Source organism: Streptomyces sp. bgisy130 (assembly GCF_057708345.1).
Genome location: NZ_JBYISA010000010.1, coordinates 227,778 through 268,925 on the forward strand (window position 1 = coordinate 227,778; position 41,148 = coordinate 268,925).

A 41,148-nucleotide genomic window follows, 5' to 3' on the forward strand; every position below is an offset into this window, starting at 1 on the left:
ACCGCGAGCACCCCGGACCCGTGGAACTCCTCGGCCAGGACATAGGCGACGAACGGCACCAGCAGCGTCAGGCCGATCTGGAGCGTCGGGTCACCGAGCAGCCCCATCAGCTTGTTGGTGACCCAGCCGAGCAGCAGGCCGACCGCTATAGCCACCACGGCGGACAGCACCAGCGAGCCGATCGCGGCGGACACCGAGAAGCTGCCGCTGATGGCCGCGGCGAGGGCGACGTGGTAGAGCACGATCGCGGTGACGTCGTTGAACAGCCCCTCGCCCTCCAGGATGGAGACCAGCCGGCGGGGCAGCCCGAGCTTGCCGGCGACGGCGGTCGCGGCGACCGGGTCGGGCGGTGCCACCAGCGCGCCGAGCACCACCGCCGCGGCCACCGGCATCCCGGGCACCACCGCCTGGGCGACCGCCGCGACCGCGGCGGTGGTCGCGAAGACCAGCGCCACGGCGAGCAGGAAGATCGGCCGGAGGTTGGCGGTGAACTGCCGCCAGGAGGTGCGCTGGACGGCCGCGTAGAGCAGCGGCGGCAGCACCACCGGCAGGATGAACTCGGGCGGCACCTCGACGTTGGGCACGAACGGCAGCAGCGCCAGGACGGCGCCGGCGAGCGTCATCAGCACCGGTGACGGGAGCCCCAGCCGGTCGCCGACCGGAACCATGACCACGGCTCCGAGCAGCAGGACGAACATCAGAGCCAGCTGGTCCACGGTGGCGACGCTCCGGGGTCGGATCCGGTCATGTTCCGCCCCCAGCCTGCCATGAAGCCGCCGGTGGCCCGCGGTGCCGGTGCCCCGCAGGCCGCTGCGTCAGCCGCTCTCGGCCCGGACGGTGTCCAGGGCGCGCTGAAGATCGTCCGGGTAGCCGCTCTCGAACTCGACCCAGCGGCCGTCCGAGGGGTGCTCGAAGCCCAGCCGGACCGCGTGCAGCCACTGCCGGCCGACGCCCAGCCGCTTGGCGAGGGTGGGGTCGGCGCCGTAGGTCAGATCGCCGACGCAGGGGTGGCGGTGGGCGGCCATGTGCACCCGGATCTGGTGGGTGCGGCCGGTCTCCAGCTTGATGTCGAGCAGGCTGGCCGCCCGGAACGCCTCGATCAGGTCGTAGTGCGTGACCGACGGCTTGCCCTCGGCGGTGACCGCCCACTTGTAGTCGTGCTGGGGGTGACGGCCGATGGGGGCGTCGATGGTGCCGCTCATCGGGTCCGGGTGGCCCTGGACCAGGGAGTGGTAGCGCTTGTCGACGGTCCGCTCGCGGAACTGCTGCTTGAGCAGGGTGTAGGCGCGCTCGGACTTGGCGACCACCATCAGGCCGGAGGTGCCGACGTCGAGGCGGTGCACGATGCCCTGGCGCTCGGCGGCGCCGGAGGTGGAGATGCGGTAGCCGGCCGCGGCCAGACCGCCGATGACGGTGGTTCCGCTCCAGCCGGGGCTCGGGTGGGCGGCGACCCCGACGGGCTTCATGATCACCACGATGTCGTCGTCGTCATGGACGATCTCCATGCCCTCGACGGGCTCGGCGACGATCTCGACGGGCGGCGCGGCCTGCGGCATCTCGACCTCCAGCCACGCGCCGCCGTGCACCCGCTCCGACTTCATCACCTCGGATCCGTCGACCCGGACCTTTCCGGCGGCGGCGAGTTCGGCCGCCTTCGTACGGGAGAAGCCGAACATCCGGGCCAGCGCGGCGTCGACGCGCTCGCCCTCCAGGCCGTCCGGTACGGGCAGGGTGCGGATCTCGGGAATGGTGCTCACCCCACGAGTATGGCAGTCCCGCCATGGTGTCCTGCCCGGGGCCGGGGCCCGGCCCCGGGAGCCCGTCGGCCGGCACCGCCAACGGCTGCCGCCCCGGCCGGCCCCGCCGCGGGGTCTCAGTCCTTGTGCACGGTCCCGTCGGGGTCCAGCCCCCGGAAGGACAGGATCACGATCAGCACGCCGCCGCAGACGATCGCGGAGTCGGCGAGGTTGAAGACCGCGAAGTGCGCCGGTGCGATGAAGTCGACCACCGCGCCCTCGAAGACGCCCGGCGCGCGGAAGATCCGGTCGGTGAGGTTGCCGAAGGCACCGCCGAGCAGCAGCCCGAGCGCGATCGCCCAGGGCAGGCTGTAGAGCTTGCGGGCGATCCGGAAGATCACCAGGATCACGGCCGCGGCGATGATGGTGAGGAAGATCGTCAGGGCCTCGCCCATGCCGAACGCGGCGCCGCGGTTGCGGATCACCGTGAACCGCAGCAGCGTCCCGATCACCTCGATGGGCGCATGGTGCTCCAGCTTCGCGACCACGAGGAGCTTGCTGCCCAGGTCGAGCAGGTAGACGACGAGCGCGACCAGCAGCAGCGCGACGATCCGCCGCTGACCGCGGCCCTTGCTCTCCTCCGCCCGCACCGGACCTCCCCCTTCGGACCCCGTCGTGGGATCCGCTCCGGTACCCGGCTCGGGTTCCGGCGTACCGGTGATGCGTTCCGCCTCTGCCACGTGTGAGTCCCTCAGCCCGTTGTGTCCCCGGCCGGGCCGTGCCCGGCTGAACCACGAGAGTACGGCACACCCCTGCGGGCGCGGGCGACACGGGTGCCGTCCGCGCCACCGGCCGGCCGGCTCCTCAGCGGCGCTCCTGCTGCTGCTTGCACTCCACGCACAGCGTGGCGCGCGGGAAGGCCTGCATCCGCGCCTTGCCGATGGGGTTGCCGCAGTTCTCGCACAGCCCATAGGTGCCCGCGTCCAGCCGCCCGAGGGCCCGTTCGGTCTGGTGGAGCATCTCGCGGGCATTGGAGGCGAGCGCCAGTTCGTGTTCGCGGGTGATGTTCTTGCTGCCGGTGTCGGCCTCGTCGTCGCCCGCACCGTCCCCGGAGTCACGCATCAGCCCGGCGATGGCGTCCTCGGCCGAGACGATCTCCAGCCGCAGCCGGGACGTCTCGTCCATCAGCTCGGTCCGGGCCGCGGCGACCTCCGCCGGCGTCCACGGGTCCTCGCCGGGCCGTACGGCGAGCTCCCCCGGCGCCGCGGCCACCCGGGCCATGGGCACCGCGGAGTCCTCGCCGTGTGCCGTGGCCGATGCGGCCGCAGTCTTCTTCGCCACCACCGTCTTGGCTCCCGTCTTCTTAGCGGGCACCGCGGCCTTTTTGGCCGGAGCCTTCTTCGCGGCCTTCTTCGCCGCCGTCTTCTTCACCACCGTCTTCTTCGCCGCCGTCTTCTTCGTGGCGGCCCGCTTCGGCGCCGCCTTCCGGGCCGTCGCCTTTTCCGGCGTGGCCGTACCGGCCGCCGGCTTCTTGGCCGCGGCCTTCTTCGGAGCTGTCCTCTTCGCCGGAGGCTGCTTCGCGTCGGCCTCGTCGGCAGGCGTCGTGCTCTTCTCCGCGGCGGTCTTTTTCGCCACCATGGCCGCGACCCCTTCACATATGTGACTTTGTTCGCGAATCGTGACGGGAACGATAAATCGCCGCCCGCCACGCGGCAACGGGACGCACCGCCCTGCGCTCCCCGGTGCCTGGCCCGGAAGGGCGGTTCGTCTCGGTTGTGCCCGCTTCCCGGCGGGGCGAATCCGCCCGTGGGAGGGGTGGCGGGCCGCTGGCCATTCGGGTCATCGCGCGGGCCGGGAGCGCGGCGCGGCGACGGTCCGGACCACCGCCCGTACGGCGCCCCGCGCCGGACTCCGCCCCGGCCGCCGAAATCCGGTCGGCCGCTGTCGGCCCCGCCCCGTACACTGGGCCCAGCGAGAGGCATTGACGGGACGAGTAGCGCCGTACGCAGCCAGCAGCGACCCGGGGACGGTGGAAGCCCGGGGGCGTGCACGACGTGAAGATCACCCCGGAGCCGCCGGAAGAAAGCCCACGGGTGAGTAGAACCGGCAGCGCGACCCCAATGAGGGGGCGGTGCAGTGGCACCGCCAAGGAGGGTGGTACCGCGGGAGCCATGGCTCTCGTCCCTCCGGACGGAGAACGCAGCAGGTGTCCGCCGGAGGAAGCCCCCGATGAGTCCGCAGCCCCAGTACCGCCAGGTACCCGCCCAGGTAGACCTCCCCGCCCTTGAGCACGCCGTGCTCGAGTTCTGGCAGGAGCAGAAGGTCTTCGCCCGCACCCTCCAGCAGTCCGAGGGACGGCCCGAGTGGGTCTTCTACGAGGGCCCCCCGACCGCCAACGGCATGCCCGGCGCGCACCACATCGAGGCGCGCGTCTTCAAGGACGTCTTCCCCCGGTTCCGCACGATGCAGGGCTACCACGTCGACCGCAAGGCCGGCTGGGACTGCCACGGCCTCCCGGTCGAGCTGGCCGTGGAGAAGGAGCTGGGCTTCAGCGGCAAGAAGGACATCGAGGCGTACGGCATCGCCGAGTTCAACGCCAAGTGCCGGGAGTCGGTGACCCGCCACACCGACGCCTTCGCCGAGCTCACGACCCGTATGGGCTACTGGACCGACCTGGACGCCCCGTACCGCACGATGGACCCCGACTACATCGAGTCGGTGTGGTGGTCGCTGAAGGAGATCTTCGGCAAGGGCCTGCTGGTCCAGGACCACCGCGTCGCCCCCTGGTGCCCGCGCTGTGGCACCGGCCTGTCGGACCACGAGCTGGCCCAGGGCTACGAGAACGTCGTCGACCCCTCGGTCTTCGTCCGCCTGCCGCTGACCTCCGGCCCGCTGGCCGGCCGGGCCGCGCTGCTCATCTGGACGACCACCCCCTGGACCCTGGTCTCCAACACCGCCGTCGCCGCGCACCCCGACGTCACCTACGTCGTCGCCACCGACGGCACCGAGCAGCTGGTCGTCGCCGAGCCGCTGCTGGAGAAGGCGCTCGGTGAGGGCTGGACCGCGACCGGCGAGTCGTTCACCGGCCGCGAGATGGAGCGCTGGGCCTACGAGCGCCCCTTCGGCCTCGTCGAGCTCGAGGGCGCCAACATCGTCGTCAACGCCGAGTACGTCACCACCGACGACGGCACCGGCCTCGTCCACCAGGCCCCGGCCTTCGGTGAGGACGACCTCAGGACCTGCAAGGCGTATGAGCTGCCGGTGATCAACCCGGTCCGCCCGGACGGCACCTTCGAGGAGCAACTGGCCCTGATCGGCGGCCAGTTCTTCAAGAAGGCCGACGAGACGCTGGTCGCCGACCTGGACGCCCGCGGTCTCCTCTTCCGGCACGTCGCGTACGAGCACAGCTACCCGCACTGCTGGCGTTGCCACACCGCGCTGCTCTACTACGCCCAGCCGTCGTGGTACATCCGCACCACCGCGATCAAGGACGCCCTGCTCCGGGAGAACGAGAACACCAACTGGTTCCCCGAGTCGGTCAAGCACGGCCGCTTCGGCGACTGGCTCAACAACAACATCGACTGGGCGCTGTCCCGCAACCGCTACTGGGGCACCCCGCTGCCCATCTGGCGCTGCGAGGAGGACCACCTCACCTGCGTCGGCTCGCTCGCCGAGCTGACCGAGCTGACCGGCACCGACCAGTCCGACCTGGACCCGCACCGCCCGTTCATCGACGCGGTCACCTTCCCCTGCCCGACCTGCCAGGGCACCGCGACCCGCGTCCCGGAGGTCATCGACGCCTGGTACGACTCGGGCTCGATGCCGTTCGCGCAGTGGGGCTACCCGTACCGCAACAAGGAGCTGTTCGAGAAGCGCTACCCGGCGCAGTTCATCTCCGAGGCCATCGACCAGACCCGTGGCTGGTTCTACACCCTGATGGCGGTCGGCACCCTCGTCTTCGACAAGTCCTCGTACGAGAACGTGGTCTGCCTCGGCCACATCCTCGCCGAGGACGGCCGGAAGATGTCCAAGCACCTGGGCAACACCCTCCAGCCGATCCCGCTCATGGACCAGCACGGCGCCGACGCGGTCCGCTGGTTCATGGCCGCCGGCGGCTCACCCTGGGCCGCCCGCCGGGTGGGCCACTCCACCATCCAGGAAGTCGTCCGCAAGACGCTGCTGACGTACTGGAACACCGTCGCCTTCCAGGCGCTGTACGCCCGCACGTCCGGCTGGGCACCCTCCGCGGCCGACCCGGCCCCCGCCGACCGCCCGCTGCTGGACCGCTGGCTGCTCGGTGAGCTGAACGGCCTGGTCGAGCAGGTCACCGAGTCGCTGGAGGCCTTCGACACCCAGCGCGCCGGCAAGCTCCTCTCCTCCTTCGTCGACGACCTCTCCAACTGGTACGTCCGCCGCTCCCGCCGCCGCTTCTGGCAGGGCGACGCGGCCGCACTGCGCACGCTCCACGAGGTCATCGAGACGGTCACCCGCCTCATGGCGCCCCTCACCCCGTTCGTCACCGAGCGGGTCTGGCAGGACCTGGTCGTCCCGGTCACCCCGGACGCCCCGGACTCCGTCCACCTCTCCACCTGGCCGGTCGCCGACCGGACGCTCATCGACCCGGCGCTGTCCGGCCAGATGCAGCTGGTGCGCCGGCTGGTCGAGCTGGGCCGGGCGACCCGCGCCGAGTCGGGCGTCAAGACCCGCCAGCCGCTGTCCCGTGCGCTGGTCGCGGCGCACGGCTTCGCGGGCCTCTCCGACGACCTGCGCGCTCAGATCGCCGAGGAGCTCAACGTCAGCTCGCTGGCCTCGCTCTCCGAGGTGGGGGGCTCCCTGGTCGACACCACCGCCAAGGCGAACTTCCGGGCCCTGGGCAAGCGGTTCGGCAAGGGCGTCCAGGCGGTCGCCAAGGCCGTCGCCGCGGCGGACGCCGCCGCCCTCTCCCTCGCCCTGCGCGAGGGCACCGCGAGCGTCGAGGTGGACGGCGAGACCGTCTCACTCGCCCCCGACGAGGTGATCATCACCGAAACCCCGCGCGAGGGCTGGTCGGTAGCCTCCGACGCGGGCGCGACGGTCGCCCTCGACCTGGAGATCACCCCGGAGCTGCGCCGGGCGGGCCTGGCCCGCGACGCGATCCGGCTGATCCAGGACGCCCGCAAGAACAGCGGCCTCGACGTCGCCGACCGGATCGCGCTGCGCTGGCAGTCCACCGACGAGGAGGTGCGCACGGCGCTGACCGACCACGCCGGCCTGATCTCCGACGAGGTGCTCGCCACGGACTTCGCCCCCGGCGACGCGGACGACTCCTACGGCTCCGCGTTCACCGACGAGAGCCTGGCCCTCTCGTTCCGGCTGCGCAAGGCGTAACCGCGGACGCGGCCACCCCGCGACGTCAACAGAGCCCCCCGGCGCCACCGCACCGGGGGGCTCTGCCGTCCCCGCTGACCGCACGCACCGCACAGACAAGTCCACACAAAAGGGCCGAGCCCCGAAGGAATGTTCCTTCGGGGCTCGGCCCTGATTGCCGACGGTGCGCGCTACGCGGACGTCAGTTGTCGTCCTCGTCGATCAGGAAGCCACGCATCGGCGACGGCGTCTGCTGCATCGGCTGCGGGCTCTGCGGCCGCACCGGAGCCATCGGCTGGGTCATCGCCGGCGACATCTGCTGCTGACCGCCGTAGGACGGACCGTTGCTGGACGGACCGGCCATGGAGTGGTTGCCGCCGCCCATCGACTGGCCGCCACCCATGGTGTGGTTGCCGCCCATGGTGCCCGCACCGGCCGACGCCATCGACGGCGACGGCGGCAGCGAGGGGGCAGCCGCCGGGGTCCGCGGCGGGGCCAGCGAGTCGTCCGCCTGGTTCTCCAGCTGACGCAGCTGGCTCTCCAGGTAGGACTTCAGCCGCGTGCGGTACTCGCGCTCGAAGCCGCGCAGGTCCTCGACCTTGCGCTCCAGCGTCGCGCGGGCCGACTCCAGCGAGCCCATCGCCACGCGGTGCTTCTCCTGCGCGTCCCGCTCCAGCGCGTCGGCCTTGGCGCGGGCGTCCCGCTCCAGGCCCTCGGCACGGCTGCGCGCCTCGCCGACGATCTTGTTGGCCTCGGAACGGGCCTCCGCGATCGCCTGGTCGGCGGTCTGCTGTGCCAGCGACAGCACGCGCGCGGCGCTGTCACCGCCCGGGCCGCCCTGCTGGCCACCGGGGCCGGGCAGCTGGGGTCCACCGGGGCCGCCCATCGGGCCACCCATGGGACCGCCGGGACCCATCGGACCGGGACCGTGCGGACCCTGCGGTCCGTGGCCACCGGGACCAGGAGGCAGCTGAGGTGCACCACCGGGCAGTTGGGGAGGTCCACCCATCCCCTGCTGCTGCGGCGGCACCGGCTGCGGACCGGATATGGCGGCGGGCACCGGAGCCCCAGGCCGCTGCTGCTGCTCCTGCTGCTGGTCCGGTCCCTTCCGCAGACCCTGCTGCTGCTGATTCTGCGCGGCAGCGCGGGTGGCAGCGGCAAGCTTGGCGCGAAGGTCCTCGTTCTCCCGCAGGAGCCGGGTCAGTTCGGCTTCGACCTCATCGAGGAAGGCATCGACCTCGTCCTCGTCATAGCCTTCTCGGAGGCGGACGGTCGTGAACTGCTTGTTCCGCACGTCCTCGGGGGTCAACGGCATCTCTACTTCACCTCAACGTAGTCGTCGGCAATCGGCAAGACCGTATCGTTCACACCAACAACACCGTCCTCACGACGGTGATCAGGATGTACACGATGATCATCAATACGAAGAAGGACAGGTCGAGCGCCACGCCCCCGAGACGCAGCGGCGGAATGACCCGCCGCAGAAGCTTGAGTGGCGGATCAGTGACAGTGTAGGCGGCCTCAAGAATGACCACCATCGCCTTGCCGGGTTGCCATGAACGGGCGAACTGGAAGACATAGTCCATCACCAGCCGGAAGATCAACACGATCAGGAAGCAGTACAGCGCGATGTAGATCACCTGACCAAAGACACTCATCTCGCGCTGTCCCTCTCCCCTTGCCTTGCTCCTGTGTTGGCCTCACGGCCTCGGTGTGCCCGGTGTTGCGTCTCAGCTTTGGTTGAAGAACCCGCCCTCTGCGATACGGGCCTTGTCCTCCGCCGTGACATCGACGTTAGCAGGCGACAACAGGAACACCTTCTGCGTCACCCGTTCGATGCTGCCGTGAAGACCAAACACCAAACCGGCCGCAAAGTCGACAAGTCGCTTCGCGTCGGTGTCGTCCATCTCCGTCAGATTCATGATCACCGGAGTGCCCTCACGGAAGTGTTCCCCGATGGTACGGGCTTCGTTGTAGGTCCGGGGGTGAAGTGTGGTGATGCGGTAGGGCTCCCGCTCGGACACAACCTTGGGCATGATCACCGGTGCGTTCTTCTCCAGATTCGGACGGTCGGGTGTGATGGATGCCACGGGGGCGATTCGCGCGGGTCGTCCGTTTTCCGCGGCAAGCGGGGCCGGTTCACGTTGCGCCGGAGGTGTCACGGCACGGACGGGTTCCTCCCGTTCCGGGGGAATTTCGGCCTGCACCGCGTGCTGTTGACGCCGCCCGCGATCGGGCTCCGGGTCAAGCTCGGGCTCGAACTCGTCATCGGGGTCGAACCCCCGGCCGTCGTACCCATCGTCCTCCACGAGGCCGAGGTAGACCGCCATCTTGCGCATCGCGCCGGCCATTCTCTGCGTCCTCCGCTCTGTGGTGGATCGGCTCCGTCACCAGGGGCCTTGGATCCACTCGGCCTGCCCCGCTTTTTACGGGAATGACCATATTTTGTGCTGTGGTCCGACTTGCTTGGCGACGTTACCGGAGCCGTGGTCGGACTCCGAGTACCGCAGTGCCGACGCGCACATGTGTCGCCCCGGCCGCCACGGCCTCTTCGAGATCCGCGCTCATGCCTGCTGACACCATGTTGGCACCAGGATGGTTCCCGCGCAGGTCGGATGAGATTTCCATGAGCCGTTCGAAAGCCGCGAGTTCACGCCCCGCATAGGGTCCGGCCAGCGGCGCGACGGTCATCACACCGTCCAGCCGCAGACCTTGGGCGCCGGCGATCCGCTCGGCGAGCGCCGCGACACCGTCCGGCGCCACCCCGCCCCGCTCACCCCGCACCCCCGACTCCGCGTCAAGTGCCACCTGGATCAGGCAACCCAGTTCGCGCCCGGTGCGCACCGCCTCCTTGTCGAGTGCGGTGATGAGCCGGGCCCGGTCGACCGACTGAACAATTCCGGCATAACCAGCCACAGACCGCACCTTGTTGGTCTGGAGCTGACCAACGAAGTGCCAAGTAAGGGGCGAATCAGCACATTCAGCGGCCTTGGGGGCCGCCTCCTGATCCCGGTTCTCCGCGACCTGCCGCACCCCGAGCTCCGCGAGCAACCGGACGTCGCTCGCGGGGTAGGTCTTGGTGACCACGATCAGGGTCACCTCGTCACGCGGCCGGCCGGCCTTGGCGCAGGCGGCGGAGATACGTTCCTCCACCCGCGCCAGATTCTCTGCCAGTTGCGACTTGCGGTCCTCCGTCACGGTGTGGCCTCCCCCAGCCCCGGGCCGGGGGTGTCCCCGAGCCATACATAGCTCGCGAGCCGCCCCGTCGTACGGTCGCGCCGATACGAGAAATGGTCCGCGGATTCGCGGGTGCAGATGTGGGAATCTTCACGCACCAGCACGCCCTGCGCGGCGAGTTGGGCCCGTACCCCCGCGGTGACGTCGACCGCGGGAGTGCCCCAACTGGTCATCGCGCGGGCCTCCGGCACCACCGCGGCGACATCGGACCGCATCTGCTCGGGCACCTCGTAACAGCGCCCGCAGATCGCCGGTCCGGTGTACGCGATCATCCGCGCCGGCTCCGCGCCCCGCTTCACCATCGCCTCGACCACCGCCGGGACGACCCCGGCGACCAGCCCGGGCCGGCCGGCGTGCGCGGCCCCGGCAACCCCGGCAACCGGGTCGGCGAGCAGGACCGGGGTGCAGTCGGCGGTCAGGACCGCGAGTGCGAGGCCGCGGCGCTCCGTCACCACCGCGTCCACACCGGGGATGTCGTCGCCGTGCCGCCAGGGCCCGTCGACCACCGCGACGTCCCGGCCGTGCACCTGGTTCATCCAGACCACCGCGGCCGGGTCGAGGCCGAGTTCCCCCGCGGTGCGGGCCCGGTTGGCATGGACGGCCTGCGGGTCGTCGCCGACCGCGCCGCCGAGGTTGAGCTGATCATACGGAGCGGCGCTCACCCCGCCCCACCTGTCGGTGAAGGCGAAGTGCGCGCCGCTCTCGTGGTGCTGTTGCCCTATCACTTCAGTGCTTCGGTCACTTCAGGAAGTCGGGGACGTCCAGTTCCTCCGCCGCCGAGTCCGAGTACGGACGGGCCGGGGGAACCTGCGGAGCGCTCGCCGGGGACGACGGGACCTCGCCCAGCGAGGAGGAGGACTCGGCGGGCGCCGGCTCCTCGTCCCGTACGGGCACCGAACCCAGTCCGCCGAAGGACGACGAACGCGGCTCGGGCGGAGTCGCCGGACGGCTCGGGGCCGGGGCGGGCTCCTCGCGCTTCGGGGCCGACAGTGCGGAGGACTGCGCATCCCGGCGGGCCGGCGGCTGACCGCCGTCGAAGCCGGCGGCGATGACCGTCACCCGGACCTCGTCGCCCAGTGCGTCGTCGATGACCGCACCGAAGATGATGTTGGCTTCCGGGTGTGCCGCCTCGCTGACCAGCTGGGCGGCCTCGTTGATCTCGAAGAGACCGAGGTCGGAGCCGCCGGAGATGGAGAGCAGCACCCCACGGGCGCCGTCGATGGACGCCTCCAGGAGCGGCGAGGAGATCGCCATCTCCGCTGCGGCCACCGCGCGGTCGTCGCCGCGCGCCGAGCCGATCCCCATGAGGGCCGAGCCGGCCTCCGACATCACGGACTTGACGTCGGCGAAGTCGAGGTTGATCAGGCCCGGGGTGGTGATCAGATCGGTGATGCCCTGAACACCCGACAGCAGGACCTGGTCCGCGGACTTGAACGCGTCGAGCACGCTCACCTGGCGGTCCGAGATGGACAGCAGTCGGTCGTTGGGGATCACGATGAGGGTGTCGACCTCTTCGCGCAGCTGGGCGATGCCGTCCTCGGCCTGGTTGGCGCGACGGCGGCCCTCGAAGGTGAACGGGCGGGTGACCACACCGATCGTCAGGGCGCCCAGCGAGCGCGCGATGTTGGCGACGACGGGTGCGCCGCCGGTGCCGGTGCCGCCGCCCTCACCCGCGGTCACGAAGACCATGTCGGCCCCCTTGAGGACCTCCTCGATCTCCTCGCGGTGGTCCTCGGCCGCCTTCCGACCCACATCCGGGTTGGCGCCGGCGCCGAGCCCGCGGGTCATTTCGCGGCCGACGTCGAGCTTGACGTCGGCGTCGCTCATCAGCAGCGCCTGCGCATCGGTGTTGATCGCGATGAACTCGACGCCCTTGAGCCCGACCTCGATCATCCGGTTGATGGCGTTCACGCCACCGCCGCCGATGCCGACGACCTTGATGACTGCGAGGTAGTTCTGCGGTGCTGCCACGTCGAAGGCCTCTCGCCTCGAGTTACGTGTCGTCGCCGCACTGCGTGTGGACGCCGACTGATGCCGATGGGACGGTTCGTATCGCCGACCCGAACCCTAACGTTGAAGTTTAGGGTTACCTGTGCCTGTGTTCCTTGCTTCCATAGTCCCTTTGGAACGAGACACTAAGTCGACAAGGCGCGCCCGTTCAACGAACACGCCGAACCTCCCGTTTTTCTTTTCACCCTATGTGATCACCCATAGTCGTAGCCATCCAGGGTGCTGGCCTGCCACTACGGACGTCAACTCGCGGACACCGCAGGGGCGCTGGGTACCGAGATGTCGAAGTGGCGCGCGTCACGCGCCGCTTTCAGCAGCGCGGTCAGCACCTTTGCCTTTTCGGCGCCCTGTTCGCGGCTGCCCCACGCGACCGTGCGGCCGCCGGTCAGTTCGACGGTGATGGCGTCATAGGACCGTACGCGAACCTTTCGTACGTCCTTGCGTACGGCCGCCGGCAGATCCTGGGCGACCTCGACCGCGGCGCGCCGCAACCGGTCGATTCCGAACCGGTGCAGACTCGGGGAGTCGGAGACGGTCATTTCCAGAAGCGGAACGCCCTTGGGGGCCGTGGCGACCGTGGCGAACCGGACGCCCTCGGCGTCCACTTCGACAAACTTTCTGCCCGATCGCAGCAGCAGTTCCGGCTCTCTTTCGGTCACCTTCAGGCTGATTGTGTGCGGCCAGGACCGCTCGACGTCCACGGTCTTGATGCGCGGCAGCCGTGCGCGCAGCCGGTGAGCCAGTGCGTCCGTATCGACCGAGGCCAGCGGCGCGTTCATCGGGGCGTCCGCGGCGGCGATGACCTCATGCGGCGTCAACACTTTGGTGCCGGTGGGGCTGACGCGTTCCACCCGGAGCCAGTTCGAGGCATAGAGGGCCCAGACGCCGAACGCGCCGAGCAGCACCGCGACGATCAGGATGATGATCAGACTGCGGCGGCTCGGCGCGCGAAGAGGAAGGCGCTCCCACCGGAATCTCCGCCCCGGGGGTGCCGCGGCGGAGGGCGGGCCGGACAGTGACTTCTTCTCGCCTCGCCGGGCGGTTGTCGGTCCGGCCACGCTCCCTGCCTTCTCTCGTGGGCTACTTGTTGCGCTGTGCGATCGCCTCGTACACCATGCCGACCAGCAGCTCGTCGGCGTCCCGGCGGCCGAACTCGGAGGCCGCGCGCGACATCTCGTACAGCCGGTGCGGATCGGCCAGGACCGGGAGCACGCTGTTCTGCACCCAGTCCGGGGTCAGCTGGGCGTCGTCGACCAGCAGGCCCCCGCCGGCGTTGACCAGCGGCTGGGCGTTGAGCCGCTGCTCGCCGTTGCCGATGGGCAGCGGGACGAAGGCGGCCGGGAGCCCGACGGCGGACAACTCGGCGACGGTCATCGCGCCCGCGCGGCAGAGCATCATGTCGGCCGCGGCGTACGCGAGATCCATCCGGTCCACGTACGGTACCGGGACATAGGGGGGCATCCCGGGCATGTTGTCCGCATGCGGCAGTTCGTTCTTCGGACCGACCGCGTGCAGGACCTGGATGCCGGCGCGCTGGAGGACCGGAACGGCGGCCTGGATGACCTCGTTCAGCCGACGGGCCCCCTGGGAACCACCGGACACCAGCAGGGTCGGAAGGTTGGGGTCGAGACCGAAGGCGGCCCGCGCCTCGGGGCGGACCGCGGCGCGGTCCAGGGTGGCGATGGTGCGGCGCAGCGGGATACCGACATACCGGGCACCGCGCAGCTTGCTGTCCGGGGTACTGACGGCGACGAACTTGGCGTACCGCGAGCCGATCTTGTTGGCCAGGCCGGGGCGGGCATTGGCCTCGTGGACGATGATCGGCACCCCGAGCCGCTTGGCGGCCAGATAGCCGGGCAGCGCCACATAGCCGCCGAAGCCCACGACGCAGTCCGCCTTCGTGCGCTCCAGGATCTGCTCGGCGGCCTTGATCGTGCCGCGCAGACGCCCGGGGACGGTGATCAGTTCGGGGGTGGGCTTGCGCGGCAGCGGCACGGCCGGGATGAGTCCCAGCTCATAGCCGCGCTCGGGGACGAGCCGGGTCTCCAGGCCCTTCTCCGTACCGAGTGCCGTGATCCCCACGGTGGGGTCCTGCCTCCGCAGTGCGTCCGCGAGGGCGAGCGCGGGCTCGATGTGGCCGGCGGTCCCCCCACCGGCGAGTACGACATGCACCGAAATTCACCGCTCTCCGGACGGCCGCTTCTTGACGCGCCGTCTCATCGTCTTCCATCTCACCCCAGCCTGCCTCCTGCCGAAGACCGGCTGCCGCATGGCCAACGCCGCTCGCGCAGCGGGCTCGTCACGCGCGAAGGCGATCATGAGTCCGATGGCGAACATCGTCGGCAGCAGGGCGGAGCCTCCGTAGGAGAACAGCGGGAGGGGGACCCCGGCGATCGGCAACAGGCCGAGCACCGCACCGATGTTGATCACGGCCTGGGCCGTGATCCAGGTGGTCACACCTCCCGCGGCGTACCGTACGAAGGGATCCTCCGTGCGTCCGGCCACGCGGATACCCGCATAGCCTAGAGCCGCGAAGAGGGCGAGGACCGACAGCGTCCCCGCCAGACCCAGTTCCTCCCCGGTGATGGCGAAGATGAAGTCGGTGTGCGGTTCCGGGAGTTCACCCCATTTTTCCATACTTGCACCGAGGCCGGAACCGAAGAATCCGCCGGACGCGAGCGCATAGATGCCGTGCACGGCCTGCCAGCACTGATCACCGGGCCCCGGATCGGTCGCTCCGATGCAGGCCAGGCGGGACATCCGGTTCGCGCTGGTCTTGATCAGCAGCGCCCCGATCAGCGTGGCGGCGCCCAGCACCCCCACGAAGAGCCGGGTCGGCGCCCCGGCCAGCCACAGCAGTCCGAAGAGGATCGCCGTGAGAATGATCGCGGTTCCCATGTCGCCGCCGAGCATGATCAGCCCGAGCAGCAGGAACGCGACCGGGATCAGCGGCACCAGCAGATGCTTCCACTGCACCAGCAGCCTTTTGTCCTGTTTGCGGGCCAGCAGATCGGCGCCCCACAGCACCAGCGCGAGCTTGGCGAACTCGCTCGGTTGCATCTGGAAAGGTCCGCCGAGGCTGATCCAGTTCTGGTTGCCGTTGACCGCGACCCCTATGCCCGGAATCTGCACCAGGCACATCAGGAACACCGAGACGGCGAGCAGCGGATAGGCCAGCCCGCGGTGCAGCCGTACCGGCATACGGGAGGCCGCCAGCAGCAGCCCGCCGCCCAGGACGGCGGCCAGCAGCTGCTTGCGGAAGAAGTACGTCGGGGCGAGACCGGACTGAAGCGCCTTGATCTGGGACGCCGAGTAGACCATCACCAGCCCCAGGACGGTGATCAGCAGGCTGCCGCCGAGGATCAGGTAGTACGCGGTCAGCGGGCGGTCCCAGGCCCGTCTCAGCCGGGTGTGGAGCCCCCGGGCACCGCCCGGGGTGCGGCCGCCGCGCGGCTTGCGTGCCGTGGAGGGCCGGCGGGCCGGACGCGGGCCGGACGCCTTCGCCGATCGGGCCGTCATCCTCGTCCCCTCCACAGGTGCGCGCGCCGCCGGCGCTCGGCGACAGCGGGGAGAAACGGGTCTAGTGATCCCGGGCGGTCAGCGCACCGACCGCCTCGGCGAAGGCCTCGCCCCGCTTGTTGTAGTTGACGAACATGTCCATCGAGGCACAGGCCGGAGCCAGCAGGACGGTGTCGCCGGGCCGGGCCAGACGGGTCGCTTCCCGGACCGCCTCGGACATCGCCCCAGTGTCGGTCCGGTCGAGGTCGACCACCGGCACATCGGGGGCGTGTCGCGCCAGGGCTTCCGCGATCAGCGCCCGGTCGGCGCCGATCAGCACCACCCCGCGCAGCCGGGCCGCCGACTTCTGCACCAGCTCGTCGAAGGTCGCGCCCTTGGCGAGGCCGCCGGCGATCCAGACGATGTGCTCGTACGCCGCCAACGACGCCTCGGCGGCGTGGGTGTTGGTGGCCTTGGAGTCATCGATGTAGGTGACGCCGTCGAGCTCCGCGACGTGCTGGATGCGGTGCGCGTCCGGATGGAAGGCGCGCAGACCATCGCGTACGGCGGTGGGGCGGACGCCGAAGGCACGGGCCAGCGCCGCGGCCGCGAGGGCGTTGGCGATGTTGTGCGGGGCCGGCGGCGTGACGTCCGAGACCTCGGCGAGCTCCTGGGCCTGCTGCTGCCGGTTCTCCACGAAGGCCCGGTCGACGAGGATGCCGTCGACGACACCGAGCTGGGAGGGGCCGGGGGTGCCGAGGGTGAAGCCGATGGCCCGGCAGCCCTCCTCGACGTCGGCCTCGCGCACCAGGTCCTCGGTCGCCTTGTCGGCCGCGTTGTAGACGCAGGCGACGGTGTTGCCCTCGTAGATCCGGCCCTTGTCGGCGGCGTACGCCTCCATGGAGCCGTGCCAGTCGAGGTGGTCGGGGGCGAGATTGAGGACGGCCCCCGAGTGCGCCCGTAGGGAGGGCGCCCAGTGCAGCTGGTAGCTGGAGAGCTCGACGGCGAGGACGTCGTAGGGGGCCTCGCCGTCCTTGCCCTGCCCCAGGACGACATCGATGATCGGCGTGCCGATGTTGCCGACGGCCAGGGTGCGCAGGCCCTCGGCGGCCAGGATCGAGGCCAGCATCCGCACGGTGGTGGTCTTGCCGTTGGTGCCGGTGACCCCGAGCCAGGCCGCGGCGCCGGGGCCCCGCAGCCGCCAGGCGATCTCCACATCGCCGACGACCTCGACGCCCGCCGCCGCGGCCGCCGCGAACAGCGGGCTGTCCGGCTTCCAGCCGGGCGAGGTGACGACGAGCTCGGTGCCCTCGGGGAGCGTGTCACCGTCACCGAGGCGGACGGTGATCCCCGCCGCCGTCAGCTCCCGCGCGGCGGCGCGCTGCTTGTCGCCGTCACCGCCGTCCACGACGGTGACGTGTGCGCCGAGGCCGGCCAGCGCGCGAGCGGCACTGATGCCGCTCACGCCCAGGCCGGCGACGGTGATGTGCTGACCGGCGAACCCCGCGGGGTGGTCGGTCGGGCCGTGCGTGGTCACTTTGCTGCCTGCCAGCCGCCGTAGAAGATGCCGAGTCCCACGATGACGCACATGCCCTGAATGATCCAGAACCGGACCACCACAAGGACTTCCGACCACCCCTTGAGTTCGAAGTGGTGCTGGAGTGGCGCCATCCGGAAGACCCGCTTCCCGGTCAGCCGGAAGGAACCGACCTGGATCACCACGGACATGGTGATCAGGACGAAGAGACCGCCGAGGATGGCGAGCAGCAGCTCCGTACGGGAGCAAATGGCCAGACCGGCCAGCGCGCCGCCCAGGGCCAGCGAGCCGGTGTCGCCCATGAAGATCTTGGCGGGCGAGGTGTTCCACCACAGGAAGCCGAAGCAGGCGCCCATCAGCGCGGAGGCCACCACCGCGAGGTCGAGCGGATCGCGGACCTCGTAACAGCCCGGTCCGGCGGTGATCTGGTTGGCGCAGGACTCCTGGTGCTGCCAGATGCCGATGAAGGTGTACGCGCCGAAGACCATCACCGAGGCGCCGGTGGCGAGGCCGTCGAGGCCGTCGGTGAGGTTCACGCCGTTGGACATCGCCAGGATCATGAACAGCGCCCAGATGACAAAGATCACCGGGCCGATCTGCCAGCCGAAGTCCTGGGTGAAGGAGAGCCGGTCCGACGCCGGGGTCTGCCCGCGCAGATCGGCGAACTGGAGCGAGAGCACCGCGAAGGCGATGCCGACGATCAGCTGGCCGGCCATCTTCGCCTTGGCCCGCAGGCCCAGCGAACGCTGCTTGACGATCTTGATGTAGTCGTCGAGGAAGCCGACCAGGCCCATGCCCGCGAAGAGGAAGAGCACCAGCACGCCCGAGAAGGTCGGATCGCTGGAGGTGATCACCTTCGTCACGGCGTAGGCGATGATCGTGGCCAGGATGAAGGAGATACCGCCCATGGTGGGCGTGCCCTTCTTGCTGCCGTGGGTGCGCGGGCCGTCATCGCGGATGAACTGCCCGTATCCCTTCTTGGCCAGCAGCTTGATCAGCAGCGGGGTGCCGATCAGGGTCAGGAAGAGCCCGATCATTCCGGAGAAGAGGATCTGCTTCATCGAGTTCATCGGGTCGCGGCTCCACCCTCAGCGCCCGCGGCGCCCAGCATGCCCTCGTCCAGCAAAGCTGCGGCGACCCGCTCCAGCCCCACCGACCTGGACGCCTTCACCAGCACGACATCTCCCGGCCGCAGCTCGCTGCGCAACAGGTCGATCGCCGCCCGCGCGTCGGACACGTGCACCGACTCCTCACCCCACGAACCCTCGTTCTTGGCGCCCATGTCGAGCCAGGCCGCTTCCCTGCCGCCGACTGCCACGAGCTTGCTGACGTTGAGCCGGACGGCCAGCCGCCCGACCGCGTCGTGTTCGGCGAGTGACTCCTCGCCGAGCTCAGCCATCTCACCGAGCACCGCCCACGTACGAGCGCCCGTCGCCTTGCCGGCTGCGCCCATCGCGACCAGCGCACGCAGCGCCGCTCGCATGGACTCGGGATTCGCGTTGTAGGCGTCGTTGACGATCCGCACGCCGTCCGCGCGCTCGGTGACCTCCATACGCCAGCGGGAGAGCGTGCCGGCTTCGGAGAGCGCGGTGGCGATCTCGTCTGCGGGCATGCCCAACTCATGGGCGACGGCGGCCGCGGCGAGCGCGTTCGACACGTGGTGCTCACCGTACAGCCGCATGGTCACATCGCTGCACCCGGAGGGTGTGCGAAGCGTGAAAGCGGGCTGACCAAGATCCGTGAGCCGGACATTCTCGGCACGTACGTCGGCCTCCTCGGCCTCGCCGAACAGGACCGTGCGGGCCCGGGTGCGCGGCACCATGGCGCGGACGTAGGGGTCGTCGGCGTTGAGCACCGCGATCCCGCCGTCCTCGGCCGGGGGCAGCGACTCGACGAGTTCGCCCTTGGCCAGCGCGATCTGCTCACGGCCGCCGAACTCGCCGATGTGCGCGCTGCCGACGTTCAGCACCACACCGATCCTCGGCGGGGTCAGCCCGGCGAGGTAGCGGATGTGGCCGACGCCGCGGGCGCCCATCTCCAGGACGAGATGCCGGGTGGTCTCATCGGCGCGCAGCGCGGTCAGCGGCAGCCCGATCTCGTTGTTGAGGTTTCCCTCGGGCCAGACCGTCGGGCCGTGGCGCTGCAGCAGCTGGGCGATCAGGTCCTTGGTGCTGGTCTTGCCGGCCGAGCCGGTCAGGCCCACGACGGTGGTGCCCAGCCGTGCGACGACGGCGCGGGCGAGCGCACCGAGCGCGGCGACCACGTCGTCGACGACGATCGCGGGGACGCCGAGGGGGCGGGCGGCCAGTACGGCCACCGCACCGGCCTCGACGGCGCCCTGTGCGAAGTCATGGCCGTCGACGCGTTCACCGGCGAAGGCCACGAACAGCGCGCCGGGGCCCACCGCACGGGAGTCGGCCACGACCGGTCCGGTCACCCGCCGGCCGTCGTCCGGTATGTCGTGCTGCTGCCCTCCGACGATGCTCGCGATCTCGGCGAGCGACAGGGAGATCACAGGTCACCCCCGGTACTGGGCGGGCGGTGACGGTAAAAGGGTTGTGCGCGCATGGCGGTGTGTCATCCCTGGTGGTTCGGCTGCGGTGACTTCAAGGAAGCCTCGATGGCCTCGCGCAGTACCTGGCGGTCGTCGAAGGGGCGGACCACTCCGGCGATGTCCTGGCCCTGCTCGTGGCCCTTGCCCGCGACGATCACGGTGTCCCCGGGCTCGGCGCGGGCGACGGCGGCGGCGATGGCGACGGCGCGCTCTTCCTCGACGAGCACCGTGCCGCGTTCATGAATGGGGACCTCCGCGGCGCCCGCGAGCATCGTGGCGAGGATCGCGAGGGGGTCCTCGCCGCGCGGGTTGTCGGAGGTCAGTACGGCCGTGTCGGCGAGCCGGGCCACCGCGGCACCCATGGGGGCGCGCTTGTGCGGGTCACGGTCGCCGCCACAGCCGAGGACGGCGTGCAGCTTGCCGTCGGTGACCTTGCGCAGTGCGCGCAGAACCGATTCGACGGCGTCTGTCTTGTGGGCGTAGTCGACCACCGCCAGATACGGCTGGCCGGCGTCGATGCGCTCCAGACGGCCGGGGACGCCGGGCACCGCGGCGACGCCGTCGGCCGCGGTCTGCGCGTCGATACCGGCGACGACCAGCGAGACGATCGCGGCGAGCGCGTTGGCGACGTTGAACGGGCCGGCGATCGGGGACGCGGCGCGCAGGGTGACGCCGTCCGGGCCGTGCACGGTGAAGGTCGAGCCGAGGGTGCCGACCTCGACGTCGGAGGCCCGCCAGTCGGCGTCGGGGTGACCCTCCGCAGAGAAGGTGGTGACCGGGACCTCGGACTCGCCCTCGGCCAGCCGCTTGCCGTACTCGTCGTCGAGGTTGACGACACCGGCGCGGCTGCGGGCCTTGGTGAAGAGCTGGGCCTTGGCCTGGAAGTAGTCCTCCATGCCGGAGTGGAACTCCATGTGCTCCGGGCTGAGGTTGTTGAAGATCGCGACGTCGAAGACGCAGCCGTCGACCCGGCCGAGGACCAGTGCGTGGCTGGAGACCTCCATGGCGACCGCGCGGACGCCGCGCTCACGCATCACCGCGAACAGCGCCTGGAGGTCGGTGGCCTCCGGGGTGGTGCGCTCGGACTTGATGCGCTCGTCGCCGATCCGGGTCTCGACGGTGCCGATCAGCCCCGTCAGCCCCCCGTCGGGAGCCTTGGCGGCCGCGGCCCGCAGTCCGCCCTCGATGAGATAGGCGGTGGTGGTCTTGCCGGAGGTGCCGGTGATGCCGATCTGGAGGAGGCCCTCGCCCGGCGTTCCGTAGATGGAGACGGCCAGGGCGCCCATCCGCGCGCGCGGGTTGTCGACGACGAGCACCGGCAGGCCGGTCGCGGTGGCGCGCTCGGCACCCGACGGATCGGTCAGGACCGCCGCGGCGCCGAGGTCGGCGGCCTGGGCGACGAAGTCGGCACCGTGCAGACGGGCACCGGGCAACGCGGCATAGACGTCGCCGGGGCGGACCGCCCGGGAGTCATGGGTGATGCCGGTGACCATCACGGGCCGTGCGGCATCGGCGGCGCCGGGCCGGCCGGCGTCCGGGGCCGGGCATCCCAGCTGCTCGGCGAGGTCCGCCAGGGGGGTGGGGCGGACACGTTCAGGGCGCGGGGCTCCCGGATACGTACCGGACCCGCCCTTCCCGGCGTGCTGGGCTTTCGGGGACTGATCAGCGTGTGACACGGCGGTGAGCGTACCGGGCACCACCGGCCCGGGGCGAAGTGAGGGCCGTCGGGGGGAGCAGTTTCCGGGAGCGGGGGTGCCGTCGGGGGTGCCGTCGGGGGTGATGGTCGTCACGGCGGAATTGCCTCGATTTCATTGGCCTGGCGTGAAGGTGACCGGCAGCCGTGGAGGCTTGGCGCCGGTCGGCGGGACCTGGAGGGTTTTCAGCGCGAAGGCCATGACCTGCTGGTAGATCGGGCCGCAGACCTGGCCGCCGAAATAACTGCCCGTCGTGGGGTTCTGGACGGCGCAATAGACCGTGATGCGAGGTTTGTCGGCGGGGGCGAAGCCGGCGAAGGAGGCGGTGTAGCCGTGGTAGCGGCCGGTCCTGGGGTCCACCCTGTTGGACGTGCCGGTCTTGCCGCCGACGCGGTAGCCGTCGATCTTCGCCTTCGCTCCGGTGCCTTCCTCGTCGTCCACCACCGATTCGAGCATGGTGGCCAGCGTGGCCGCGGTCTTCCGGCTGATCACCCGGTTCTTCGCGGGCTTGGGCGCCGGGGCGTAGTGCCCGTCGGGCCCGGTGCTGCCGCGGACCAGTGAGGGCGCAATGCGCTCGCCGCCGTTGGCGATCGTGGAGTAGACGGAGGCGGCCTGTACGGCGTTGAGGGACAGCCCCTGGCCGAACGGGATGGTGAACTGCTGCGAGGTGTTCCAGTCCTGCGGCTTGGCCAGGAGGCCGTCGGTCTCCCCAGGGAAGCCGAGCCCGGTCGGCCGGCCGATCCCGAACTTGCGCAGATACGAGTAGAGGACCTGGTTGGCCTGGGCCTGGGTCTTGCCGAGCTGGCCGGTCGCGAGGATCGTGCCGATGTTGCTGGACTTGGCGAGCACACCGTTCAGCGTCAGATGCCAGGTGGCGTGGTCGACGTCGTCCGCGAACAGCCGGTCGCCCCGGTGCAGCCGGTTGGGCACGGTGACCCGGGTGGCCGGCGTGGCGACGCCCTCCTCCAGGACGGCGGCCATGGACATCACCTTGCTGGTGGAGCCGGGCTCGAACGCGTCGGACAGCGCGGCGTTGCCCAGCGCCTCCGGATCGGCCTGCGACACCTCATTGGGGTCGAATCCGGGCGAATTGGCGAGCGCCAGGATCTCCCCGGTGCGGGTGTCCTGGACGACGACATAGCCGCGGTCGGCGTTCGACTTGGCGACCTGCTGGGTGATCGCCTGCTGGGCCGCCCACTGGATGTCGCGGTCGAGGGTCAGCTCGACGTTGCTGCCGGGGACGGCGGGGTGTTCCTGGGTGTCGGCGGTGGGCACCCGGCGGCCGCCGGACTGGGCGTAGACGAGCTTGCCGTCCTTGCCCGCCAACTGCTTGTCCAGGCGCGCCTCCAGGCCGCCGCCGCCCTTGCCGGCGCCGTTGACGAAGCCGAGCACTCCGGCGGCGAGGTTCTTGTTCGGGTAGAGGCGCTTGCTGTGTTTGTCGGCGAAGATCCCGACCAGGACATTGGGGCGGGGCGCGCTCTTGGGGGCGGCGGCCGCCTCGGCGTCGAGGGTCTTGCGCAGGTCCTTGATCTTCTTCCAGACCTGCGGGGTCTGCTGCCGGGCGAGCAGGGCGTAGCGCGCGGCGGGCCGGTCGAGCTTCTCGGCCAGGACGGCCCGGTCCTCGCCGAGAATCGGGGCGAGCAGCGCGGCGGCCCGCTGGGGAGCGTCGTCGGTCCTGGTCTTCCCAGGGGCCAGCAGGCTCGGGTCGGCGGTGATGTCGTACGCGTCAACGGTGGTGGCCAGGTCCACGCCGTTGCGGTCGGTGATCGCACCGCGCTCGGCGGCCAGCTTGACCGGTACATAGCGGTTCTCGTTGGCCTTGGCGGCGAACGCCCCGGCGTCCACGGCCTGCACCTGGAAGAGCCGTACGACGAAGACCAGCATGATCAGCGTCAGTCCGAGGGAGACCAGCCGCAGCCGCGGACGCGGGCTGCCGAGGCGGAGCGGCGGGGGCCCGGAGCGGGGGCGGCCGGGGCGGGCGGCCTGCCGGGGCGGGCCGGGGCGGGAGCCGGGCCGGGGTGCGGGGCGCTTGGCGGCGGGCGGGCGGCCCGACCCGCTGCCGGCCCGGCCGCCGCGCTGGGCGGGGCGCGGCACCCGGCGGGGGTCCCTGGGCTCGGTCATGCCGCGTTCACCTGCCGGAGGTCGTCGGGGAGGGAGCGGCCGCGGCGGCGGGCGCGGGTGCGGTGGGGGCGCCGTTGCCGGACGAGGCAGGCGAGGTCAGGGAGGCCGGTGCGGCCGAGGGTGTGGGGGCGGCCGGTGCCGTCGCGGTGCCCGGGGCGCTGTCCGGGCCCAGCACCCCGGCCAGGGCCGGGACCGGCGGCACCGCCGGGCGGGGCAGGGCGGTGCGGGCGGCCGGGCCGAGGGGCGAGGGCTCGGCGGAGCTGCTCAGCGGCGCCCCCTCCGGCCCGGCCACGCTCGGCCGGCCGCGGACCGTGCCGTCCGGGAGCAGGAACACCGGGGTGCCGCCGGGCACCATCCCCAGCTTCCGGGCGCGCTGCTCCAGCGCGCTCGGGGCGGAGTAGGCGTCCACGTCCTGCTGGAGCGCCTGTTGCTCGTCCGTCAGCTCCTCGGTCTGTTTCTCCAGCTTGCTCAGCTCGAACGACCCTTGGTTGAGGGCGGAGTTGAGCAGCAGCAGGGTGATCAGGCCGGAGCCGAGGAGGACGACGATGAGCAGCACGAAGGGGGTGCGCGCCGCGGTGCCGCGGGCACCGGCGCCGGAGGGGAACAGCGCGGCGAGGCGTTTCTGTCTGCCGCGCGGCCCCTGCCCTTTCATGCGATGTCCTCGACGTTCTCGCGGATGCGCTCCGCGCCGCGCAGCCGGGCGGGGGCGGCACGGCGGTTCTCGGCGATCTCCTCCTCCGTGGGGAGTTCGGCGCCGCGGGTCAGCAGCTTGAGCCGGGGCTGGTAGCGCTCGGGGACCACCGGCAGGCCGGGCGGCGCCGTGTTGGCCGCGCCGGCCGCGAAGACCTGCTTGACCAGCCGGTCCTCCAGCGAGTGGTACGCGAGCACGGCGATCCGGCCGCCCACCGCGAGCGCCTTCACGGCCGCCGGGATGGCGCGCTCCACGCTCTTCAGCTCCCCGTTGACCTCGATGCGCAGCGCCTGGAAGGTGCGCTTGGCGGGGTTGCCGCCGGTGCGCTTGGCGGCCTGCGGCAGCGCGTCACGGATCAGCTCGACCAGCCGCGCGCTGGTGGTGAACGGCTCCTTGGCCCGCTCACGGACGACGGCCTCGACGATCCGCTTCGCCTGCTTCTCCTCCCCGTAGGAGCGCAGGATCCGGACCAGCTCACCGGGCGCGTAGGTGTTGAGGACATCCGCGGCGCTGATGCCGGTCGACTGGTCCATCCGCATGTCCAGCGGGGCGTCCTGCGCGTACGCGAAACCGCGGTCGGCCTCGTCGAGCTGCATGGAGGAGACCCCGAGGTCGAACAGCACGCCCTGGACCCGCGGGGTCCCGAGCCGGTCGAGGACCTCGGGGAGCTCGTCGTAGACGGCGTGTACCAGGGTGGCGCGGTCGCCGTAGGGGGCGAGCCGCTCGCCCGCCAGCTTCAGGGCGGACGGGTCACGGTCGAGGGCGATGAGCCGGGCCGCCGGGAAGGTGGACAGCAGTGCCTCGCTGTGCCCTCCGAGGCCGAGGGTGCAGTCGACGACGACCGCACCGGGCTCGGCGAGCGCGGGCGCGAGCAGGTCCAGACACCTCTGGAGCATGACGGGGACGTGGCGAGTGTTGCTGCTCATGCGACGGCCTCGCCGCGCTCGGCCCGCCTGCCTCGGCAGAGCGCGCACCTCTTCCTGACTCGCTCGCTACGCTCGCTCATGTGCCTTCCGATGGGCTGGGCGGCAGGTGGGGCCCCGGCCGCTGGCTGGGGGATGCCGCACGTACCGCTTGGTCCCCGCCCGCTCTGAAGGGGAAGTGGCCCTCCGGCGACGGGGAAGTGACGTCGGAAGACCATGGGAGCGGGAGGAGGCCGAGCCGTACGTACGGTGCGCGCACGCGAGGAATCCGGTATCCAAGGAGAGCGTCACGCCTCCCACTTCGCGCCACTTTAGTCCACCGGCTGCCCCGGTCAATCAACCGGTTCCGCGCGTCCTGCGACGGCTTTCCGGCCGCGGGTGCCGCGGGCTCGTCACCCGGACGGCGGCGGGACGGACGGACCTGTGGGTTACCTCACAAGGAGTGATGATGACCCCTATGCCCGACCTCTCATGCGGCTGAAACGACCGGCGCCGATTACGGTGAAACCATGTCCATACCTGCGTCGCAGCCGCTGCCCCCTTCCGCCGACGGTGCCGTTCGTACCGGCGAGACGGTCACCGACAGTCTCGTCGAGGCGAACAAGCGCTATGCCGCCGCCTTCACCGACCCCGGGATGGATGCCCGGCCCGTCCGCAACGTCGCCGTCGTGGCCTGTATGGACGCCCGGCTGGATCTGCATGCCGCCCTCGGTCTCGAACTCGGCGACTGCCACACGATCCGCAACGCCGGCGGGGTGGTCACCGACGACATCATCCGGTCCCTGACGATCAGCCAGCGCGCGCTGGGCACCCGGTCCGTCGTCCTCATCCACCACACCGGGTGCGGTCTGCTCAGCCTGACCGAGGACTTCCGCCACGACCTGGCCGCCGAGGTCGGGCAGCGCCCCACCTGGGCGGTCGAGGCGTTCAAGGACCTCGACGAGGACGTACGGCAGTCCATGCAGCGGGTGCGCACCTCCCCGTTCCTGCTGCACACCGACGACGTCCGCGGCTTCGTTTTCGACGTGACGACCGGCCTGCTGCGCGAGATCGACCCCCAGCACTGACCCCGGCCCGGCCTTCCCGGCGACCGAACCTGCCCAAAAAGCCCGGTTCGCCGGGAAAGCCGGGGGATAACCTTGTGAGTTATCCACAGGTCATGACGCGAAGCCGCGCGGGCAGCAAGAATGCGTAGGTGCCGTCGTCCTGGCCCCGGCCGGGTGCGATGCGCACGTTCGGGGTGGGCCGGGTCCGTATAGGGGGCATCGGCCCGTAGTACGGGCCGAGGAGGGCCGAGTGACGACGTATGACGAACGAGCGAGCCTCAGCGATCTGACCACCACCGCGGAGCGGGTTCACCGGTCGGTGGAGGAAGTGATCGAGGGCAAGCCGGAGGTCGTACGGCTCGCGCTGACCGTGCTGCTGGCCGAGGGACATCTGCTCATCGAGGATGTGCCCGGCGTCGGCAAGACCATGCTCGCCAAGGCACTGGCCCGCTCCATCGACTGCTCGGTGCGGCGCATCCAGTTCACGCCCGACCTGCTGCCCTCCGACATCACCGGCGTCAGCATCTTCGACCAGCAGCAGCGGGACTTCGAGTTCAAGCCCGGCGCGATCTTCTCCCAGATCGTGATCGGCGACGAGATCAACCGCGCCTCGCCCAAGACCCAGTCGGCGCTCCTGGAGTCCATGGAGGAGCGGCAGGTCACGATGGACGGGCAGACCTACCAGCTGCCCGACCCGTTCATGGTGGTCGCCACCCAGAACCCGGTGGAGATGGAGGGCACGTACCCGCTCCCTGAGGCACAGCGGGACCGCTTCATGGCACGGGTGTCGATCGGCTACCCGAGCCCGTCCGCCGAGTTGCAGATGCTGGATGTGCACGGCGGCGCCTCCCCCCTCGACGACCTCCAGCCGGTCGCGCACGCCCACGAGATCGTGAAGTTGATCGACGCGGTGCGCACGGTCCATGTCGCCGATACGGTCCGCAGATACACCGTCGATCTGGTGGGGGCCACCCGCAGCCACCCCGAGCTGCGGCTCGGCGCCTCGCCGCGGGCGACCCTGCATCTGATGCGCGCCGCCAAGGCCGCGGCCGCGCTCCAGGGGCGGGAGTACACCCTCCCCGACGATGTCCAGTCGCTGGCGGTGCCGGTGCTCGCACACCGGCTGCTGCCCACCGCCCAGGCCCAGTTGAACCGCCGTACGGCCGAGCAGATCGTGCTGGAGATCCTCCAGCGCGTCCCGGTCCCCGAACCGTCCGCCCAGCCGTGGCGGACACCTGGCCAGCGGCCGCCCGGCGTACGGGGGTTGTGATGTCCGAAGGGGGGAGCGAGGGCGCTCCGGAGCGGGACGGGCTGCGGACGGCCCTCGCGGGGCTGACGACCCGGGGCCGGTCGTTCCTGGCGGCTGGGCTGGCCGCCGCGGTGTGCTCCTACCTCCTCGGGCAGGCGGACCTGCTGCGGGTCGGGCTGCTGCTCGCCGCCCTCCCGCTGGTGTGTGTCCTGGTGCTGCACCGCACCCGCTACCGCGTCGCGGGCAGCCGGACGCTCGCCCCCGCCCGGGTCCCCGCCGGCACCGAATCCCGGGTGCGGCTGGGGATGGAGAACATCTCCCGGCTGCCGACCGGCGTGCTGATGCTCCAGGACCGGGTGCCGTATGTCCTCGGTCCCCGGCCGCGCTTCATCCTGGACCGGGTCGAGGCCGGCGGCCGCCGCGAGGTCTCCTACCGGGTCCGCTCCGACCTGCGCGGACGTTATCCGCTGGGGCCGCTTCAGCTGCGGCTCTCGGACCCGTTCGGGATGTGCGAGCTGACCCGCTCGTTCAGCGCCTCCGACACCCTGACGGTCGTGCCGCGGGTCGAACCGCTGCCGGCGGTGCGGCAGGTGGGCGAGGCCGCCGGGTACGGCGACGGACGGCAGCACTCACCGGCGCTGGCCGGGGAGGACGACGTCATCCCGCGCGGCTACCGGCACGGCGACGATCTGCGCCGCGTCCACTGGCGCTCCACCGCGCGCTACGGCGAGCTGATGGTCCGCAGGGAGGAGCAGCCGCAGAAGGCGCGCTGCACGGTCCTGCTCGACACCCGTGAGGACGCCCACCCGGGCGCGGGCCCCGACTCGGCCTTCGAGTGGGCGGTGGCGGGCGCCGCCTCCACCGCGGTGCATCTGCTGGAGCGCGGCTTCTCGGTGCGGCTGCTGACCGACACCGGCAGCTCGGTACCGGGCCCCGACGGCGCCGGCAGCTTCGCGGGCGGCACCGGCTCCGCCGACGCCGCGGGCCTGCTGCTGGACACCCTCGCCGTCGTGGAGCGCTCCGAGGAGCACGGCCTGTCGGCGGCGTACGACGTCCTGCGCGGCGGCAACGAAGGACTGCTGATCGCCTTCTTCGGCGATCTGGACGAGGAGCAGGCGGTGGTCGCCGGGCGGATGCGGCAGCGCAGCGGCGCGGCCGTCGCCTTCGTCCTGGACAGCGACGCCTGGACGCAGGGCCCCGGCGGCATCAGATTCTCCGACGGCCAGGTCCCGGTGGCCGAACGCCTTCAGCTGCTGCGGAAGGCCGGCTGGACAGCGCTGCCGGTGAGTCCCGGGGATTCCCTTCCCGCCCTGTGGCGCGCGGCCGCGGAGCATGCGGGCACACCGGAGACGGTGGCGGGAGGCCGGTCGTGAACGGGAGCGTGCGCCGTGGGCGGCTTATTACGGGCGAGCGGCTGCTGAGGGACGAGGTGCGGCCCGCGGACGGACGCCCGGACGCGCGGCGTCCCCGCGGCCGGAACAGCGGCCGGATCAGCGGTCGGCGCGGGCCTTGCCCCGGCGGCCCCGAGCGAAGCGAGGCACGGGCATGAGCGGCCGGGCGCGGCTGGCACTGTGTGCGGCGGTGGCGACGCTGTGTGCCGCCGGCGCACTGCTGCCGCTGGTGGAACCGATCAGCTGGCTGATCCAGGCGGCGGTCCTGCTGGCGCTCCTGACGGGAGTGGGCGCGGCCGCCCGCCGGGTCCCCCTGGCCGGGCCCCTGGTCATCGGCGTACAGCTGCTGGCCGGCGTGCTGCTGATGACCCTGCTCTTCACCCCGGGCGAGGCGATCCTCGGCGTGCTGCCGGGCCCGGACTCCCTCGCGGAATTCGGCCGGCTGGTGCAGACCGGCGTACGGGACGTCGGCCGGTACGCCATCCCCGCCCCCGTCACCCCCGGCATCCGGCTGCTGCTGATCGCCGGAGTGCTGGTGATCGGCCTGATAGTCGATGCGCTGGCGGTCACGTACCGCAGCGCCGCGCCCGCCGGTCTGCCGCTGCTCGCGCTCTACTCGGTGGCGGCGGGGCTGTCCCAGGGCGGCGCGGGCTGGCTGCGGTTCCTGATCGCGGCGGCCGGCTATCTGCTGCTCCTGCTGGCCGAGGGCCGGGACCGGCTCTCCCAGTGGGGCCGGGTCTTCGGCGGGGGCGCCGACGCGAGCCGGCCGGACCGCGGCCAGGGGTTCGCCGCCCTCGGCGGTCCGGCCCTGGCCCCGGTCCGTACGGGCCGCAGGATCGGCGCCCTGGTCCTCGGGATCGCCCTGGTGGTGCCCGCCCTGCTGCCGTCCCTCGGCGGCGGGCTGTTCGGCACCGGCGGCAGCGGTGCGGGCCCCGGCGGCGGAGGCGGCACGATCTCCGCGGTGAATCCCCTGGTGTCCCTTCAGGACAGCCTCAACCAGCCCGAGGACAAGGAAGTCCTCAACTACCGCACGACCGCCGCCGATACCCGCGGCCTGTATCTGCGGATCGTCGCCCTCGACCAGTTCGACGGCACGACCTGGAAGCCGTCCGAGCGCACGGTCACGGACGTCCCCGAGCGGCTGCCGCAACCGACCGGCCTCAGCACCGCGGTCGACCTCGACCGGGTCAACACCTCGATCTCGACCGCCGAGTGGTACGCCCAGAACTGGCTGCCGCTCCCCTACCCGGCCTCCAAGGTGGACATCTCCGGGCGCTGGCGCTTCGAGCCCCAGGGCCGCACCCTCGTCGGGGACCGCGGACAGAACACCCGCGGCTTGCAGTACCAGGTCGAGAGCTTCCAGGTGCGGCCCACGTCCCGGCAGCTGGCCGCCGCCCCGGCGCCCCCCGCCGACCTGCTGCGCGAGTACACCAAGGTCCCCCGCTCGCTGCCCCCGGTCGTCCGGAACACCGCACGTCAGGTCACCCGCGGCGCCCCGACCGCCTATGCCAGGGCCGTCAAGCTCCAGGACTGGTTCGCGCTCAACGGCGGCTTCAGCTATAACACGGAGGTCCGGGCCGGCAGCGGATCCGAGGCCATCGCACGGTTCCTGCGGCAGAAGGAGGGCTTCTGCGTCCACTTCTCGTTCTCGATGGCTGCGATGGCCCGGACGCTGGGGATACCGGCCCGGGTAGCGGTCGGTTTCACCCCCGGCACCAAGCAGCCCGACGGCACGACCTCGGTCGGTCTCAAGGACGCACACGCCTGGCCGGAGCTGTACTTCCAGGGCATCGGCTGGACCCGCTTCGAGCCGACCCCGAGCCGCGGCAGCATCCCGGACTACGCCTACCCCGACACTCCGGACACCCCCGACCCGGGCAGTCCGGACCCCGCGCCCTCCCGGTCCGCGGCCCCCTCGGAGGACCCGTCGGCGGACCCGTCCTGTGGCCCCGGTGAGCGGCAGTCCGGCTCCGGTTCGGACTGTGTCCCGCTGCCCGCGGAGGCCGGCACCCGCCCGCCGGACGGCGGCTCGTCCCCCTGGCCGGTCGTCGTCGCGGCACTGGCCGCGCTGCTCGTCCTGCTGCTGCCCGCGGGCCCGCTGCTGTGGCGCCTGCGCATACGCTCCGGACGCCTGGCCGGCCCGCACGACGACCCGGCGGCGGCCACCCTCGCCGCCTGGCGGGAGCTGCTGGACACCGCCTGGGACTTCGGCATCCTGCCGGACGAGTCACTGACCCCGCGCAAGGCCGCCGAGCGCATCATCCGCATCGGAGATCTGCAACCGGAGCCCGCCGCGGCAGCCCGCGGCGTCGCGGCAGCGGTCGAGCAGGTGCTGTACGCCCCGCAACCGCAGCCGGTGTCCGGACTCGCCCTGGACGTACAGCGGGTGCGGGCCGGGCTGTGGACGGGCGCGAGCCGTGGTCTGCGGCTGCGGGCCCGGCTCGCCCCGCGCTCCGCGGCCCGGCTCCGCTGGGCCTGGTCGGCCCGCTGGTCGGCGCTGCTGCTCCGGTGCCGCAGCAACCGCCCGGTGGCCGCGGCACGGCGCGTGCTGGCCGCCCTCCGGCCGGGCCCGCGGCGGGCATGACCACACGGCACAAAAATGTGCTGGGCCGCCCGACAAGATCGGGCGGCCCAGCACATTTTCTCTTCCGGCGCCACCGGAGAACGTGTTGCGTACCGAAGGGCGGAAAGGAACCGAGAACTATCGGGCCCGCGGGAGGCGAACTGCGGGCCGGAGGCGGCGAACTGCAACGGCGAAAACGCGGCGGGAAAGCGGGAAAGAGTGACGGAAAGCGCCTCGCGGCGCAACAGGAAGAATGCCGGAAAGAAACATCTCCCGGGGCGCGAGGGATCGCTCAGGGGGACGCTCCCGACGGATTCGGGGAAATCCCGCGAATCCGCCGCTCCCGTCGTGGCTCAGTGGCCCTGTTGTTCGTCCCTGCGGCGCTGCCAGCGGTCCTCGATACGGTTCATCATCGAGCGCCGCTGCCTGGCCTGACGGCGCGCCGGGGCACCCGCGGCACCGCCGGAAGCCGCACCGGACTGCTGCTCACCCTGCTTGGGAGCTTTGCGCCAGCCGGTGACCGCCAGCACGGCGCAGCCGAGCATGACGAGGAAGCCGACCACACTGATCCAGATCTGCTGCGCGACCATGCCGGCCATGAGCAGGGCGATACCCACCAGGAAGCCCGCGACCGCTTGGTAGACCCGTCGCCGGGTGTACGTACGCAGCCCGCTTCCCTCAAGCGCTGTCGCGAACTTGGGATCTTCGGCGTACAGCGCTCGCTCCATTTGCTCGAGCATGCGCTGCTCGTGCTCCGAGAGCGGCACGGAGTCCTCCTACTCGTCGGTCGCGGGGGGCGACCGGGTGCGACCCTTTCAGGATAGGCAGGGAATCGCCCCCGTGAAACCCGCCCCTCGACGCCAGTTCACTGTCCGGGCCGCCACGGCGACCGGTGGTGATGCTGCCTGCATTCCCCACCCGCCTGTCCGTCATGCCGGAACGTCGTACCCCGATCATACGGGGCGAAGGGGCTGATCGGGTGGTCTGTGGTCGACTGCACGCGGTAGTCGCGTGAGCCGCGTGGGTCAGTCGCGTTCCGCGAGGACGTGCAGCTGGGTGGCCACGGAGTGGAAGGCGGGCTGTTCGGCGGCGGCCGCCTCGAGCTTCAGCAGGGCTTCCATGGCGCCCGGCTCGGTGTCCACGAGCACCCCGGGGACCAGGTCGGCGAAGACCCGTACGCCGTGGACCGCGCCGACCTCCAGACCTGTGGCGGACACCAGCTCGGTGAGCTGGTCGGCGGTGAAGCGGCGCGGGACCGGGTCGCCCTCGCCCCAGCGGCCGGCCGGGTCGGTCAGCGCCTGGCGGGCCTCGGTGAAGTGGCCCGCGAGAGCGCGCGCGAGGACGGCACCGCCCAGACCGGCCGCGAGCAGGCTGAGGGTGCCGGCCGGGCGCAGCGCGTCGACGGCGTTGCGGATGCCCTCGGCCGGGTCGTCGACGTACTCCAGCACGCCGTGGCAGAGCACGGCGTCGTAGCCGCCGCGCTCGACGACGTCGAACAGGCCGTGGGCGTCGCCCTGGACCGCGCGTACCCGGTCGGCGACGCCCGCCTCCGCGGCGCGGCGCTCCAGGGCGAAGAGTGCGTTGGGGCTGGGGTCGACGACCGTGACGCGGTGGCCGAGGCGGGCGACCGGCACGGCGAAGTTGCCGGTACCGCCGCCGGTGTCGAGGACGTCCAGGGCGTCGCGGCCGGTGGCCTTGACCCGGCGCTCCAGGGCGTCCTTGAGGACCTCCCAGACCACGGCGGTACGAAGGGATGCGCGGGGGCGCAGCGGGTCAGACACGGCGGGTGGCTCCTCGGCGGGGGCATGAACGTCTAGGCGTCCACCACCCTATTCCGTCCCGCGCCGTCCACCGCCTGCGGAGCCACGGGGAGCCGCCGTGGCGCCCGGCGGGTGGTGGGGGTGGCGGGGCCCCCGGGGTGGTGGGGCGGAGGGAGACGAAGGTTCGGGGGCGGAGAGGCAGGTGCGGCGCAGGTGGTGGGCAAGGGGCGGCGGGAGCTGATTACCGCTGCTTTCTCTTCCCCTCCCCCGGGGCCCCCGCCCCGCCCCACCCCACTCCCCTCCTCCCAGCCCCCGCTCCCCTCCTCCGTCTCCCCCGGGCTCAGCCGTTCCTCACCCCGCCCGTTGGGGCGGGAGGGAAGGCTGGAGGAGCAGCATCCGCTCCACCAGGCGCAGGAACATGGCGGCGTCGCGCAGGAGATCGTCGGCGTCACGGCGGCTGGCCGCGCCGGCTATGCCGGCCTCGGCCTTCGCGCGGCGGGCGGCGCCGGCGGCGAACAGGGCGCTCCACTCGGCGAGTTCGGGCGCGACCTCGGGCAGCACTTCCCAGGCGCTGCGGATACGCTGCCGGCGGCGCACGGTGGTCTCCGGCCGGCCGCGGACGGCAAGGACGGCGGCGGCGGTGCGCAGCGCGGCCAGATGGGCCGTGGCGAACTGCTCGTTGGGCGTTTCCAGGGTCTGTGCTTCGTCGAGGCCCTGCTGGGCCTGGGTGAGCAGGGCGAGTGCGGCGGGTGGTGCGGTCGCCCGCCGCAGGACGGGGTGGACATCGCTCGGGGGACCGTACGCAGCGGAGCTGCCCCTGTCGGGACGAGCTGCCATGACGAACCTCCTGTCGTCGCAAGCCGGTTCGGGACCGAATGCCGATTCGGACCGGATGAGCCCATCGTGACGTACGCCACTGACAATCGGCACTGACCTGCACTTTCGTCGAAAAGGGGACGGGCTGATCCGCGAAGCCGCAGGAGCGGATTCCCGCCGCCCCCTTGCGGAACGGGGGGTGGGATGCGGCATACTTTTTGAACTGACCAGTCAGTTCAAAGGAGGGGATCGTGGACAGCACCCCGCACGGGGCGGCGGTCACGGCCGCGGGATTCGGGGTCAAGGGCCCCCGCGGATGGGCGTTCCGGAACATCGACTTCACCGCCGGGCCCGGCTCACTGATCGCCGTACAGGGCCCCTCGGGCTCCGGCCGTACATGTCTGCTGCTCGCGCTCACCGGCCGGATGAAGTCCGCCGCGGGCACCGCCGAGGTCGGCGGACTGCCGCTGCCGAAGAAGAAGGCCGCGGTCCGGTCCGTGACCGCGCTCGCCCATGTGCCGGGGGTCGCCGAGCTCGATCCGGCGCTCACCGTGGGCGAGCATCTGCGGGAACGCGCCCTGTTGCAGGGCCGGTTCGGCGGTTCGCTGCGGGCGCTGCTGCGGCCCCGGCGCGAGCGCAGGGCCGCGGCCCGCGCCCTGGTGGACTCCGCGCTGACCGCGGCCGGCCTCGACCTGGAGTCGCTGCCCAAGGGGATCCGTACGTCCGTGCGCGACCTGGAACGGCTGGAGGCGCTGCGGCTGTCCGTGGCGCTCGCGCTGATCGGCGCCCCCCGGCTGCTGGCCGTCGACGACACCGATCTGAAGCTGTCCGACGACGAGCGCGGCGCTGCCTGGAAGATGCTGCACGGCCTCGCGGCGGCCGGCACCACGGTGCTCGCGGTGTGCAGCGAACCGCCGGAGGGCGACGAGGACGTGGTGCTGGTGCGTACGGGCCGCCGCCCGGAGCCCACCGCCCCCGAGGACGCCTCCGGCACCTCCACCGCCCCCACGGACAGCGAAGAAGGCGAGGGCGGCAAGGACCCCGAGGGCCGCGAGGGCCGCAAGGACGGCGAGGCCCCCGAGGGCCACGAGGAGCGCGAGGCCGGAAAGACCGGGAAGACCGGGAAGGGCCGCCAGGGCGAGCCCTCCGGGACGGTCGGCACCGAGAGCGCGGACAGCGCGCAGGCCGAGAGCCCCGCCGGCGACGGGCACGACGACGAGGAGGGGGCGGCCGATGCGCTCGCCGAAACTGGCCGCGCTTGAGCTGAAGCGGTTCGGGAGGGGGAAGCTGCCGCGAGCCGCGCTGGCCGCCCTTCTGCTGCTGCCACTCCTGTACGGCGCGCTCTACCTGTGGTCCTTCTGGGACCCGTACGGGCGGCTGGGCAAGATCCCGGTCGCGCTGGTCAACGAGGACACCGGCGCGGCCGTCGACGGGAAGCGGATCTCGGCGGGCGACAGCATCGTCTCCGGGCTGCGGGACAGCCATACCTTCGACTGGCGGCCGGTGGACGCCAAGGAGGCCGCCAGGGGCGTCGAGGACGGCTCGTACTACCTCTCGCTGTCCGTCCCGAAGGACTTCAGCCGGCGGATCGCCTCCAGCTCCGGGGACCATCCGGAGACCGGCGCACTGAAGGTGCGGACGAACGACGCGAACAACTACATCGTCGGGCAGATCTCCCGGACGGTGTTCTCCGAGGTGCGCTCCGCGGCCTCGACGAAGTCGTCGCGGACCTTCCTCGACAAGATCTTTGTCTCGTTCTCGACGCTGCACGGCAAGACCGAACAGGCCGCGCACGGCGCCGACCGGCTCCAGGACGGCATCGGGCAAGCCGAGCACGGCACCGGCAAGCTGGCCGACGGTCTGGGCACCGCGAAGGACGGCAGCGGCAAGCTCGTCACCGGTCTGGGCGACCTCGACGCGGGCGCGGGGCGGCTCTCCCGGGGCAGCTCCGATCTCGCCCGGGGAGCCGGGACCGCCGCCGACGGCTCGCGCCAACTGGCCGACGGCTCGGGGCAGGTGGCGCGGGGCACCCAGCAGCTGGCCGACAAGGTCAACGGAGTCGTCGGCAAGGTAGGGCCCTTCATCCGGGCGCACGGCAAGGAGATCGGCGAGGCGGCGCAGCTCGTCGCCGACGGTTCGCAGGCGATCAATGACCACTTGGACAAGCTTCCCGCCGCGGCCTCCGCGGGCGCGAAGCTCTCGCGGGGGATCTCCGACCACATGGCCTCCTACTACCGGCTGCGCTGTGAGAGCGGGGTACCGCTCGACACCTCTTGTGCGGAGCTGAAGCAGCTCAAGGAGGAGGCGGCCACCGCGGCGGACAAGGCCGAGGAGGTCAGCGGCTATGTGCACGACCAGAAGAACCTCGACCAACTGGGCCGGGACCTGGACACCCTGCACTCCCTGGCGAGCGAGCTGGCGCAGCGCGGGCCCACCCTGGGCGCCGACATGGACGCCGCGGTCAGGAAGATCAACGATCTGAACGACGGGGCGCACAAGGTGTCGTCGGGGGCGCGCAAACTGTCCGCCGGCAACGCCCGGCTGGCGGCCGGCGCGGACGAGCTCAACGACGGAGCGCACCGGCTGCACGACGGTACGGGACGCGCGGCGGCCGGAATCGGCGACCTCGACTCCGGTGTGGGCCGGCTCAAGGACGGTGCGCAGACGCTGAACGGCGGCATGTTCAAGCTCTCCGACGGTTCGCAGAAGCTGGCCGGCGGGCTGCACGACGGGGCGAAGCAGATCCCCGACTACGGCAAGAAGGACCGCGACGCGCACACCCTGGTCATGTCCGACCCGGTGCAGCTGTCTTCGGACGCGGCCCACAAGGCGCCCAACTACGGCACCGGATTCGCCCCGTACTTCATCCCGCTGTCCCTGTGGGTCGGCGCCATGGTGGCGTACATGCTGATCCAGCCGCTCAACCGGCGGGCGCTGGCCATGGGCGCGGCCTCCTGGCGGGTGGCGCTGTCGGGCTGGCTGCCGGTGTTCGGCGTGGGGGTGCTTCAGACCGCGGCGCTGATGTCCGTACTGCACTTCGCGATCGGTCTGGAGATGGCGCGGGCGGCCGGCACGATCGGGTTCCTCGTCCTGGTCACGGCGTGTTTTTCGGCACTGGTGCAGTGGCTGAACGCGCAGTTCGGACCGGCCGGGCGGATCCTGGTGCTGGCGCTGCTGATGCTCCAGCTGACGTCGGCGGGCGGTACCTATCCGGTGCAGACCAGTCCGGGCTTCTTCGCCGCCATCCACCCGTATCTGCCGATGAGTTACATCGTGGAGGGGCTGCGCCGGCTCATCACGGGTGGCGACCTCGCGCCCGTGTGGCAGGGCGGTCTGGTGCTGCTGGCGTTCACCGCGGGGGCCCTCGCGCTGACGTCCCTGACGGCGCGCGGCCGCCAGGTGGTGCGGATGAAGGACCTGCATCCGGAACTCAGCCTGTGAGCGCCCGCCCGTCGCCCACCACCGCCCTGCCGGAAGCGCTCCGCGTCGCGCATCAATCGTCCGGGGGCGGCACAATCGCCCCCATGGACAGCTCCAATACACGCCGCGACGCCACCCGGCGCAAGCTCTTCGAGGCCGCGGTCACGCTCATCGCCGAACAGGGCTTCTCCTCCACCACGGTGGACGAGATCGCCGAGCGGGCGGGCGTCGCGAAGGGCACCGTCTACTACAACTTCGCGAGCAAGAACGTGCTCTTCGAAGAGCTGCTGCGGCACGGCATCGAGATGCTGGCGACGTCCCTCCAGTCGGCCGCCGAGGAGGTGGCCGACGGGGGCGGCACCCGGATCGACGCGCTGGACGCGATGATCCGGGCCGGGCTGGACTTCATCTCCCGTTACCCGGCGCTCACCCAGCTCTACGTCGCCGAGCTGTGGCGCACCAACCGGGCCTGGCAGTCGACGCTGATGGTGGTGCGGGAGCGGGCCATCACGGTGGTGGAGGACGTGCTGCGGGAGGCGGTCGCCCGGGAGGAGCTGAGCGAGGAGATCGATATCCCGCTGACCGCCTCGGCGTTGTTCGGGATGGTGCTGGTGGCCGCCCTGGACTGGCAGTCGTACCAGCCGGACCGGTCGATCGACGACGTGCACGCGGCGCTGTCACGGCTGCTCCAGGGGCGGGTCAGCGGCCGGCCGTCGCAGTAACGGACGGGCGTCCCCCGGAAACGGAAAGAGAGTGCGCGCCGTAGTGGTCAGGTACGGCGCGCACCCCTTTTTCCCTTCCCCCAGGGCCGCACAAAAGGGTGCGCTGCCCTGGCACGGATCGTTCCCCCTTCGATCCGACCAGGACAGCGCTTCCCCCGTTCTCCCCCGTACTCCCCCGTGCTTCCCCCGTGTTCCCCCGTCACGTCCGGGAGCCGCGCCGCTCCGCCGCCCCGTGTCGGCGGTGCGGCGCCGCTTCCCTTCCGTGATCCCTACTCTTCCGTCCGGGCGGGCTCCGGCCCATCCGCGTACCTACTCATCTCGGCGTCTGAGTACGGATACTCAAAACTGAGCACCGGCCCCCAGTCGGGGCCTACGATCTGCCGAGTGTCCGTACTTCCCTTGGTGTTCACCAGTGGCTGGGCGAGCGGGATCAACGCCTACGCCGTCGTCCTGCTCCTCGGCCTGCTCGGCGCGACCGGCGTCACCGATGAGGTGCCCGCGGCGCTGGAGCGCCCGGATGTGCTGGTCGTGGCCGGGCTGCTGTTCGTGGCCGAGGCCGTCGCCGACAAGGTCCCGTACGTGGACTCGGTCTGGGACGCCGTGCACACGGTGATCCGGCCGGTCGCCGGCGGGGTGGTGGCGGCGCTGCTGGCCGGCCACAACGGTTCGCTGCCCGAGCTGGCGGCGGGCGCGGTGGGCGGCTCCACGGCGCTGCTGAGCCATCTGGTCAAGGCGGGCACCCGGATCGCGGTCAACACCTCCCCGGAGCCGGCCAGCAACATCGTGCTGAGCCTGGCGGAGGATCTGGGGGTCGCGGCTCTCATCGCCTTCGCCGTGTTCCACCCGGTGGCCGCGGCGGTCATCGCGGGGACCCTGCTGGCCGCGGGCATCGCGCTGGTGGTCTTCCTGTGGTCGCGGATCCGCCGGTTCCTCCAGCGACGGCGGGAGCGGCGCGCGCAGAAGCGGGCGGCCGTGGCGGCCGGCGCGGCGCCTCCGGTGACCTGAGCGGGCCGCCGGCGGTGGCAGCCGGCCGCTGCCCGGACGGTTTTCCACAGCCGTGCGAGCGCTGTCAGCGGGTCCGGATAAAGTCGCAGGCATGGCACGGATTGCAGTGATCGGCGCCGGGATGGGCGCGATGGCAGCCGCTGCCCGGCTGGCCGTCGCGGGCCACCGGGTGGCGGTGTTCGAACGCGGCGCGACGCACGGCGGCGCGCTGCGGCAGCTGGCACGGGACGGCTTCGCCTTCGACACGGGACCCGGACTGCTGCATCTGCCGGCCGTCTACCGCGATCTGTTCCTCAAGACCGGCCGGGAGCCGCTGGAGAGCTGCGTCGAGCTGACCCAGGTCGACCCCGCCGCCCGCCATGTCTTCGCCGACGGCACGGCCGTCTCGCTGCCGAACGCCTCACGGGCCGGCGTGCTGGCGGCCCTCGACGAGGCGCTGGGCGCGGGCGCCGGGGAGCGCTGGAGCGACCTGGTGGGCCGCGCCCGCGACGCCTGGGACGCCACCCGCCGGCCGCTCCTGGAGGAGCCGCTGTGGCAGGACTGGCGGGTGCTGGGGCGCGATCCGTATCCCGCGGTACGCAGACGCGGGCTGTTCGGCCGGGGCAAGGGCCCCACGACCGCCACCCTCGCCGAGGTGGCCCGCCGCGAGCTGTCCGACCCCCGGCTGATCGCGCTGCTGGAGAGCCATGCGCTGGCGTACGGCTTCGACCCGCGCAGCGCCCCGGCCAGCGCCGTCGTGCTGCCGTACATGGCGCAGACCTTCGGGAGCTGGTATCCGCGCGGCGGGATGCGGGCACTGGCCGACGCGCTGTACGAGCGCTGTGTGGCGCGCAAGGTGGAGTTCAGCTTCGGCACGGCGGTAACCGGAATCGTGGAGAAGGACGGCCGGGCGGCGGGCGTGGAGCTGGCCGACGGCCGGGTGTCCGAGGCGGAGTTCGTGGTCGCGGGCGTCGATCCGGTGCGGCTCGTGGAACTCTGCCAGGGGCGGGAGCCGTGGGGTGCGGACGACGTCCGCCCCGACCTGGGGCCGGGCGACCGCGCCACGGGGCGGCTCACGGTCTGTCTCGCGCTGCGCGGGGCGCGCCCCGGGGACGCCGCTCACCGGACGGTGGTCCATGCCGCGGACCGCACGGCCGAGCTGGCGGGTGTGTTCGGCGACGGCTCCGGGCTGCGGACCCCCTGCGACCGGCCCACGGTAACGGTGCTGCGCCCGGACGACCCGGCCACCCGCCCGGACGACGCCCATGAGGCCGTGACCCTGACCGCGACGGTCGCTCCGCACGGCCCGGTCGACTGGACCGACGCGGAGGCCGTGGCGGCCGACGCCGAGCGGATGACCGAGCACGCCGAGGCCGCGATTCCCGGGCTGCGGGACCGGGTGCTGTGGCGCGAGGTGCTGCCCCCGACGGACGACACGCTGGTGCCCGGCCCCTCACTGGCCGGCCAAGAGGGCCAGTTCCTGCGCCCCGCCAACCGCACCCGGATACCCGGGCTCTACGCGGTCGGCGGCTGGTCACACCCCGGCGGCGGCCCCGCCCATGCCGGCATGTCCGGCGCGATCGTCGCGGGCCTGATCGTGAACGGCGACGACTGGCAGGGCTCCTCGTAAGAACCGCTGCGCCTAGCTAAGCGGCCCCACGTTTTTGCCTTTCCCACCGTTTTAGTTGCTCGCCGTTTGTTGCCCGCTACGCGGCCCCCGCCATTGCGCCAAGCGCTGCGCTTTGCCTTCGGCCCACGTTTTCGGCCGTCCGCCGTGGTGGTTGCTCGCCGTTGCGCCTGCGGCGGGCGGGGCCGCTGCGCGGGGCTGTCGGGGTGCGGTGACGGGCCTG

The 41,148-nt window shown here is 71.7% G+C and carries 33 protein-coding genes (1 of these 33 cut by a window edge); 10 read left to right on the plus strand and 23 right to left on the minus strand.

The window, feature by feature from the left end:
- The 4 genes from AC3EUV_RS16655 to AC3EUV_RS16670 form a co-directional block, all read right to left on the minus strand.
- Nucleotides 1–716 carry the start of a Na+/H+ antiporter gene (locus AC3EUV_RS16655; protein WP_432143144.1) on the minus strand. It extends 880 nt beyond the left edge of the window, so the window shows 716 of its 1,596 coding nt (coding positions 1–716); its start codon is at nucleotides 714–716; its stop codon lies beyond the left edge, outside the window.
- A 99-nt stretch (nucleotides 717–815) separates the two neighbouring features.
- Nucleotides 816–1,757 (minus strand): RluA family pseudouridine synthase, encoded by a 942-nt coding sequence (locus AC3EUV_RS16660; RefSeq protein WP_432143143.1) that lies wholly within the window; start codon nucleotides 1,755–1,757, stop codon nucleotides 816–818.
- Nucleotides 1,758–1,873: 116 nt separating this feature from the next.
- Entirely contained in the window at nucleotides 1,874–2,476 is a 603-nt protein-coding gene (gene lspA, locus AC3EUV_RS16665) for a signal peptidase II (RefSeq protein ID WP_435603223.1), read from the minus strand.
- A gap of 124 nt (nucleotides 2,477–2,600) precedes the next feature.
- A complete protein-coding gene (locus AC3EUV_RS16670) occupies nucleotides 2,601–3,374 on the minus strand; it encodes a TraR/DksA family transcriptional regulator (RefSeq protein ID WP_435603224.1) in 774 nt (257 codons plus the stop codon).
- Nucleotides 3,375–3,965: 591 nt separating this feature from the next.
- Between AC3EUV_RS16670 and ileS the strand changes: the two genes are divergently transcribed.
- Nucleotides 3,966–7,103 (plus strand): isoleucine--tRNA ligase, encoded by a 3,138-nt coding sequence (ileS, locus tag AC3EUV_RS16675; protein WP_432143140.1) that lies wholly within the window; start codon nucleotides 3,966–3,968, stop codon nucleotides 7,101–7,103.
- A 181-nt stretch (nucleotides 7,104–7,284) separates the two neighbouring features.
- Here the strand turns inward: ileS and AC3EUV_RS16680 are convergent, their stop codons facing one another.
- The 16 genes from AC3EUV_RS16680 to rsmH form a co-directional block, all read right to left on the minus strand.
- Nucleotides 7,285–8,397 carry a DivIVA domain-containing protein gene (locus AC3EUV_RS16680; RefSeq protein ID WP_432143139.1) on the minus strand — a complete coding sequence of 371 codons (1,113 nt, stop codon included), beginning with the start codon at nucleotides 8,395–8,397 and terminating at the stop codon, nucleotides 7,285–7,287.
- 49 nt (nucleotides 8,398–8,446) lie between these two features.
- Entirely contained in the window at nucleotides 8,447–8,740 is a 294-nt protein-coding gene (locus AC3EUV_RS16685; protein WP_085924893.1) for a YggT family protein, read from the minus strand.
- 72 nt (nucleotides 8,741–8,812) lie between these two features.
- Nucleotides 8,813–9,433, minus strand: coding sequence for a cell division protein SepF (locus tag AC3EUV_RS16690; protein ID WP_432143138.1), 621 nt, complete (start codon nucleotides 9,431–9,433; stop codon nucleotides 8,813–8,815).
- A 124-nt stretch (nucleotides 9,434–9,557) separates the two neighbouring features.
- Nucleotides 9,558–10,280 (minus strand): YggS family pyridoxal phosphate-dependent enzyme, encoded by a 723-nt coding sequence (locus AC3EUV_RS16695; RefSeq protein ID WP_435603225.1) that lies wholly within the window; start codon nucleotides 10,278–10,280, stop codon nucleotides 9,558–9,560.
- Nucleotides 10,277–11,044, minus strand: coding sequence for a peptidoglycan editing factor PgeF (gene pgeF, locus AC3EUV_RS16700; protein WP_432143136.1), 768 nt, complete (start codon nucleotides 11,042–11,044; stop codon nucleotides 10,277–10,279). Before pgeF ends, AC3EUV_RS16695 begins: the two co-directional genes overlap by 4 nt.
- 13 nt (nucleotides 11,045–11,057) lie before the next feature.
- Complete coding sequence (gene ftsZ, locus AC3EUV_RS16705) at nucleotides 11,058–12,290, minus strand: cell division protein FtsZ (protein ID WP_387248876.1); 1,233 nt, start codon at nucleotides 12,288–12,290, stop codon at nucleotides 11,058–11,060.
- A gap of 281 nt (nucleotides 12,291–12,571) precedes the next feature.
- Nucleotides 12,572–13,387 carry a cell division protein FtsQ/DivIB gene (locus AC3EUV_RS16710; RefSeq protein ID WP_432143135.1) on the minus strand — a complete coding sequence of 272 codons (816 nt, stop codon included), beginning with the start codon at nucleotides 13,385–13,387 and terminating at the stop codon, nucleotides 12,572–12,574.
- Nucleotides 13,388–13,409: 22 nt separating this feature from the next.
- The gene (gene murG / locus AC3EUV_RS16715) at nucleotides 13,410–14,501 is read right to left on the minus strand and encodes an undecaprenyldiphospho-muramoylpentapeptide beta-N-acetylglucosaminyltransferase (protein WP_435603226.1); all 1,092 of its coding nucleotides are present in this window, start codon (nucleotides 14,499–14,501) and stop codon (nucleotides 13,410–13,412) included.
- Nucleotides 14,502–14,507: 6 nt separating this feature from the next.
- Nucleotides 14,508–15,848, minus strand: coding sequence for a putative lipid II flippase FtsW (ftsW, locus tag AC3EUV_RS16720; RefSeq protein ID WP_432143133.1), 1,341 nt, complete (start codon nucleotides 15,846–15,848; stop codon nucleotides 14,508–14,510).
- Nucleotides 15,849–15,909: 61 nt separating this feature from the next.
- The gene (gene murD, locus AC3EUV_RS16725; protein ID WP_432143132.1) at nucleotides 15,910–17,364 is read right to left on the minus strand and encodes a UDP-N-acetylmuramoyl-L-alanine--D-glutamate ligase; all 1,455 of its coding nucleotides are present in this window, start codon (nucleotides 17,362–17,364) and stop codon (nucleotides 15,910–15,912) included.
- Nucleotides 17,361–18,425 (minus strand): phospho-N-acetylmuramoyl-pentapeptide-transferase, encoded by a 1,065-nt coding sequence (gene mraY / locus AC3EUV_RS16730; protein ID WP_042162194.1) that lies wholly within the window; start codon nucleotides 18,423–18,425, stop codon nucleotides 17,361–17,363. The genes murD and mraY overlap by 4 nt, the downstream gene beginning before the upstream one ends.
- Before the next feature lie 5 nt (nucleotides 18,426–18,430).
- Nucleotides 18,431–19,879, minus strand: a complete 1,449-nt coding sequence (locus AC3EUV_RS16735; protein WP_432143131.1) for a UDP-N-acetylmuramoyl-tripeptide--D-alanyl-D-alanine ligase — start codon at nucleotides 19,877–19,879, stop codon at nucleotides 18,431–18,433.
- Between the two features lie 62 nt (nucleotides 19,880–19,941).
- On the minus strand, nucleotides 19,942–21,708 hold the full coding sequence (locus AC3EUV_RS16740; protein WP_435603227.1) for a UDP-N-acetylmuramoyl-L-alanyl-D-glutamate--2,6-diaminopimelate ligase: 1,767 nt from the start codon (nucleotides 21,706–21,708) through the stop codon (nucleotides 19,942–19,944).
- An 18-nt stretch (nucleotides 21,709–21,726) separates the two neighbouring features.
- Nucleotides 21,727–23,733 (minus strand): peptidoglycan D,D-transpeptidase FtsI family protein, encoded by a 2,007-nt coding sequence (locus AC3EUV_RS16745; RefSeq protein ID WP_432143129.1) that lies wholly within the window; start codon nucleotides 23,731–23,733, stop codon nucleotides 21,727–21,729.
- 7 nt (nucleotides 23,734–23,740) lie between these two features.
- Nucleotides 23,741–24,385 carry a cell division protein FtsL gene (gene ftsL / locus AC3EUV_RS16750; RefSeq protein ID WP_432143128.1) on the minus strand — a complete coding sequence of 215 codons (645 nt, stop codon included), beginning with the start codon at nucleotides 24,383–24,385 and terminating at the stop codon, nucleotides 23,741–23,743.
- Nucleotides 24,382–25,350 carry a 16S rRNA (cytosine(1402)-N(4))-methyltransferase RsmH gene (gene rsmH, locus AC3EUV_RS16755; protein ID WP_432143127.1) on the minus strand — a complete coding sequence of 323 codons (969 nt, stop codon included), beginning with the start codon at nucleotides 25,348–25,350 and terminating at the stop codon, nucleotides 24,382–24,384. The genes ftsL and rsmH overlap by 4 nt, the downstream gene beginning before the upstream one ends.
- A 506-nt stretch (nucleotides 25,351–25,856) precedes the next feature.
- Here rsmH and AC3EUV_RS16760 point away from each other — a divergent pair.
- The 4 genes from AC3EUV_RS16760 to AC3EUV_RS16775 all read left to right on the plus strand — a co-directional run bounded on the left by AC3EUV_RS16760 (nucleotide 25,857) and on the right by AC3EUV_RS16775 (nucleotide 31,617).
- The gene (locus tag AC3EUV_RS16760; RefSeq protein WP_351272804.1) at nucleotides 25,857–26,414 is read left to right on the plus strand and encodes a beta-class carbonic anhydrase; all 558 of its coding nucleotides are present in this window, start codon (nucleotides 25,857–25,859) and stop codon (nucleotides 26,412–26,414) included.
- Between the two features lie 229 nt (nucleotides 26,415–26,643).
- A complete protein-coding gene (locus AC3EUV_RS16765; RefSeq protein WP_432143126.1) occupies nucleotides 26,644–27,663 on the plus strand; it encodes an AAA family ATPase in 1,020 nt (339 codons plus the stop codon).
- Nucleotides 27,663–29,015 (plus strand): DUF58 domain-containing protein, encoded by a 1,353-nt coding sequence (locus AC3EUV_RS16770; protein ID WP_435603228.1) that lies wholly within the window; start codon nucleotides 27,663–27,665, stop codon nucleotides 29,013–29,015. The genes AC3EUV_RS16765 and AC3EUV_RS16770 overlap by 1 nt, the downstream gene beginning before the upstream one ends.
- A 172-nt stretch (nucleotides 29,016–29,187) precedes the next feature.
- Nucleotides 29,188–31,617, plus strand: coding sequence for a transglutaminase TgpA family protein (locus AC3EUV_RS16775; protein WP_435603229.1), 2,430 nt, complete (start codon nucleotides 29,188–29,190; stop codon nucleotides 31,615–31,617).
- 332 nt (nucleotides 31,618–31,949) lie between these two features.
- Here the strand turns inward: AC3EUV_RS16775 and AC3EUV_RS16780 are convergent, their stop codons facing one another.
- The 3 genes from AC3EUV_RS16780 to AC3EUV_RS16790 all read right to left on the minus strand — a co-directional run bounded on the left by AC3EUV_RS16780 (nucleotide 31,950) and on the right by AC3EUV_RS16790 (nucleotide 34,193).
- Nucleotides 31,950–32,363, minus strand: a complete 414-nt coding sequence (locus AC3EUV_RS16780; protein WP_432143123.1) for a DUF3040 domain-containing protein — start codon at nucleotides 32,361–32,363, stop codon at nucleotides 31,950–31,952.
- Between the two features lie 258 nt (nucleotides 32,364–32,621).
- Nucleotides 32,622–33,377: a methyltransferase gene (locus AC3EUV_RS16785; protein WP_432143122.1), complete on the minus strand. Its 756-nt coding sequence runs from the start codon at nucleotides 33,375–33,377 to the stop codon at nucleotides 32,622–32,624.
- A 330-nt stretch (nucleotides 33,378–33,707) separates the two neighbouring features.
- Nucleotides 33,708–34,193, minus strand: coding sequence for an SAV_6107 family HEPN domain-containing protein (locus tag AC3EUV_RS16790; protein WP_398834467.1), 486 nt, complete (start codon nucleotides 34,191–34,193; stop codon nucleotides 33,708–33,710).
- 230 nt (nucleotides 34,194–34,423) lie between these two features.
- Here AC3EUV_RS16790 and AC3EUV_RS16795 point away from each other — a divergent pair, with 230 nt between their 5' ends.
- From AC3EUV_RS16795 to AC3EUV_RS16815, 5 genes are all read left to right on the plus strand, one after another.
- On the plus strand, nucleotides 34,424–35,434 hold the full coding sequence (locus AC3EUV_RS16795; RefSeq protein WP_435603230.1) for an ATP-binding cassette domain-containing protein: 1,011 nt from the start codon (nucleotides 34,424–34,426) through the stop codon (nucleotides 35,432–35,434).
- Nucleotides 35,406–37,613 (plus strand): YhgE/Pip family protein, encoded by a 2,208-nt coding sequence (locus AC3EUV_RS16800; RefSeq protein WP_435603231.1) that lies wholly within the window; start codon nucleotides 35,406–35,408, stop codon nucleotides 37,611–37,613. Before AC3EUV_RS16795 ends, AC3EUV_RS16800 begins: the two co-directional genes overlap by 29 nt.
- An 83-nt stretch (nucleotides 37,614–37,696) precedes the next feature.
- The gene (locus AC3EUV_RS16805; RefSeq protein ID WP_432143119.1) at nucleotides 37,697–38,314 is read left to right on the plus strand and encodes a TetR/AcrR family transcriptional regulator; all 618 of its coding nucleotides are present in this window, start codon (nucleotides 37,697–37,699) and stop codon (nucleotides 38,312–38,314) included.
- 384 nt (nucleotides 38,315–38,698) lie between these two features.
- Complete coding sequence (locus AC3EUV_RS16810; RefSeq protein ID WP_432143118.1) at nucleotides 38,699–39,319, plus strand: DUF4126 domain-containing protein; 621 nt, start codon at nucleotides 38,699–38,701, stop codon at nucleotides 39,317–39,319.
- 91 nt (nucleotides 39,320–39,410) lie between these two features.
- On the plus strand, nucleotides 39,411–40,928 hold the full coding sequence (locus tag AC3EUV_RS16815; RefSeq protein ID WP_432143117.1) for a phytoene desaturase family protein: 1,518 nt from the start codon (nucleotides 39,411–39,413) through the stop codon (nucleotides 40,926–40,928).
- The last annotated feature ends 220 nt before the right edge of the window (nucleotides 40,929–41,148 follow it).

What these genes read in the sequence shown, in the direction of transcription:
- AC3EUV_RS16670 (WP_435603224.1), bottom strand. Translation starts at nt 3,374, where the DNA reads ATGGTGGCGAAAAAGACCGCCGCGGAGAAGAGCACGACGCCTGCCGAC.
- ileS (WP_432143140.1), top strand. Translation starts at nt 3,966, where the DNA reads ATGAGTCCGCAGCCCCAGTACCGCCAGGTACCCGCCCAGGTAGACCTC.
- AC3EUV_RS16680 (WP_432143139.1), bottom strand. Translation starts at nt 8,397, where the DNA reads ATGCCGTTGACCCCCGAGGACGTGCGGAACAAGCAGTTCACGACCGTC.
- AC3EUV_RS16685 (WP_085924893.1), bottom strand. Translation starts at nt 8,740, where the DNA reads ATGAGTGTCTTTGGTCAGGTGATCTACATCGCGCTGTACTGCTTCCTG.
- AC3EUV_RS16690 (WP_432143138.1), bottom strand. Translation starts at nt 9,433, where the DNA reads ATGGCCGGCGCGATGCGCAAGATGGCGGTCTACCTCGGCCTCGTGGAG.
- ftsW (WP_432143133.1), bottom strand. Translation starts at nt 15,848, where the DNA reads ATGACGGCCCGATCGGCGAAGGCGTCCGGCCCGCGTCCGGCCCGCCGG.
- mraY (WP_042162194.1), bottom strand. Translation starts at nt 18,425, where the DNA reads ATGAAGCAGATCCTCTTCTCCGGAATGATCGGGCTCTTCCTGACCCTG.
- AC3EUV_RS16745 (WP_432143129.1), bottom strand. Translation starts at nt 23,733, where the DNA reads ATGACCGAGCCCAGGGACCCCCGCCGGGTGCCGCGCCCCGCCCAGCGC.
- ftsL (WP_432143128.1), bottom strand. Translation starts at nt 24,385, where the DNA reads ATGAAAGGGCAGGGGCCGCGCGGCAGACAGAAACGCCTCGCCGCGCTG.
- rsmH (WP_432143127.1), bottom strand. Translation starts at nt 25,350, where the DNA reads ATGAGCAGCAACACTCGCCACGTCCCCGTCATGCTCCAGAGGTGTCTG.
- AC3EUV_RS16760 (WP_351272804.1), top strand. Translation starts at nt 25,857, where the DNA reads ATGTCCATACCTGCGTCGCAGCCGCTGCCCCCTTCCGCCGACGGTGCC.
- AC3EUV_RS16770 (WP_435603228.1), top strand. Translation starts at nt 27,663, where the DNA reads ATGTCCGAAGGGGGGAGCGAGGGCGCTCCGGAGCGGGACGGGCTGCGG.
- AC3EUV_RS16775 (WP_435603229.1), top strand. Translation starts at nt 29,188, where the DNA reads ATGAGCGGCCGGGCGCGGCTGGCACTGTGTGCGGCGGTGGCGACGCTG.
- AC3EUV_RS16790 (WP_398834467.1), bottom strand. Translation starts at nt 34,193, where the DNA reads ATGGCAGCTCGTCCCGACAGGGGCAGCTCCGCTGCGTACGGTCCCCCG.
- AC3EUV_RS16800 (WP_435603231.1), top strand. Translation starts at nt 35,406, where the DNA reads ATGCGCTCGCCGAAACTGGCCGCGCTTGAGCTGAAGCGGTTCGGGAGG.
- AC3EUV_RS16805 (WP_432143119.1), top strand. Translation starts at nt 37,697, where the DNA reads ATGGACAGCTCCAATACACGCCGCGACGCCACCCGGCGCAAGCTCTTC.
- AC3EUV_RS16815 (WP_432143117.1), top strand. Translation starts at nt 39,411, where the DNA reads ATGGCACGGATTGCAGTGATCGGCGCCGGGATGGGCGCGATGGCAGCC.